We start from the raw sequence: 56893 nt of genomic DNA, 5'->3' as shown, positions 1-56893 counted from the left end.
CCTCAACCGGTTCCGCCTGGTCGACGTCAGCGACGAACCGCACGACGGCGACGCCACCCACTCGGGTCGCAGCCTGCTGCGCGGAACTCTCACAAGTTAGGTGCATCCATCCGGCCTCCGCCGGGCGAAGTACGGGGTGGTGGCACCGCAGCCACCCCGTACCCGGAAGGACGCACGACAATGAGGATCACCCGAGCCGCCGCCGTCGCGACCGCGGCCATCGTCGCCTCCGCCCTTACCGCCGCTCCGGCCAGCGCACACGGAACCAAGCCGCTGGGCACCAAGTCTCTGGCCGCGGTGCTGACCGCGGACAAGAGCGGCTTCGACCGCAACGGTCACGACTACGACATCCTGACCGCCGCCGTGCAGGCGGTGCTCAAGGCCAAGCCGGCCAGCCCGGTCAAGGTGCTGGCCGACGGCAAGACCCCGGTCACCGCGTTCATCCCCAACGACCTGGCCTTCCGCCTGCTCGTGGCCGACATCCAGCACACCAAGCGGCTGCCCGGCGAGAAGGCGGCCTTCACCGCCGTCGCCGGTCTCGGCATCAACACCGTCGAGTCGGTCCTGCTCTACCACGTCGTCCCGGGCAGCACGATCGACCGCAAGGCCGCCCTCAAGGCCGACGGCGCCAAGCTCAAGACGGCCGCCGGCTCCACCATCAAGGTCGACGTGTACGGCCCGCGCTGGCACAAGCGCATCGCCCTCATCGACGCCGACCGCAGCGACCGCAACCCGCGGGTCAACCGGTTCGACGTGAACAAGGGCAACAAGCAGATCGCCCACGGCATCGACCGGGTCCTGCGCCCGATCAACCTGCCCTGACCCCGCGTCACCACGACGACGGATAAAGGTGACGGCAGCCGGCCGGGGTCTCCCCAGCCGGCTCGCCCGTCTCGGCGGTCTCGGCCTCCGGGTCGTCCCGGTCGTCCGGGTCGCGCCGCTCCGGGCCGGTGAGAGCGCCGCGGTGGTCTGCACGGCGAGGCCGGCATCGGCAAGACCGCATCGGCCGGCAGCCTCGACACGAGCGGCCTGCGGGTGCTGCGGGCGGTCGGGGTGCAATCGGAGAGCGATTTCCCGTACGCCGGGCTGGATCAGCTCCTGGGCGCCCTGACCCATCGGCTCGAACAGCTGCCCTAGCCGCAACAGATCGCGCTGGAAACGGCCCTGGGGCTACGGTCGGCGCCGCCGCCCAGCCCCTTCCTCGTGGGCCTGGCCGTGCTCGGTGTGCTGGCCGAGGAGGGCCCGCTCTTCTGCCTGGTCGACGACGCCCAGTGGCTGGACGAGGCCTCGCGCCAGGTCCTGACCTTCGCCGGCCGCCGGCTCGCCTCGGAGGGCATCGCCGCCGGCCCGGTCGACCGCCGACGCGCCCACGCCGTGCTCGCCGGCGCCCTCGACGACGACCCGGACCAGCGGGCCTGGCATCGCGGTCAGGCCGCCGTCGAACCGGACGAGCAGATCGCCGCCGAGCTGACCGCCTCGGCCGGGCGAGCGGGGAACCGGGGTGGCGCCGCCGCCGCGTCGGCCCTGCTCGAACGGGCGGCGGCCCTGAGCCCAGCACCGGCCGGCCGGGTGCGGCGCCGGCTCGCCGCCGCCCAGTCCCGGCTCGACTCGGGCGCACCGGAGCGGGCGAGCGCACTGCTGGCCGAAGTGGACGCCGACGCGCTGAGCGAGCGGGACGCGGCCGTCGCGGCCCGGCTGCGGGCGCAGGTCGAGTACCAGACCAGTCGGGACTCCGCCGTCGCGTACGACCTGCTCGCCGCGGCCCGGCGGCTGACCGGCCCGGAACCGGAACTGGCCCGCGGCACCTACCACGAGGCCATGTTCACCGCCGTCTTCGCCAGTGGCCTGCCCGGCGGCGCCGCCGACCGGCGCCGGGCCGAGGTGGGCCGGGCCGTGCTCGACGCGATCGGCGCCGACTCCACTCATCCGGTCGACATGCTCGTCCGCGGGCAGGCCCTGGTGGGCGTCGGCGACCGGGCCGCGGCGATCCCGGTGCTGCGGCGGGCGGTGGCCGGGCTGCTCGACGGGCCGCCCGGGCTCCTCGCGCCGCAGTGGCTGGGCTGCGACTGCACCGCGGCGATCGATCTGTGGGACCTCCGGTCGTTCCGCTGTCTGGCCGACCGTCATGTCGCCGCCGCCCGGGCCGGTGGCCTGCTGCTGAGCCTGCCGGTGGCGCTCTCGTTCGCCGGGTCGGCCGCGCTGGCCGAGGGGCGCCTGGCCGAGGCGACCACACTCGCCGACGAGATCGACGTGGTGAACGACCTGACGGGTCATCCGTTCCCCCGGCACATCCGCCTGCTGACGGCGGCCTGGCAGGGAGACGCCGAGTCGACCGGGCGGTACGCCGGACAGATCCGCGCCGGCGCCGAGGCCCGGGGCGACGGCAGCGTCCTGAGCATCGCCCACTTCGCCGAGGCGATCCTGGCCAACGGGCTCGGCCGATACGACGAGGCGGTGGCGGCCGGCGTCGCCGAGCTGCCGCACATCCGGGAGGTCAACTACTCGTCCCGGATCCTCGGCGAGCTGGTCGAGGCCGCGACGCGGGTGGGCGACCACGCTCTGGCCAGGCGGGCACTGGCCGAGCTGACCGATCTGACCGAGCCGGTCGGCGGGGACTGGGCGCTGGGCACCCTCGCGGCGGCCCGCGGCCTGACCAGCGCCGACGCCCAGGGCCATCACGTGGTGGCGATCGAACGGTTCGCGCGTGCCGGCATGACCGTCTATGAGGGCCGGGCCCGATTGTCGTACGGGGAATGGCTGCGCCGCGGCCGGCGCCGCGTCGACGCCCGCGAGCAGCTCCGCGTCGCCTACCGGCAGCTGTCCGAGCGCGGGGCGGCCGGGTTCGCGGCCCGGGCCGGCCTGGAACTGGCGGCCACGGGCGAGACCGCGCGCCCCCGCACCCCGGTGACCGACGGCCGGTTGACCGTGCGGGAGCTGAACGTGGCCCGCCTGGCCCGCGACGGCCTGTCCAACCGCGAGGTGGCGACCCGCCTGTTCATCAGCGTCCGCACGGTGGAGCACCACCTGCGCGGGTCTTCCAGAAGCTGGGCCTGCGCTCCCGTACCGAACTGGCGGCGGCCCTGGAGTCAGCTCAGGCCGGCGATCCAGCGGGCGGTGCGCACGAACGTACGGCGGGCACTGTCCTTGTCGTCGAGGAAGCTGCCGATCAGCAGTGAGTCGCGCAGCATCGCCAGCGCCTCGGCCTTGAGCTCCACGTCCTCGCGGCCGGCCTCGGCCAGCATGGCGCGCAGGTCGTCGTGGAACCAGGCCCGGTGCCGGGTGACGACCTGACGGACCGCGCTCCGCGGGTCGGGGAACTCGCCGGCCGCCTTGATGAACGGGCAGCCGAGAGTGTGCCGGTCGGCGGCGTCGAAGGCGATGCCCTCGATGGCCAGCTCCAGCTTGTGCTGGGGTGAGACCGCCTTGGCCAGACCGGCGTCCCAGAGCTCTTTCATCCGGGCGTCCTCGTGTTCCAGGTACGCGACGACGAGTGCTTCCTTGCCGTCGAAGTGGCGGTACATGGTGGTCCGGGTGACGCCCGCCTCCTGCAGGATCCGCTCCACGCCGACACCGTTGATGCCCTCGGTGTAGAACAGGCGGCTCGCCGTCCGGAGGAGCTGATCGCGCGGGGCGACCGCGTGCTTTGTACTCGCCATGACCTCATCCTACAACTCGGAATGATCGTTCCTTCCGTCATAGGTAACCGGGGTCACTACCCCCTTGTTCCCGCTATCTGCCTGGTGCTTAGCTTCAGGCACCGAACGGAATGATCGGTAATTCCGCTACCGCCTGGAGGTACACCATGAACCGCACCCGCAAGGTCGCCGCCGCCGCGGCGGCCGTCGCCGCCCTCGCGGTTTCGGCCACCCCGGCCACCGCGCACGGCACGGCCAAGCCGACCGTCGTCCTCGTGCACGGCGCCTGGGCCGACGCGTCGAGCTTCGCCCCGGTCACCGCGCTGCTCCAGCACCGCGGCTACACCGTGCTGACCGCACCGAACCCGCTGCGCGGCCTGGCCGCCGACGCCGCCTCGGTCGCCGCCTTCGTCAACCAGGCCACCACCGGCCCGGTAGTGCTGGCCGGGCACTCGTACGGCGGCGCGGTCATCACCAACGCCGCCGCGCTGACCCCGCGGGTCAAGGCCCTGGCCTACATCGACGCCTACGCCCCGGACGCCGGCGAGACGATCGTCCAGCTGACCGGGGCCAAGCCCGGCTCGGCCCTGGCCGCCCCCGCCGAGACCGTCTTCGACGCCGTGCAGGACCCGTCGCTGCCGGCCGGCGACGTCGACCTGTACGTCAAGCGTGACCAGTTCCCGCGGATCTTCGCCGCGCACCTGCCCGCCGCCACCGGCCGGGCGCTCGCGGCCGCACAGACGCCGATCGCCGCCCGCGCCCTACAGGAGCCCTCCGGCGCCCCGGCCTGGAAGAAGCTGCCCAGCTGGTTCGTCGTCGGCACCCGCGACCAGGTCATCCCGGCCGCCGAGCAGCAGGCCATGGCCAAGCGCGCCCACGGCCACGTCACCACCGTCACCGCCGACCACCTGTCCACGCTCGAGCAGCCGGCCGCCGTCACCGCCGTCATCGAGCAGGCGGCCGGGCGATGACCGTCCTGTTCATCCCGGGGCTGTGGATCCACTCCACCGCCTGGGAGCCGTGGCGCGAGCTCTTCGACCGCGACGGCTACGACTCGATCGCACCGGGCTGGCCCGGCGAGGCCCCCAGTGCGGCGCTCACCCGGCAGGCGCCGGACCGGCTCGCCGGCACCGGGGTGGCCGAGCTGACCGCCCACTACGCCCGGCACGCCACGGCCCTGGCCGAGCCGCCGGTCGTCGTCGGCCACTCGTTCGGCGGGCTCGTCGCGCAGAAACTGCTCGCGGCCGGCCTCGCCCGGGCGGCGGTGGCCATCGACCCGGCTCCGGTGAAGGGCGTCAAGGCGCTCCCGTTGGCCCAGATCCGGAGCGCGTTGCCCGTACTCAGCCGCAAGGCCAACCGGGACGGCTCGGTCATGCTCACCCGGCGCCAGTTCCGGTACGGCTTCGGCAACGCGGTCAGCCGCGAGGAGTCCGACCGGCTGTACCAGCGCCACGCGATCCCCGGGCCGGGGCGTCCCATCTTCGAGCTGACCGCCGCCAAGAAGGACCCCGCGTCGCCGACCGAGGCCGGCCTCGACGACAGCCGGCGCGGGCCGCTGCTGATCCTCGGCGGCGGCAAGGACCACACCGTTCCGGCGGTCGCCGCCCGCCAGGCGGCCGCTCTCTACCGCCCCGGCCATCGCACCGAATACCGGGAACTGCCCGGCAAAGGCCACTCCCTCGTCTTCGACAGCGGCTGGCGCGACGTCGCCGGTCTCGCCCTCACCTACCTCAAGGAGCAGTCATGATCACCCCGCCGCCGTTCGACCCCGAGCTCAAGACCGTGCTCGACGTCGTCAACCAGACGATCACCCCGACCCTGCTGCCGTCGCACCTCTCGGCCCTGCGCGGGCCCGGCTTCACGCCGACGCTGGAGCAGCTGATGGAGGGCCGCGACATCACCCACGAGGTGCACGACGCCGGCGGTGTGACCGTGTCGGTGTTCCGGCCCTCGAAGCCGTCGGAATCGGCGCCCGGCTTCTTCTTCACCCACGTCGGCGGCATGATCTTCGGCGACCGGTTCGTCGGGGTCGCGCCCGTCGTCGACTACGTCGAACGGTTCGGGGCGGTCGTGGTCACCGTCGAATACCGCCTGGCGCCGGAGCACCCGGCCCCGGCGGCGCTCGAGGACTCGTACGCCGCACTGGTCTGGACCGCGAAGCACGCGGCCGAACTCGGCATCGACCCCGGCCGGCTGATCACCATCGGCGGCAGCGCCGGGGGCGGGCTGACCGCCGGGATCACCCTGATGGCCCGCGACCGCGGCTTCCCGGCCCTGGCCGGGCAGGTGCTGATGTACGCCATGCTCGACGAGCACAACGACAGCGTCTCCGCCCGGCAGATCGACGGCCTCGGCATCTGGGACCGGACCAGCAACAACACCGGCTGGGACTTCTACGTCGGCGACCGCCGGGGCACCGGCGACATCACCGCGTACGAGTCCGCGTCGCGGGCCACCGACCTCACCAACCTGCCACCCACGTACGTCGAGGCGGGCTCGGCCGAGGTCTTCCGCGACGAGGACGTGGCGTACGCGTCCGCGCTGTGGGCCGCCGGCGGTGACGCCGAACTGCACATCTGGCCCGGCGGGTACCACCTGTTCGAACTGCTCGCCCCCGACGCGACGCTGTCGATCGCCGCCCGCGAGACTCGGGCGGCCTGGATCGCCCGCCTCCTCGCCCGCCTCGCGGACCGTTCATGACCTGCCGGTTCCTGGTCACCGGCGCCACCGGCAAGACCGGAGCCGGCACCGTACGGCTTCTGCGCGAACGCGGCCACGCGGTGACCGCGTTCGTGCACCGCCACGACAGACGCTCCGCGGCCCTGGCCGCCCTGGGCGCCGACGTCGTCGCGGGCGACCTGCGCGACCTGGCCGCGGTCACCGCGGCCACCCGCGGCGCCGAGGGCGTCCACCTCTGCTACCCCGTCGAGCCCGGCCTGATCGAAGCCACCGCCACGGTGGCTCAGGCCGCGGCCGACAACCAGGTGGCCACGGTCGTCAACATGTCACAGGTGTCCGCCCGGCGCGACGCCGTGAGCAACGCGGCCAAGGAGCACTGGCTGGCCGAGCGCCTGCTCGACCGGGGGCCGTTCCGCACCACGCACCTGCGGCCCACGTTCTTCGCCGACTGGATGATCTGGGGCTGGTCCGACGAGGGTGACGGCGGTGTCATCGGCCTGCCTTTCGGGTCGGGCCGGCACGCACCCATCACCAGCGAGGACCAGGCCCGGGTCATCGCCACGGTGCTGGACGACCCGCTGCCGCACGCCGGGCGCACCTACCAGCTCTACGGCCCGCGGGAGACGGACCACACCGGGATCGCCGCCGTGCTGACCCGGGTGCTCGGCCGGCCCGTCCGCTACGAGCCGATGGACCTCGACGCGTACCGGTCCGGGCTGCTCGCCCGGGGCCTGCCCGCCCACATCGTCCAGCACTTCGCCGGCGTCGAGGACTTCGCCGTCGCCCACCGCGACGACTTCCACGGCATCGGCCAGTTCGCCGTGCCGAACCCCGTACAGGAGAACTGATGCGCTACACCACTTTCGGCACCCGGACCGGCCTGCGGGTCTCCGAGTACGCCCTCGGCACCGCCTCGTTCGGCACCACCTGGGGCGGCGCCACCCGCGACGGCGCCCGGACCATCCTCGACCGCTTCGCCGAAGCCGGCGGCACCCTGCTCGACACGGCCGACGTGTACGGCTTCGGCGAGGCCGAACAGATCCTGGGCGACCTGCTCGGCGCCGACCGGGACAGGTTCGTCCTGGCCGGCAAGTTCACCCTCGGCGCCCAGCCCGACCTCGGCGTCACCCGGACCGGCAACAGCCGCAAGGCGATGCGGTCCGCCCTGCACGCCTCGCTGAAACGGCTCGGCACCGACCACCTCGACCTCTACCTGGTCCACCACCCCGACTCGGTCACCCCGAGCGAGGAGATCGTCGGCGCCCTGGACGACCTGGTCCGCGCCGGCGACATCCTGCACGGCGGCCTGTCGAACTTCCCGGCCTGGCGCGCCGCCCACGCCGCCACGGTGGCCGACCGGGCCGGCCGGTCGGCGACCCTGGCCGGCCTGCAGATCGAGTACAACCTGGCCGACCGCGGCGCCGACCGCGAACTCCTGCCCGCCGCCGAGGCGCTGGGCCTGGGCGTGATGCTCTACTCCCCGCTGGGCGGCGGCCTGCTCACCGGCAAATACCGCGCACGAGAGGAAGGCCGCCTGTCCGGCCCGGTCGCGATCGGCCAGCAGGAGGACACCCCCCAGAAGGTGGCCACGGTGGACGCCCTGCTCGACATCGCCGCCCGTACCGGCGAGAAGCCCGGCCGCATCGCCATGGCCTGGCTACGGCACACCAGCCGCCGCTGGTCCACAGCGATCGTCCCGGTCATCGGCCCCCGCACCCTGTCCCAGCTCGAGGACTACCTGGCCGCCCTGGACCTGGACCTCCCCGCCGACGACCTGGCCACCCTGGACAGGGTGAGCGAGCCCCAGCTGGACTACCCGCAGAGCGCGCTGCGCACCTACACCGGCCCAGCCCTCGGCGGCGCCGCGGACCGCTTCACCCGCATCCGCCCGGTCGCCTGACCCTCCATCGGGTGGGGCGGCTCTACTTCTAGTTCTCGCTGCTCCACTCGTCGAACGGTGCCGCGTCGTCAGCCATCGTCAAAACATACGAAGCGACCCGGAAGAACGAGCCGAAGTCGCGGTGGTCAGCCACTCATCAAGCAAGTTGTGCTGCCGATCCTCGGCCCGGTATACGGGACGGCGGTCCGTGGGATCGATCCGGCAAGCTGACAACACTCACCGCTGGGCGCGCCGCACAACGGCGGCGACGAGGAAGGCCGTTCCGGCGGCGCCGGCCACCATCAACACCAGCTCGCCCGCGATCAGGGCGGGTGGCAGGTCGGTGAGGCCCGGCACGCGCCCGGCCGAAACCGGACGACCGAAACCGCTCCCCCACGCCTTCCACGCCGCTGGGGCGAGGTCGGCCACGGCCAGCAAAGCGAAGCCGGCCGTGGCCGGGCCGGCGGCCGGCCCCAGCCGTCGCCGCCACAGCACCGAAGCGACCAGCCCGGCAACCAGAACGATCGAGTACGCCGCGCCGAACATCAGCCCTCCGCCGGCCGGGGCAGCCGCAGGAAGAGATACCCGGCCAGGGCCGACATGCCACCCACGGCCGCCAGCCCGGTGACCGTCCCGACCGTCGAGTTCCAGCGAACATAGGCCAAGATCCCGGAGCTGGACGCACCACCCTCGACCAGACCCAGCGTGAACAGCAACCACACGACGTCACCGATTGCGGCCAGGGCCAGCAGCCCCAGCCCGCCCGCCGCCAGCCACGCGACCCGCTTCAGCCGACCCCGGTGACGCATCACCCAGCCGGCCCCGACGGCCAGGACGCCCACCACGAACAGCGTCTCCAGCACGAGAAGCACCCTCACCGAAGCCCCACCAGTCTTAAGAATCGAAGGTCAGAAAAGCCGCCCCCGGTACGGGTGGGCGCGGCCCTGCCCCTCCTCCCACCGAAGAAGGTCAGCCTGCCATTCCGGTAGATCGGGACGGTACTCCCGGATGGCCGGCGGTTCCGGCTGAGCGACCAGGAATCGCCAATAGTCCTCGATCGCCGTCCGGGCGATGTCGGCGGGAAACTCACCCTCGGCGCCGGGCACCCACAGGTTGGTGATCAGCAACGCCGTCGGCGTGAACGACACGGCGTAGTTCTCGCTGCTCCACTGCTCGAACGGCGGCTCACCGCGAGCCACCTCGTCAGCCATCGCGAGCGCGTCCAGGATGACGATGAAGAAGGTGCCGAGGTCGGTGGTCAGCCACTCACCGAGCAGGTCGTACCGCTGATCATCGACCTGATAGACGGGACGGCGGAACGTGGGATCGATCCGCAGGCTGACAACACTCACCGCGAGCCTTCCGATGCGCTAAGGGACGGGCCAGCCGTGCGTGAAGCCGCCGGACTGGTTGTAGAAACCTTCGATCGTGACGCCATTGTAGGTACCGGTCCACTTGTTCCCGGACACCCGCGTCGAGTTCCTGAAAGCACCGGAGATCGCGTTGTCGACCTGTGCCGGTGTCCAGTCGTCGGGGAAGAAGGTGCTGGCGCGACCGTTTCCCGCTTTCGGTTTCCAGGCGCCGGCCGGCGGGTTCAGGGTGGGGTCGAAGAACTCGGGTTCTGCCTTGTACACACCGTTCGGGTAGGTGACCTTCGTTCCGGGCTTGAGGCGACGGCCGGGGAAGTCCTCGCCGCCCGGGCGGTAGTGGTAGCCGGAGCCTTTGGACTGGCCCGGCCGGACGTGGCCACCGCCGATGGTGTGGGTGGTGAAGTGGGGGTTCATCCGGTCCGGGCGGGAGCGCTTGTGCGTCTTGCGGAGGAACCGCAGCGCGGCCCGCATGAGGCGGCCGGAGCCCTTCGCCATGTTCGGTCACCCGTCCAGCAACTGGACGATGGCCTCCTGCACGAGGTTTCCGACGACCGTCCGGGTCAGCTTCTGGAAGATCGGGATCTCGGCCAGGCTCGCGCCGAACGTGGGCACCGCCGTCGCCAGCGCCTGCGCGATCGCCGCGGCCAGGATGGCGAGCTGGGCGATGACGGCCACCTTGAGGGCGAGCACGATCCCGCCACAGATCGTCAGGCCGGTACCGGTCAGCGTGGCGGCGTTCGCACCGTCCAGAAGCGTCCGGGCCGGGCTGTCCTCTCTGGCCCACCACGCCTGGAACGCGGCCACCGCCTCGCCCTCGTGATCGGTCCACACCTCGCCGGCGGTCGACGTCGCGTCCGACACGATCGCCTCGAGCCGGTCGGAGAACGAGATCCACGCCTGCCCCATCTCGACCAGCGCGGTCTCGTCGGCCTCCGGCCAGTTGTAGCCGAGCACCCCGAGCAGCGACCGGAGCTCGCCCGGGATCTCCATGCCCACGGTTCAGTCCCCCGGTTCGGTGAGCAGACCGTGGAACCGGCGGCTGGCGTTCTCGTCCGCCTCGGTGTACCGCGCGCTGATGTCCATCACGTCTTCGCCGGCCAGGGCCATCTCGTCCAGGGCGTCCTGGTAGCACTCGAACGCCCAGGAGGACACCTCGTCGTGGGCGGCACCGATCAGCGACCCGATGTCGTCGCTCCCCCAGGGCGTGCCGTAGCCCGCCAGCTCGGACCGGAAGGACGCCAGCTCCGAGGAGAGCCGCGCGGCAACGCCCCGCAGAGCGGACCCGGACGCGGCGAGCCGCTCCGGATCGATCGAGAAGCCGGTCATCGGTCACCGGCCCGGCGGGTGAGCTGTTCCTGCGCTTCGGCCAGCGACGCGGTCAGCTTCGCGAACTGGCGCTCGGCGTTGAACTGGATGTCCTTGAGCTGGTCGGTGAGGGTACCGAGATCGGCCGAACCGGCGAGGGCGCCGGCCCGGCCCTGCAGGTCGGCCAGCGCGGCGTTGACGGCCGATTCGATCTCCCGCGCCAGTTCCCCACCGGCCAGCCGTAGCACCGAAGGGTCGAGCTCGAGGTTCTCGATCCGCCCGGGCGGCACCGCCCGGACCCGGATCCGCCCGTCCGCGGCTTCGCCCGCACCGACCGGTGGGTCCGGCTCCTGTCGCTCGCCGGAGGGCGCCTGTGCGCGGCCCAGCGCGGCCACCACGTCGGCCAGCGTGCCACCCGGGCCGGACGGATCGATCGGGCTGTTCATCGTCAACCTCCTCGCGGGCGGGCAGTCTCACCCGCCCGCGACGATATCGACACTCGTCCACCCCGGCCGGAGGGTGCCGGGGCGTTCAGGCGATGCGGTAGGCGCGGATGACGGTCTGTTCGACGGTGTTGCCGGTTGAGGTGTGGGCGGTTGTGCGCAGGGAGGCGAAGCCGGCGGTCCGGGGGTGGTGGACCCAGGCCACGCGGGTGGTGCCGTGGCCCCGCACTGTGGCGTTCTGCCAGGTTCTGCCGTCGTCGTAGGAGACCTGGGCCGATACCGAAGTGACATTGCCCGGTGTGGCGCCGGGCTGGGATTCGAAGGTCAGCGGTACGGGGAACGACCGGCCCCGCGGTGTGCTGTTGGCGAGGCCCAGCGCGGGCGACATCCGTACGGTCAGCAAGGGCAGTGGTGTGGCCTTGGCCGTCGATCCGGATCGGAAGGTCCACGTGCTGGTCACCGACGTCGACAGCTCGTACGGGGCCGTCCGCTTCGCCGTCGCCGTCATCCGGTACGCGCCGGCCGCCGCGGGCACGGTGAACTGGCGGGGCTGCTCGGCGTTCTCGTCGATCGTGCCGATCGTCTGGCCGGCCCGGTAGAGCGTGATGGTGCGGGGTGCGGCGGTGACGCCGTTCACCCGTACGCCGGACGCGTCGACGTACGAGGGCAGGTCGACGCTGATGGTGTCGCCCTCGCGGGTGACCGAGCCGGCCGCCACCGACGGCGCGAACACGGCCCTGTTCCACGCCAGCCGGTAGGTCCGGCCCGGCCGGTACTGGGCCGGGGAGCGCTGCGCGAATCCGAGGTAGACGTCGGCGTCCACGTCGTACTCGCCGAAGCCGGCCGACCAGAGGATCCCGTTGTCGGTGTTGACGAAGTCGGTGCGGGACGCCGGCATCGTGATCCGCGTGTCGGGGCTGTAACCGGTCTCGACGAGCTGCCCGTCGCGGCGGGAGAGGGCGGTGAAGCCCACCATTCCGGGCGCGCGGCCGGCCGACCGGGCGTAGGTGCCGGCGATCGCGGCGAGGTCCCGGCGCTGGTACGCCTTCGCGACGCCGGTCGGGAAGCGCCCGTCGCGCGGCCAGTGCAGCCGGAACGACGAGGTGGGCGAGGTCAGGGTCGTCGTGACGGCCGAGTGGAACAGCGGTTCGGCGCTGTGGTCGCCGACCTCGGCGAAGGAGAGGCCGGGGCCGGGGCCGTTGATGGCGGTGTCGCTGAAGATCCCCTCGGGGGAGAGCCAGGTGCCGCGGATCGCGGTGAAGGTCGCCTCGGCCCTCTTGTCGGGTACGGAGACGGCTACCGGTTTCGCCCGGCGCGCGTCGAGGTCGACCGTCAGATCGTGGTCGACGACCAGGCGGGGCTGCACGAGCAGGGAGGTGGAACCGTCAGCGCCGGTGACGGTGCTGCTGACGCCGTACGTGCCGGCGGGCAGCCGGATCGTGGAGCCGGTGGCCTCGGCGTACGCGAAATTTCGCAGATCGGTGAAACCGGTGAACTGATCGGCCGGTACGGCGCCGTCGTGCCCGGTGTGGCGCAGGGTGACCGTGTAGGTGGGGCCTTCGCGGTGGACGCCGAACGGGACCTCGACCCGTACCCCGGCCGGGGCCGTGGCGACGATCCGGCCGCCGATCCACTCCTGGGTGGTCTCCGCTGTGGTGTCGGCCGTGAGTTTCGCGGTGGCCGTCGCGCCCGGGGCCACGGTCAGTGTGGGCTCATCGACGGTGAACAGGCCGGCCGGCGCGGTGGTCTCGACGGCGAGCCGCAGCGTCACCGGCGAGGTGCCGTCGTTGCGGAAGGTGACCGTACGGGCGATCGGTTTGTCGTCGGTGTGCGGGAACCGCACGGTGCCGAAATCGACGCTGCCGGCGCCGGTGGCCACCGTCTGCGTGATCGCGCGCGCGACGTCGACCCGGCCGGCGCCCTGGGCGTACGTCTCGAGGCCCGGTGTCGGCTCGGCCGAGGCCATCAGGGCGGTCTTGAGCTGCCGGCCGGTCCAGCCCGGATGCTGCTGGGCCAGGATCGCGGCCGAGCCGGTCACGTGCGGTGTCGCCATCGAGGTGCCGGACAGGCTGGTGTAGGCCGGGTTCCCGGCCGGGTCGCCGATGGTGGCGTGCGCCGCCTTGGCCGCCACGATGTCCACCCCGGGGGCGGTGATCTCCGGCTTGACCAGGTCGCCCTCGACCGCGGGACCCCAGTTGGAGAAGTCGGCGATGGCGTTGTCCCGGTCGACCGCGCCCACCGACAGCGCGGCCGCCGCCGATCCGGGCGAGCTCACCGGCGCGTGGCCGTCGTTGCCGGCCGCGACGACGAACAGCGTGTGGTACTGGGCGCTCAGCTCGTCGACGGCCGCTTCCATCGGGTCGGTGCCGGGCTCGTCGTCGCCGCCCAGGCTCATGTTGACCACCGGGGCCCGCGACGCGGCCCAGGCCATGCCGGCCAGGATCGCCGAGTCCTGGCATTCCTCGCCGGGGCAGACCTTGCCGATCAGCAGCTGGGCGCCGGGGGCCACGCCGCGGTAGCGGCCGTCCGAGGCGGCGCCCGTGCCGGCGATGGTGGAGGCGACGTGCGTGCCGTGCCCGAGGGTGTCGTCGGCGTCGGGCGCGTCGGTGAAGTTGCGCACCTCCTTGAGCCGGCCGGCCAGGTCGGGGTGGGTGGCGTCGACCCCGCTGTCCAGCACGGCGACGGTCACGCCGGTCCCGTCGAGGCCCTTCTGCCAGGCGGCCGGGGCGCCGATCTGCGGGACGCTGTGGTCCAGGTTGAGCTTCCGCTTGCCGTCCAGCCAGACCCGGTCGACGCCGGGCCGAAGGGTCCGCTGGGCCGGGCCGCCCGCGGTCAGCGCCGCCCACAGGTCGTCGCGCTGCTGCCGGTTCGCGCGCACGGCGACCATGTCGAGGTTGGGCAGGGTCGCCGTGACCTCGGCCGCCTTCGGGGCGGCCGTGCCTTCGATCAGCAGCGGCAGGGCGGCCGGCCCGGTGTAGTCGAAACCGGCCAGGGCGGTGAGGTCGAACAGCCGGCGGTCGAGACGGCCGGCCCGGACGAGCGGGAGCGCGTCGGACGGGAACACGTACCGGTGCCCGCCGTGCGCGCTCTCCACAAAGGTCACCTGGTCGCGGCCGGGCGCCCGGTCGACGCTGACGTGGCCGCCGCTGCGCACGACCCGGTCCCCCGTGATCAGCGTGAAGTCCTGCCGGCCGGGCGTAGGGGCCGCGGCGCTCGCTTCGTCCACCGCGACCGTGCCCACGGCCAGCAGGCCGGCCAGGGCCGCGGCCCAGATCCGTCGTCTCACAATGATCCTCCGAAGTGTGTGGTCCGGGGATGACGCCCGAGGGGCGCCGCCGGTTGCACACGACTTTCAGGCGGGGGCCACGGTGAATGCGACGGGGTTGCCGGTACCGCCGGCGACGAGCGCGCCGCCGTCGCCGATCCGGACCGGCGATCCACCCCAGACCAGGGAGTACGTACGGTCGCCGGCCGTGGTGAGGGTGAATCGCTGGGCGGCGGCGCCGGTCCGGCACACGCGGAGGCGGAGGACACCGCCGTCCTCCCGGCTCGCGCACACCCACCCGCCGGGCCGCTTCACCGCGAGCCGCAGGGCGCCGTCGGGCACGACCAGCCAGCGATCGCGCAGTTCCGGATCCTTGCCCTCGGTGCCGGAGACGAGAACCCGATCGTCATCGTCGTACCCGGCCATGACCGTCCCGGCCGGCGCGACCACGGTGAGGGTGACCGGGGTCCGGCCGTCGAACACGCCGGGCAGCTGCGACGCCGGGGCGGCCGGGGGCTCCGGCGGCGGTTCGGCCGGCCCGGACATCAGCCTGGCGGCGCCGCCGGCGAGCGCGAGGACGGTCAGCGCGCCCGCCACGGCCGCGCGGCGGCGCGAGCGGCGCTGCCGGCCCCGGCGGACCACCGCGTCGACCGGGCGAGGGCGCAGCGACGCGGCGCTCTCGGCCAGCAGGCCGGACAGGCGCTCGTTGAGATCGGGCCGCCGCGTCACCGGCTCACTCCCCTCACGTCGGGCTCGCCCAGCAGCGAGGCCAGCGCCTTGCGCCCCCGGGACAGCCGGGCCTTGACCGTACCGGCCGGTGTCCCCGTCTCCCGGGCGATCTCGTCCACCGACAGGCCGACCAGGTGGTGCAGCACGATGTCGCGGCGCTGGGCCGGCGACAGCGTCCGCAACGCCTGCATCAGCGCGACGTGGTCGGGGCTCAGCCCGTCGAGCACCTGATCGCCGGCCTCCCGGCGGTGGGCCCGCAACCGGTTGGCGGCCTTGCGCCAGCCGCTGATGGCGATCCGCGTCGCCACCGTACGCACCCAGGCCTCCGGGCTGTCGGCCCGCGAGACCACCGCCCACCGCTGCCAGGCCCGCGCGAAGGCCTCCGCCACCGCGTCCTCCGCCTCGGCCCGGTCGCCGGTCATCAGGAACAGGTGCCCCAGCACCCGCGACGACGAGGCGGCGTAGAACTCCTCGAACTCGGAACTGCCTGGCAACTGAAGGTCCCATCGCGGTCATGATCCGCCGACGATGATAGGCACCTCCGTCCAGCGGTCACACCTCGGACAACGTCACGTCGTCGAACCAGACCGAGCCGGTGTTGCCCCCCGACTTGAGGTGCAGTTGCAGGCCGGCGGCACCGGCCGGCGCCTTCGCGGCGACGGTCAGCCGGGTCCAGCCCGTCGTGCCGGCCGGCAGCGTGGCCGAGCCGGCGCCGCCGAGCCAGCGGCCGTCCACGTCGAACCAGCTCAGCGCCACCTGGGTCGTGCCGGTGGCCGCCGTGCCGCGCGCCCACGCCTCGGCTCGCCAGGTCTTTCCCGGTTGTACGGGCGACAGGGGCGCGACCCGGTACGACGGCGAACCGGCCGCGTTCTTGCCGGTACGGCTGAGCCTCACCGACCACGTGCCGGAGTGCGCGACGTTGTTCACCCTGGTGGCGACGCCGAGCTCGGGCATGAAGGTGGTCCACGGCGTCTGCCCGGCCGGGTTCTCGAAGCCGAGGTCCATGGTGCTGGCCGGGTAGGCCTTACCCGTCCAGGCGGCCTTGACCACGGCGGCCGCCGGCTTCGCGCTGCCGTCGACCCGGTGCAGCCCGTACGCGTACTGGACCGGGGATTTCGCGACCGCCGAGGGCGGGATGGCGCCGGTACGGAAGTCGTTGAGCGTCCACGGCGCGACCGAGCGCACGCCCGCCGCGGCCGCGCCTTGGAACACCCGGGCCAGATAGGCCGCCTGCCCGCCCTCGCCGGCCGACTGCGTGCTGACGCCGGTCTCGCCGATCACCAAAGGTGACGGCGCGACGGCGGCCCGCGCCTGCCGGATCAGGGCCAGGGCGTTCTGCGAGTTGCCGTAGAAGTGGTAGTCGTAGTAGTCCAGCGGCGTGGCCGCCAGCGCGGTCTTCAGCTTCTGCAGGCCCGCGACGCCGGCCTGCCCGCTGATCGAGATGGTGACCGGGGTGGCCGGCACCACCGCCCGTACCACCGGAAGCAGTTTCTTCGCCCAGGCCACCGCGGCGGCGTTGGACGGGTCGAGCTCGTTCTGCAGCCCGATCGAGATGACACGCTTGTCGTCGCGGTACGGCTTGAGGAGCGCGGTCGCCCAGGTGCTGCTGCCGGCGACGTCGGAGTATCCGTTCCACCAGTCGAACAGGGTCAGCTTCACCGTCATGCCGTGCTCGCCGGCCAGAGCGACGAAGGTGGCCAGCTTCGCCGCGTACTCGGGCTTGGGCGTGGGATAGCCGAACACCGTGGGGAACACGATGACGCGGACGCTGTCGGCGCCCAGCGCGCGGGCCTTGGCCAGGTCGGCACCGATGACGACCGGGTCGAACGAGGTCCACATCCGCGACCAGCCGGCCGCCGACGGGTAGTAGTTGATCTGCTTGGCCGTCGTGACGGCGGCGATCCGCCCGGCGAGGGCCGGCGTGGCGGCGGCCGCCGACGCGCGGACCTCGGTCAGCGGTGAGGCCGTGAGCAGAGCGGTGGCGAGTCCCAGGGCAAGCGCGGCGGCCTTGCGCATGAACGGATCAGTCCTTCAGTCCCGACGGAGTGGTGACACCTCCTGTCGGCCGCACGCACGGCGCGCGCGAGAAGAACTGATTGCCGTTTCGGTAGCAAGTGGGGCGCGGATCAGCTGCTGAGGGTGGCTTCGGTGAGCGCGGCGGTCAGCGGATGGGCAGCTCGACCCGCCGGCCCATGCCGACCCGCGGCGCGTTGGTGTCGGTGATCATCGCGAAGGCGCCCGGTGGCACACCCTTGCGGGTGGCCACCCGGGAGGCCGCCTCCAGCAGCGTCCGCTCGCGGCCGCCGGCGACGAAGAAGATGTACTCGCCGCCCGACTCCTCGCCGTCCTCGGCCTCCTCGATACCGAGCTCCTCCTCAAGGTCGATGAGGAAGTCGCCGACATCGTCGATCCACTCGTCGTCGGCGGTCAGCGGGAAGTGGATCTCCACCATCAAAGCCATGCCGCCATGGTGCACGACCTAGTAATGCAGCGTGATGTCGGCCCGGCGGTTGCGGGCCTTGCCGGGCTCGGTGCCGTTGCCGGTCGTGGCCTTGCCCTGGCCGACGATGATCATGCGGATGCCGAGACCGGTGGCGAGCGCCCGGCACACCACCCGCGCGCGCAGGGTGCTCACCGTTCGCGCGTAGGCGTCGCTGCCCCGGTTGTCGGTGTAGCCGGCGCAGGTCAGGGCACGAACCCCGCCCAGCCGGGCGCGCAGCCCGGTCAGGTACGCCGCCTGCTCCCGGCTCACGGCCGTCGAGCCGGAGGCGAAGTAGATCGAGCGCGGCAACTGGAAGTGCTGAAGCACCACCCGGGTGGCCGCCGTGGCCCTCAGCGCCGAGCCGGTGGTCGCGGCGACCGTGACGGGATAGCCGCCCGGTCGCGCGGTCATGGCGCGGCCCAGCGCGTTCAGCGGGACCGGCACGACGATGCTGCGGCCGGCCGGGACGGAGGCGCTGCCGAAGCTGACCCGCTTGCCCGAGACGGTGCTCCACAGCACGACAGTGCTACGACCGGTCACCGCCCCGCTGTGGGTGATACGTACCAGCGCCGTCCCGTCGACCTTGGTGATCAGGCGGGCCGGCGTGACCAGCCGGATCGGGCCGCTCGGCGCGCCCGGCCCGGGCTGGCCGGTGCCGGCCGCGGTCACCACGGCGGTGTAGCTGCCGGTGACGACCCGGCCGACGGCGTCGGTGATGCGGTACTGGACCGCGGTGGCCCGGCCGGCGAAGCCGGCGACCGGCACGAAGGTGATGACGCCGGTGGTCGTGTCGAGGGCGTACGTGCCCTGGCCCTTGACCGGGAGGGTGCCGACCGGGTCACCGGTCGTGCTCAGCAAGGTGATCGAGCCTCCGGCGGGCACCGGCAGCTTGGTGTTCTGGTTCTGGTCGCCGCCGCCCGAGCTGGTCGGGCTGGTCGGCGGGACGATGACCGGCAGGGCCATCTGCCGGACGGCGCCGCTGCCATCGACGCCCTGAGCCAGGATGGTGTGTCCGCCGGCCGGCACACCGGCCGGGACGGCCACCGTCAGCGCGAAGGCGCCGTTCGCGTCGGTGGTGACGGTGCCGAGCTCGATCGGGGCCGAGTAGAGGGTGACCTTGGTGGTGGAGTTCGGGGCGAACCCGGAGCCGGTGAGGGTGATCTCCTGCTTGGGCAGGACGAGGGACAGCGGTCCCTGGTCCGTCGTCAGCGTCGGGGGCACGTTGGCCGGCAGGCCGGGCGGGGTGATGGGCGCCGTCGGGGTGACGCTCGCCGAAGGGGCCGAGGCCGGCGAGGCGCCGCCCGGCCCGTGGGCGACGACGGTGATCGTGTACGCCCGGCCCGCCTCGGCGCCGATCACGCAGCTGGTCGAGGTCGTCGTGCAGGAGTTCCCGCCCGGCATGGCGACCGCGGTGTAGTCGGTCACCTGCCCGGCGGAGGCCGGCCACGAGACCTTGATCGACGACGTGGCGCCTCGGGCCGCCGGGGTGCCGGGCGCGCCGGGAGCGGGAGTCACCGGCACGGCGGGCGCGACCGGGGTGACCGGCGCCGAGTCGGCCGAGGCGGCGCCCGGGCCGGCGCTGGTGGTGGCGGTCACGCGCAGCGTGTACGCGGTGCCGTTGGTGAGCCCGGTGACCAGGCATGACAGCGTCGCGGTGGTGCAGGTCCGGCCGGCGGCCGGCAGGCCGGCCTGATAGGCCTGCGCGGTGTAGGACGTGATGGGCGCCCCGCCGGTGTTGCCCGGCGCGGTCCAGCTGACGGCGACCTGCCCGTTGCCGGCGGTCACCAGCACGGTGGTGGGGGCGCCGGACGGCCCGACCGGGGTGACCGGCGCCGAGTCGGCCGACTCGGCGCCCGGGCCGGCGCTGGTGGTGGCGGTCACGCGCAGCGTGTACGCGGTGCCGTTGGTCAGCCCGGTGACCGTGCAGGTGAGGGCCGGCGAGTTGACCGTGCACGTCCGGCCGGCCACGGCCTGGCCGGCGGCGTACGCCTGGACCGTGTACGAGGTGACCGGCGAACCGCCGTTGACGCCCGGCGCCGTCCAGGTCAGGGTGGCCGAACCGGAGGCGGTGGAGGCGACGTTCGCGACCGTGGGCGCGCCGGCGGCGCCGAGCGGCGTCACGGCGGCCGACGCGACCGACTCCGCGCTCGTGCCGATCAGGTTGGTGGCGGTGACCCGGTAGGTGTAGGCAGCGCCGTTGGTCAGGCCGGTGACGGTGCAGGTGAGGGTGGGCGCGGTGGCCGTACAGGTCTTGCCCGCGACCGCGTTGCCGCCGCTGTAGGCCTGCACGTCGTACGAGGTGACCGGCGAGCCGCCGTCGTCACCGGGCGCGGTCCAGCTGACCACGGCGCTCTCGTCGCCGACCTGCGCACCGGCCGCGGTCGGCGGCTGCGGCGCGGACGGCCCCGCGGGCGTCAGCTCGACGATCTGGGCCGCGTTCGCCAGCGACGCGTAGAAGTCACCGGCCGGTGAGACCCCGAGGCCCTGCGTCTGGTTCAAGCGCGCGGACAGGGCCGGCATCTTCGTGGTGGTCGGAAAAGTCCAGCCGCTACCGGCCACCACGGTGAGAGTCGCGTTGCCGTTCGTCGCTGTCGTGTCGACCTCGACGATGGTCATCTCCGTGTTGAGGCTGGCGTAGAGGTTCCCGGCGTACGGGGTGCCGACCGGGCCGATCAGGAGTGAGGACGCCTCGTGACCCGCCGGGAGGGTGACCAGGACCGACAGGGTGCCGTCCGGGGCGATCTTGTAGATCGATTCGTAGAACGCGTCCGCGAGGTAGACAGTGTCGTCCGCGGCCACCGCGATGCCGCTGAGCCAGCCCAGGGTGGAAGCGAGGGCCGGGCCCGGGACGGCGGGAGCGATGGTGGTGCTGTTTCCCGCGATGACGGTCAACTGCATCGTGTTGAGGTCGATCTTGGCGGCCTGCGCCATCTGGCAGAAGTACAGCGTGTCGCCGACCACGGCCATCTGGGTCACGTCGTAGACCGCCTGCCCGGCCGCGGGACCGTCGACCAGGGCGGGGAAGGAGCTTCCGGTACCGGCGACGACCGACAGGATGCCCTGCGGGTCGATCTGGTAGATGTAGCGGTCGGTGCCCACATAGGTGTTGCCGTTGTGCCGGGCGACGGACCGCGGAAAACCGACCTGGGTGGCCGGGCCCCCCGGAGAAATGTCGCCGCATCCCCCGCTGCCGGCGATCACGCTGATCACCTTGGCCGGAGTGATCTTGAGGACCCGGCAGCTCATTCCCTCGACTGTGTACATGTCGCCCGACGGGTCGAAGGCTATGTTCCGCGGGGACCCGAGCTTGTTGCCGCCGTCGACCGGCGGGTCGAAGGTCCCGTCTCCCACATAGACGGCGACATCCAAGGTGGGCGTGGCCGCGGCGGCGGGCGAGGGGGCGGCGAGCACGGCGGCGCCGAGAAGTCCGGCCACCGCCGTCCGCAGAAGAAGCCGGAACTTAGTGGGCACAGGGTCACGCTAAATGCGTACGCCCTCGTCCTGTCTCACTTCGGGCAACTGTCTGACGGTCCGGGCGCGGGGCTGCTAGATTGCGGCTCGCTATCGAGGACGTCGATCGTGGGAGCGAGACCACCGCGTGCAGATGAAGCCCCTCCGTACCCACGACCCGCGGGCGCTGGGCGACTACGAGCTCCTCGGACTGCTCGGCGAGGGCGGCATGGGCGCCGTCTACCTGGCTCAGGACCGCGGCGGAAGGACCGTGGCCGTCAAAATCATCCGGGCCGAGTTCGCCGCCCAGGTCGAGTTCCGCGGGCGTTTCCGCAGCGAGGTCCAGCGGGCCCGGCAGGTCCCTCCGTTCTGCACCGCCGCGGTGCTCGACGCCGACCCCGACCACGAGACGCCCTACCTGGTCGTCGAGTACATCGACGGCCCCGACCTGGCCGATCGCGTCACCCGCGACGGCCCGCTCGGCGACGGTGGCCTCTACAGCGTCGCGGTCGGGGTGGCCACCGCGCTGGTCGCCATTCACGGCGCCGGCGTCATCCACCGTGACCTCAAGCCCCGCAACGTCCTTCTCGCGCCGGGCTTCCCGAAAGTGATCGACTTCGGCATCGCGCGGGCGCTCGAGTCGACGAGCGAGCACACTCGCACCGATCAGGTGGTGGGCACGCTCTCCTACATGGCTCCGGAACGCTTGGACGGCGGCGCCGTCACCCCCGCCGTCGACGTGTTCGCCTGGGGCGTGCTGGTGGCCTACGCCGCCACCGGGCGTACGCCGTTCGCCGCCGACACGCCGACCGCCACCGCCGTGCGCATCCTGACCGCCGCGCCGGACCTGACCGGACTTCCGGACGACCTCCACGAGGTGGTCGGGCGGGCGCTGACCAAGAACCCGGCCGAGCGCCCGTCCGCCCAGGATCTGCTCGACGCGCTCCTCACCGGCCGACCCGGTGTCACGCCGCCGCCGCTCCCACCGCGCCGCCCCGGAGTCACCGCACCACCGCTTCCGCCGCGCGGTTCCGGCCCCACGCCGTCGCTCGGTTCGCCGCACCTGACCGCGGGCTCGGCCGCGCCGGCTCCCGCGCGCCGCCGGGCCGTTCACCGGCTGAGCGTCGCCGGCGCGGCGGTCGCGGCGGTTGCCGTGGCCGCGGGTGCTCTGGTGGTGGCCCTGACCGGCGGCGACGGCAGCGAAGCCGCCCCGCCCGCCGCCCGGCCGTCGTCCGGGACCCCGTCCACGCCGGCCGAGGTACGCGTCGTCGACACCCTCACCCGAGCCGGGCAGTGGCGCGACAAACGCACCGGCGAGTACAGCTGCGAACTCGGCCAGGACGGCCTGGCCGTCGTCACCGGGCCCGGCAACGACGGCGTCACCTGTCCCGGACCGGCCACCGTCTTCGCCGGCAACCAGTCGATCAAGGTGCATTACGACGAGCTGAGCGACGACGCCTGCGCGCTCATCGGGTTCCGCCGCACCGGCCCGGCCCGCTACGAGCTGACCGCCTGCGCCGACGAGATCGCCGTCGCCGCCTACCCGCCGTCCGGCGACGTGCGCACAATCAGCAGCGCCCCGCTGAGGGCCGGCTACGCCGCCCGGCACCAGCTCGTCATCGACATCGTCGACGAGATCGCCACGGTACGGCTGGACGGCGAGAAGCTTCTCACCGCCGTACTGGACGACCCGGCCCTCACCAAGGGCACGACGACCCTGGGCCTGGTCCAGCTGGCCGACGGCGACGACGGCTTCGTCCGCTTCTCGAACATCGACATCCGGTCCGCCCGGCGATGACCCGGCTGTCAGCCGCCGCCGTCGGCGGCGGTCAGCCCGATGCCGCCCGGGACGGCGTCCGTACGGCGCCGGCGTTGGCCGCGATGACCAGCGCGATGGCCAGCCCTTCGACCGGGGTGAGCCGCTGGTGCAGGACGACATAGCCGGCGAGCGCGGCGACGGCGGGCCCCAGGCTCATCAGGACGGCGAAGGTCGTGGTGGGCATGCGGCGCAGCGCCAGCGACTCGAGTGTGTAAGGCAGTGCGGAGGACAGCAGCGCCACTGCGGCGCCCATCGCCACGACGCCCGGGTCGACCAGCGCGGTTCCGGCTGTGCCGGCGCCGAAGGGAAGAGTGATGACCGCGGCCGCGGTCATGGCCAGGGCCAGGCCGTCGGTCCGGGGAAACCGTTGCCCGGCCCGTGCACTGGCCACGATGTATCCGGCCCAGACCGCGCCCGCCGCCGCGGCGAAGCCGATCCCGGCCGGGGTGAGCCGATCGAAGCCGGCGGTGCTCAGCAACGCCACCCCGGTGGCGGCCAGGCCGGCCCACAGCCAGCTCGCCGCGCGGCGGGCGGTCAGCACCGACAGCACGAGCGGCCCCAGCACCTCCAGCATCACCACGGGACCGAGCGGGATCAGCGCGATCGCGTGGTAGGCCAGCGTGTTCATGCCGGCGAGCGCCGCGCCGAATCCGCCGACCAACAACCAGTCCGCGCGCCGATGTCCCCGTACGCGGGGGCGGCACACCGCCAGTAGCACGAGCGCCGCGATGGTCAGTCGCAGTGTCACGACTCCGTCCACCCCGACGCGGGGGAACAGCAGCGCCGCGACCGCGCCGCCGAACGGGCCCGACAGCAAGGCTCCCAGTACCAGCCCTACCGCCCCGCCGCGCCTGGTCGAAGCGGGGACGGGGTCGAGAACGTTGACCATGCGACCGACGTTATGAGCCGGGCGGCCGGCCGGGAAATGCCGAATTCAGTGTGGTTATGCTCGGCTGTCATGACCGTGGAGCTGCGGCATCTGCGCGCCTTCCTCGCCATCGCCGCCGAAGGCACCATCACCGGCGCCGCGGCCCGGCTGCACGTGACGCAACCGGCGCTCTCCCGCACCCTGCGCCAACTGGAAGCGCACCTCGGCGTCCGTCTGATCGACCGGTCCACCCATCACTTAGAACTCACCGCCGCCGGACACGCGTTCCAGCCGCGGGCCGCCGCCGCGGTCACGGCCGTCGACGAGGCACTCGACCCGGTCCGCGCCGGGACCTGGCCCCTCCGTCTCGGCCACGCCTGGTCGGCACTGGGCGAACACACCACGGCACTGCTGCGGGGCTGGAAGCGGGAGCACCCGGACACTCCCCTGCGGCTCCTGCGCGTCGACGATCGCACCGCCGGACTCGACCGTGGCTCCGTCGACGTCGCCGTCATCCGGGGCGAGCCCGGCCTGCCGGCCGAGGTGAACACCGTGGTCCTGCTGCTCGAGCCGCGCGTCGCCGCTGTCGCCGCCGACAGCCCCCTCACCGGGAGAACACGACTCACCCTGCACGATCTCACCGCCCAGCCGATCGCTCTCAACGCCATCGCCGGCACCGCGACTCTCGGCCTCTGGCCTGAGGATGACACCCCTGACCACATCATCGAGGTCGCCAACACCGACGACTGGATCGCGGCCATCGCCGCCGGCCAGGCGGCCGGCGTCACCACCACCGCCACCGCGGCCACGTACCCGAATCCGGCCGTCGCCTACATCCCGCTCGCCGGGGTACCACCTGTCCCGGTCCACCTGGCCTGGAAGCAACCACCGAGCCACCCCGCCGTACCGGATTTCCTCGCCCTGGCCCGGCGGCTCATCCGCACACCACACGACCCCGCGTGTAGCCGTCCCGCGTGGCCACCGAGGAAACCGTGAAGCGGGCACTGATACTCAACGGAGTCGCGGGCGTCGGCAAGTCCACGGTGGCTCAGGCCATCGGCGGGCTCCTCACCGCTACGGGATCCATCACCGCGGTCGTCGACACCGACGCGCTGGCCCAGTTCGGTCCGCCGCCGGCGCTCGGCGAGCGCGGCTTCTACGACGAACTCAAGTGTCTGAACCTGACCGCCGTGTGGGCCAACTTCCGGGTCCTCGGCGCCGAGCACCTTGTCGTCAGCGCGGGCATCGACAGTCTCGCCCTCCGGGCCCGATACGCGGCCGGCCTCGCCGATTGCGCAGTCCAGCTGGTCCGGTTGACGGCGGCTCCGGACACCGTCCGCCGGCGACTCCGGGACCGCGACGGAGAGGCGGGCGCCCAGCGGCACCTGAAGCGGTTGGCCGAGCAGGAGGCCCGACTCGATGACCTGTCGCTGGAGGACTTCACCGTGGTCAATGATCGTCCCAGCGTGGTGGTCGCGAGGGAGGTCGCCCTCCGAGCCGGATGGATCCGCCCCGGTTCGGGAGATTGACCAGGACGGTGACTCTGCCGTGAGGGCCGCCGGGACGAATCACGCACGCCAGGCCGGGGCCGGCGGCGGATCAGCGCCACGACGCCGCCCACCAGGGACGACAGGCCGAGCCCGATCGCGATGCCGATCAGCGGGTTCTCGGCGAAGGCGGCGCCGCCCAGCACGCCGAGGCCGGCGTGGTAGGCCGCCCACGCCACCGCGGCGAGTGCCGAGGCCGGGCTGAACCGGGACAGGGGCAACCGGGCCGTGCCACAGGCGAGGTTCGTCGCGAGGCGGCCACCCGGCAGGAAACGGGACATCAGGATCAGCAGGCCGGGGCGGCGTTCGATCCGCCGCCCGGCCACGGCCACGGCCCGGCCGATCCGCGGGAAACGGCCGAGCAGCCGCGGCCCGGCGGCGGTGCGGCCCAGCCCGTACACCACGTGGTCGCTGACGAACACGCCGACCGCGGCCGCCGCGATGACCAGCAGCAGGTTCGGTGTGCCGGCGCGGGCGAACACGCCGGCCGTCAGCACCGCCGCCTCGGAGGGGACCACCGGCACGACGCCGTCCACGCCGACCAGCGCCACCAGCAGCGGGTACAGCATCGGCGAGGTCATCATCGGGGTGAGCAGGCTCATCAGGTCCATGCCGGCAAGCGTGGATCTCGGGCACCGGCCACGGCGTCATCCTCGGGTAGGGGGTCGTGTCCATCGCCGGCCGGACGCCGGACGTGGATCTTCCGGATACGGTGTGCACGTGACAGCGCCGAACGAATGGTTGCGGTGGTGGCTGGTTGCCGGCGGGCTCGCGCTCGTCGCCCTGCCCGTGAACGCGACGCTGTCCGCCCTGGTGTTCGGCGTTCCCCCGCTGGTCGCGGTGCTCACCGGCATCGCCCAGGCCGCCGCGCTGCCCCTGGTCCTCGTCCGGCCGCGCGCGGCGACCGCCCTGCAGCTGCTGGCTGTGGTCGTCGTCGCGCTGGCCCTGCCGCCCGACTCGGTGTCGACGTGGCCGCTCACCGTGCCGGGGCTGCTGACGCTGATCGCGCACGCCGGGCTGGTCGCGGCCCGCTGCAGCGACCGCGACGCCGCGCTGACCTGGTGCGTGAGCTCGGTGCTGCTGCCCATCGTGGCGCTGCTCGATCCGTACGGCCGTTCGGCCGGCGACGGCCTGCTGATCGAGATCCTGTACCCGGCGTTGTCGGCGCTCGTCGTCGGCGCCGTCCTGCTGGTCCGCCGGTGGCGGGCGGTCCGCCGGGAACTCGCCGACGCCCGCCGCGACGTCGAGATCGAGCAGAACCAGCGGGCGGTCGCCGAGGAGCGCACCCGGATCGCGCGTGAACTGCACGACGTCGTGGCGCACGGCATGTCGGTCATCCACATGCAGGCCACTTCCGCCTCGTACCGGATCGAGAACCTGGATCCGGTGGCGGAGGCGGAGTTCACCCGGATCGCCACCGGCGCGCGGGCGGCCATGCGCGAGATGCGGCAGTTGCTGTCGGTGCTGCGGGCGGAGGACGCCGACGCGGAGCTGGCCCCGGTGCCCGGCCTGGACGGGGTGCCGGACCTGGTGGCGTCGGCGCAGCGGGCAGGGCTGCCGGTCGAGGTTGCCCAGGCCGAGGCCGTACGGACGGCGGCCGTGCCGGAGACGGTGGCCCTGACCGCGTACCGGCTCATCCAGGAGTCGCTGAGCAACGTCATCCGGCACGCGCCCGGAGCCCGTACGCGAATCGAAATCGATGTCGAAGGAAGTGATCTGGTGCTGTCCGTGCTGAACGATGCCGCGCCGCGACCGGCCGAGCCGATGGAGTCCTCCGAGGTGACCGGGCACGGGCTGACCGGCATGCGGGAACGGGTCCGGCAGGCCGGTGGAACCTTGGAGACCGGCGTCCGCGCCGGCGGCGGCTACCGGGTCGCGGCTCGCCTGCCGATCGGCGCCGAGCAGTGATCCGCGCCCTCATCGTGGACGACCAGGCGATGATCCGGATGGGCATCCGGGCCATCCTGCAGGCGCAACCCGACATCGAGGTCGTCGGCGAGGCGGAGAACGGGCAGGCCGGCCTGGACAGCAGCCGCCGGCTGCGGCCCGACGTCGTTCTGATGGACGTACGGATGCCGGTGCTCGACGGGCTCGCCGCCACCCGGGCCCTGCTCGGCCCGGATCGCCCGGCCGGGCACACGCCGCGCGTGCTGATGCTGACGACGTTCGACCTCGACGACTACATCTACGAGGCCCTGCAGGCCGGCGCCAGCGGGTTCCTGCTCAAGGACAGCGAGCCCGACGAGCTGGTCCAGGCCGTCCGGGTGGTGGCCGGCGGTGACGCGCTGCTGGCGCCGCGCATCACCCGCCGGCTCATCGAGAACTTCGTCGAGGCGCGACCGCGCCGGCCGGCCGGCGCGGTCGCGCTGAACGCCCTGACCGACCGTGAACGGGAGGTCCTGCGCCTGCTCGCCCAGGGCCGGTCCAACACCGAGATCGCCGGCACGCTGTTCATCTCGGAGCCGACCACCAAGACCCACGTCAGCCGGATCCTGCAGAAGCTCGGCTTGCGCGACCGGGTCCAGGCCGTGGTGTTCGGCTACGAGAACGGTCTGGTCACACCCGGGCGGCCCGGTCCCTCCGAGGCTCGATAGGCGCCGGCGCCGGGTTCTCGAACCGGCGCACCAGCACGACGAGGCCGGCCAGCGCGAGCCCGAGCACCGGATACCAGGCGAGGCGGGCGGCGACCCAGCCGCCGTCGATCGGCGCGTCACCGAGGCCGGGCAGCGTGCCGAGCCGGCGGGCGGCCTCGGAGACGCCCACGAGCGCCACCTGATGCCAGCAGAACACGCTCATCGCGCTCAGGTTCAGGACGGTCACCGCGGCCCAGACGCGCGGCCGGCGCAGCAGCCGCTCGATCCGGGCGCGCAGCAGCAGCGCGGCGCCGGCCTGGATCGCGGCGAGGGCCGGGACCATCAGCGACGGCGGGTTCGAATTGGACCGTACGGATCCGGGCACGCTCACGATGCTCACCGGGTAGTCGAGGACGGCCAGCAGGACCACGAACGTCGCCAGGCCACCGGCGAGCAGACCGGCCGCCACGCGCCGGCCGACCCGTCCGGCCGACCAGGCCATCCCCAGCTGGTAGGCGAAGAACCAGGCCGGCAGCACGCTCAGATAGCCGACGGCGGCCGGTTCGGCGGCCGGGCCGAAGCGCAGCAGGTCCACCACGGCGACCGCACCGGCGAAGGCCAGGACGACTCGCAGGCCACCGATCCGGTCGAGCTTGAGGGCGTACGGGGTGAGCGCGGTGATCACCGCGTACACGCCCATGAACCACAACGGCTGAAGGAACAGGACCACTGTCGTACGGGCGGTCCCGGCGCCCAGCCCGAACAGGCTCAGCACCGGCAGGGCCACGGCCAGGATCACCGCCGCGGCGGCCACCGGCCGGCCGATCCGCCACAGCCGGCGGCGTACCCAGTGGGCGTCGGTCTCGCCCTTCTCCCGGGCCCGGCGCAGCCCCTGCGCCGCCGTGTAGCCGCCGACGAGGAAGAACAGTCCCAGCATCTGCAGGAACCAGGTGGCCGGGTGCAGCCACTCAGATGACGCATCGGGCTGTCGATCCGCAGCCCGCCGGCCGGGGTGGCGACCAGCGCCCCGACCAGCCAATGTCCACTCACGACCCCGAGGATGGCCAGCGCCCGGAGCCCGTCGATGAATCTATCCCGTTGCCGCATGGTGCCCCTCCGCTGTTGACGAGGCACCGAAGCTACGAACCACCGGGCCGCGACCGCGTCGGGCGCGAGGTGTATCCCGCATGGTCCCGCGGACTGACGACGGGCGCGTGGTGGGTTCTCCACGCTTGTCCACATGAACGCTCTTGGTGAAACCACTCTCGCGGTCGAGCTGACCGGGGTCCGGCGACGATACGGCCGGGGGCCACGGGCGGTGACCGCGCTCGCGGGAATCGATCTGGCGCTGCCGCGGGCACGTTCACGGCCGTCATGGGTCCCTCGGGATCGGGCAAGTCCACTTTCCTGCAGTGCGCGGCGGGGCTCGACCGGCCGTCGGAGGGCTCGGTGCGGCTGGGCGGTACGGAGATCACCGGAATGAACGAGAACGAGCTGACCGAACTGCGCCGCCGCCGGCTCGGGTTCGTCTTCCAGGCGTTCAACCTGCTGCCGTCGCTGACGGTGGAGCAGAACGTCCTGCTGCCCACGCGCCTGGCCGGGCAGCGCCCGGACCGCCGCCGGGCGGCCGACGTGCTGGGGAAGGTCGGGCTCGCCGACAAGGCGCGGCGCCGCCCCGGCGAGCTGTCCGGCGGCCAGCAACAGCGGGTGGCCGTCGCCCGTGCTCTCATCGGCGATCCGGACGTGATCTTCGCGGACGAGCCCACCGGCGCCCTCGACACCGGCACCGCCGCCGAAGTCCTCGGCCTGCTCCGGAACGCGGTGGACGTCCTCGGCGCCACCGTCGTCATGGTGACCCTCGACCCGGTCGCCGCCGCGTGGGCCGACCGGGTGCTGTTCCTCGCCGACGGCGCGTTCGCCGACAGTCTGGAGGGTGGTTCGCCGGCCCGGATCGCGGCGCGGATGTCAGCACCTTTTCGCTCGGGTGTGACGGCGGGGGCGGCGGCATGAGGCGTCCCACCGGGCTCGCCCGCGCGGCCATCCGGTTCAAGCCGGCGTCGTTCGCGGGCACCTTCCTCGCCCTGCTGATGTGCGCGCTGATCGTCTCGGCCTGCGGCATCCTGCTGGAGACCGGCCTGCGCGCGTCGGTGCCGCCGGTCCGCTACGCGAACGCGCCGGTCATCGTGGCCGCCGACCAGTACGAGTACGTCGTCACCGGCAGCGGTGAGGACGAGGAGCGGGAAGCGGTGCCGCTGCCGGACACCGCGCGGCTGGACGCCGGGCTGGCGGCGAAGGCGGCCTCGGCGCCGGGTGCGGCCGCGGCGGTCGCGGACTACACCTTTCCGGTACGGGCGGCGACACTGCCCGGCGGCGTGCTCACCGGACACGGATGGGGCTCCCACCTGTTCACCGGCGTCACGGTGACGGCCGGCGCCGCCCCCGGTGACGGCGAGGTCGTGCTCGGCCGGAACGCGGCCGCCGTCGGCGACACCGTCACCCTCGAGACCGCTTCCGGGCGGCGGGAGTTCCGCGTGTCCGGCGTCGCCGGCGCGGACGGCCCGCTCGCCTGGTTCGCCGACGGCCAGGCGGCCACGCTCGCCGGGCATCCCGGCCGCGCCGACGCCATCGCCGTGCTGCCCGCGCCGGGGACCGATGCCGCCGAGCTGGCCGCTTCGGTGACCGCGGCGCTGGCCGGCTCCGGAGTCCGGGTGCACGCGGGCGACGACCGCGGCGCCGTGGAGGATCCCGGCCTCGGCTACGCCAAGGAGACCCTGTTCGGCATCGGCGGCTCGTTCGGTGGCATCGCCGCCATCGTGGCCGTCTTCACCGCCGCCGCCACCGTGGCCCTGTCCGTGTCGCAGCGGGCCCGGGAGTTCGCCCTGCTGCGCGCCGTCGGGGCCACCCCGCGGCAGATCCGCCGCGCGGTCGCCGCCGAGGCGTTGCTGATCGCACCGCCGGCCGGGATCGCCGGCCTGCTGCCCGGCCTCGGTCTCGCGATGTGGTGGTTCGAGCAGTTGCGGGACCGCGGCGCCGTCCCGGCCGCGGTGCAGCTGCACATCTCGGCGATGCCCTTGCTCATCGCGGTCGCTGCCGGGCTGCTCACGGCACTAGGACCCGGCTGGATGGCGGGTCGCCGGCCAGCCCGGACCAGGCCGGGCCAGGCGCTCGCCGACGCGTCGGCGGAACGGCTGCGGCCGGGCGGCGCCCGCACCGTCCTCGGTCTCGCCGCTCTCGCCGGCGGCCTCGCGCTCACCGGTGTCTCGGCCCGCTCCGCCGGCGACGACGCGGCCGGCGCCGCGCTCGGCGTGGTCATGCTGTTCATGCTGGCGGTCGGCCTGCTCGGCCCGCTGCTGGCCCGGCTGTCCGCCGGCCTGTTCGGCCTGCCCCTGCGCGGCGGCGGCCCGGCGGCCGGACTCGCCGCCGCCAACTCCCGTACGAACGCCCGCCGGCTCGCCTCGGCCTTCACCCCGATCGTGCTCGCCATGGCCTTCGCCTCGACCCTCGTCTTCATGCACACGAGCGAGAACCATGCCGCCGGCAAGCAGCTGCGCGCGGGCCTCACGGCCGACCACGTCGTCACGAACCCGGCCGGGCTCGCGGCGGACGCGAGGTCGGAGGCAGCCCGTACGCCCGGTGTGGAAGCCGTTGTGGCGGTGCTCGACACCCAGGTGCTGGTGCCGATCGGCGCCGGCGAGTTCACGTCGTTGCGAGGGGCGTCGGTCCAGGGCATCACCGGCTCCGGCGCCGAGCTCGCCGAGGTGCAGGACCTGGACGTCCGCGAGGGCAGCCTCGACGCGCTCGGCGGCGACCGGATCGCCATCGACACCACACTGGCCACCGCGGCCGGCCGGGGCGTCGGCGACCGGCTCCCGCTCTACCTTCCCGACGGCACCCGGGCCAGCCCCGAGATCATCGCGGTGTACGGCCGCGGTCTCGGGCTCGGCACGGTGACGATGGACCGGGCGTCGCTGGCCGGGCACGTGACCTCGGGCTTCGACGACGCCCTGCTGGTGCGGGGCGGCCCGGCCGAACCGCTGACCGCCCTCGGCACGGTCACCGGCGCCGCCGGCTACGCCAGCCGGCCGAGCCCCGACGCGGAACTGGGCGCGTGGACCACCAACACGATGGCCGCCGTCCTGGGTGGTTTCGCCGCCATCGCCGCCGTGAACACCCTGGTCATGACGGTCCTCGACCGCCGCCGGGAGCTGCGCATGCTGCACCTGGTCGGCTCCACCCGCCGCCAGATCCTCACCATGCTCCACTGGGAAAGCCTGCTCGTCTCCCTGGCGGGCGTCATCCTCGGTTCCGCGATCGCGGCGGCCACCCTGTTCCCGATGATGCGCGGCACCACCGGCGAGGCCCCCTACATCCCGCTTCTGACGTACGGCTCCTTCACCGCCGCCGCCATCGGTCTGGCCCTGCTCGCGGTCACTCTCCCGGCCCGAGCCGTCCTGCGCCGCCGGCGCTCAGGGTAGCGGCGGCGTGCTGTCGTCCTGGTCGTTCAGCCAGCCCCGCTTGGCGGCCAGGACGGCGATCTGGAAGCGGGTTCGGGCGCCGAGCTGGACGCCCACATCGCTGATGTGCTGCTGGACCGTGCGGCGGCTGATGTCGAGGACTCGGGCGATCGTCTCGTCCTTCATGCCGACCGCCATCATCCGCAGGATCTCCCGGGTCCGCGCGTCCCGGCCCGAGGTCCCGTCGGACAGTTCGCGCCGCTTCGTCAGGGACACCGGCTCGGCGCGCTCCCACACGCTCTCGAACAGCGCCACCAGCGCCGTCACCAGGGTGGGCGAGTGCACCACGAGCGAACCCGACGACGGGCGGTCGCCCCAGATCGGCAGCAGGGCGGCCGTCCGGTCGAAGATGACCAGCTTCACCGGGATCTGCGAGGTCAGCCGCAGCGTGCCGCCCCGGCCCGTGCCGCGCAGCGCCGTCATGAGGGAGACCGCGTCGGTGAAACCGTCCGACTCGTACACCGATCGCATCCGCAGGCCCGGCTTCACCGCGACCGCGCCGTCCGAGGCCGACCCGCCCGTCACGTACGGTGGCTTCGCCAGGTGCAGCACCTCGAAGGAGCTCTCGGTCAGCAACTGGAGGTAACGCGCCGGTACGTCGTCCTGGCTCCTCAGCACCTCCACCATGTCCGTGGCGCGCGGCCCGGACACCGCGTCGTGCGCTTCGACGAGCCGTTCCACGACGTCCTCGACCAGGGCCAGCTCGGCCCGCCGCCGGGCCAGCAGGGCACCGAGCGACGGCCGGGGCGGCGCCGCCGCCCACCGTGGCACCGCACCGCCGATCCGCGACGCCAGGGCCTCGTCGACCAGCAGCCGCAGTGCTCGTTCCGCCTCCGCCGGTGACACCCCGGCCGCGGCCGCCACCTCGTCGCGGCCGGCCGACCGTACGGCCATCAGGTGTTCCAGCACCCGGCCGGCCAGCGGGTCGAGACCGGTCGCCGACCAGGGTATGTCCGTTTCGTCCATGCGTTGGTGCGTCCCTCCGATGTGATCATCTCAGGACACCATGAATCGGAGATTACGGATGTGTAAGAAGGCCGTCGGGGCGGATCTGCGGGTTTGCGCAACTGCACAAGATCGTCCTTGTGGCGGCCGCCGGCATCGGGGTGAGGTGAGCGGACCGACAACTTCGCAGGAGCACCAATTGCGTAGAGCCAAGGCACTACCCGCGATCGCCGTCCTGGCGGCGGCCACCATCCTCGGAACCACCGCCCAGGCCGCGAACGCGGCGCCCCCGGCCGACGAGCCGATCCCCGTCACGGTGGCGCCCGACACGGACACCCCCGCTCTCGTGGACGACGTGGCCGACCCGGTCGACGCCACCGTCGCACCGGACCAGGCGGCCAAGGCCCACCTCGCCGGCCACCAGGACCGCTACAAGATCGGCGATCCGGCCGGCACGCTCACCACCGCGAGCGTCGAGACGGAGGGCGAGCGGGAGACGGTCCGGCTGAACCAGAAGTACAAGGGCCTGCCGGTGTTCGGCGCGCAATACGTGGTCCGTACGGAGAAGACGGCCGGCAAGCGCACGGTCACCGGAACCTCGGGCAGCTACTTCACGAACCTGGACGTCGACACGACCGCCACCCCGATCCCCACGGCGCTCGCCATTTCGCGGGCGGTCGAGGAGGTACGCCGGAGCCTGAACCCGGGCGCGGCGGTCGTGGCCGGCGACGCCAAGGCCGACCTCACCGGCACCGACCAGGGACTCATCGTCATGCCGACCGGCACCGGCGTGCTCGCGCGGCGGGTGCTGGTCAAGGGCCGGGACGCCGCCAACGGCCGGCCCGTGCTCCGCGACGTGTACGTGGGCGCGACGAACGGCGTACCGCTGCTCAGCGTCAGCCGGATCAAGTCCTTCGTGGCCGATCAGAAGGTGGCCACCACACCGCAGTCCGCGAAGACGCCGGGCGCGGCGGCTTCCGGGACAGCGTCCGTCGCCGGTCAGGGCACCACCCTGCACGGCGCCACCGTGGCGCTTCCGCTCGTGCGGTCGGACGACGGGTCGTACCTCATGAAGGACCTGACCCGGACCGTGCCGATCACCACCTGGGACGCCCGGGGCCGCGACTACTACGACCTGATGGGCGACCAGTGGCCGGAGGGCCTGGCCCCGTTCGCCTCACCGTCGGCCACGCTGGGCGCCGACCTGACCGAGGCCGGTGCCGTGGACGCCGCCTGGGACGCCGCGAAGGTGGTCGACTGGTACAAGTCGAAGCTCGGGCGTAACAGCCTGGACGACAAGGGCATGCCGATCGACTCGGTCGTCGGGATCACGTACGGCGGCTCACCCTGGGTCAACGCGTACTGGGACGGCACCCGCATGGTGTACGGCAGCGGCGACGCCGAGTACCTGCCGCTGGCCGCCGACCCGGACGTCGTGGGCCACGAGATGACGCACGGCGTGGTCGAGCACACCGCGAGCCTCGTCTACGCCGGACAGCCGGGCGCGCTCAACGAGGCGATCGCCGACTACTTCGGCAACGCGATCGACGTCGACGCGTCGGGCACCTCGATGTCCGACCCGCGGGCCAGCCTGCTCGGCGGCGACCTCTGCCGCACGCTCGCCCCCGCCCAGTGCGCCCTGCGCGACCTCGACGACGGCGCCACCACGGCCGACTTCCAGCACCTCATCGACACACCGTCGATGGACGACGGCGGCGTGCACCTCAACTCGACGATCGTCTCCGGCGCCCTCTGGGACCTGCGCCAGAAGCTCGGCAAGACGGTCGCCGACAAGGTCGTCTACCGCGCCCTCACCGACTACCTGACGCCGATGTCCGACTTCGTCGACGCGCGTGACGCCGTACTCGCCTCCGCCAAGTCCTTCCGTTTGAAGAAGGACGACCTCAAGGTGGTGGAGAAGGCGTTCGACTCCCGCGGGATCACCGCGAAGTGGAAGAAGAACCTGTACGGCAAGGGCACCGACGTCCTGATCGACCGGCTCAACACGGGCATGTACGCCGACATGAGGGCGGGCGTGGGCGGTGGCTGGTTCGCCGTACCGCGCTCGGACGCGAACCGCACCGAGCCGACATCGATCTGGGTCGGCCGGACGAACGGCAAGGGCACGCCGTACCGCATCTCCCCCGACGACGGCAGCGTCAACAACTTCCCGCACACCGACGGCAAGCGGGTCGTGTGGCTGTCGACGGTGGTGAACCTGGACTCGCCGACGTACGAGACCAACCGCATCCTGTCGGCGCCGATCGGCGGTGGCCCGGTCAAGGAACTCTACAGCTCCCCGTACCGCGTCGACGGCCTGGGCTTCGACGGCGACATCGTCGCCTGGAGCCAGTACGACCCGGACCAGGGCTACCTCGACGTGGTGCGCTACCTGCGCGGCAGCTCCAAGACCGTGCACACCCTCGCCCACCCGGACTGGCGGGGAAGCGCGACGGCGCCGAGCGTCAGGAACGGCAAGATCTCCTACGTGCGCTACGAGAACTTCGAGCAGCCCGACGCCAACGGCGTCTACTGGTCACTGGGCGTCGAGGTGCACGACGTGGCGACCGGGCGGACGACGTACGCGGGCGGCGACACCGGCGCCGAGCGGATGAGCTACCCCGACCTGTCCGCCACCGGCGTCGCCTGGATGACCGACCGCGACTACGGCACCATCGTCGACGGCGAATGGACTCAGGGCGCCTACTACGATTCCGTACGCCTTTTCGACTTCGCCACCCGCACCAGCCGCCTGCTGTTCGACGAGACGTCGCCGCAGGCGATCCGCGCCGTCACGGTCGCGCTGTCCGACACGACCGTCACCGTCACCGAGGAGGCGCCGGTGAAGGCCTGGCTCGAGACCGGCGGCTACCCGAACAACGTGCTGAACCCGAAACTCAAGCAGTACACGTTCCAGGGCAAGTCCCTCGGCCCGGCATCGTGCAGCCCCGGCGCCCAGATGTACGCCACGGCGGCCAAGGGCCGTGAGGTCGTCTACATGGACTCCGCGGCCTCCGGCTTCGGCCTGGCCCACGCTACGGGAGCCAAGTCCTGTAAGTAGCGCACCGCGGGAAAGCCGCAACAGCCGGTGGCGCACCGGAGCCTCTGGTGCGCCGCCGGCCTCGGCATGGTCACCCAGTGGCCGCGACGACGCGAATGATGCTTGCGCCGCCGACGACGGTTCCGCCCCGCTTTTCGGAATAGCTCACGTTGTAGTAACCCGGCCCGGCATCAGCCGGGATGACAACCTTGCTGACGGGTTTCGCCGCGGACGAGCCGGAAGGCCGGACCGGCGGGGCGTCGAAGGTGACGGACGACGGTGAACCGCTGGGCGAGCTTTTCAACTCGGTGACGCTGCCGAAAGGTCCGACCACCCGCACATTCAGCTCCACCGGAGAGTCGTCCGGCGTCCCTTCCTGAGTCTGCGCCGTCCAATGAAGGGTCAGTGTGTCGCCGGGCCGATAAGGCCTGTCGACATCATCTTCGGCGCAGCACGAGAACGTGACGATTTCTCCCGCCGGCCGGCTGGGCGAATCGTTCCCGCAGGCCGTGAGGAGCGCCAACAGCAGCGTGGTCGCCACTGCTCGCTCTCTCCTCACAGCCAAGATCTTAAGCGGACCGCACGCTCGCACGAGCGTGGTCGCCATTCATCGCCCCCGCGCGCATGGGGGCCAGCAGGCTCCGGTAGGCGTCCTCGAGCTCGGGTCCCGGATCGAGCCCGAGGATGTCGGAAAGCTGACGGCGTGCGCTCAGGTACACGTCGACGGCGGCCGACCGGCAGCCGATCTGCCGGTACACGGCGATGAGCCGGGCCTGCGAGTCCTCGTCCAGCGGCCGCAGCGCCGCCTGCTCGCGGACCAGCCCGACCACCTCGTCCGCCCGCCCGGCGGCGATCCGCAGGTCGGCGTACCAGTCGACGAGCTTGGCCTGCTCGGCCTTGACCGCGAGCACCCGCGGCGACTCGCCCAGCAGCGGCACGTCCAGCGCCACCGGCTCGTCCGCGTGGTCGATCACATCGGCGAGCGCGGCCTCGTACTCCGGGTCGCGCGCCGCCCGCAGGGCCGCCACATGGGCGAACCGCGCGCGGAACCGCGAGACGTCCACCTGTTCCCGCCCGATCGACAGCGCGTACGTGTCGCCGCAGGTCCGCAGCACGTGCCCACGCTGCCGGGGCGGGCACTCGGGCCCGAGCGCGGCCCGCAGGCGCTGCACGTATTTCTGCACGGTGGCCCGCGCCGAACGCGGCGGATCATCCGGCCACAGCGTCGCCACGATCGACTCGTACGGCGCCGCGGCCGGGGCGTAAAGGGCGAGAAGCCCGAAAAGGGCCCGCTGGGCGGGCGGTCCGAGGTCCACGGTACGAGCCCGGACCTCAACGGACACACGGCCGAACAACATCACGTCCACCAGAACCCCCGTTCACCGGTGTTGCGATGGCCCCCACGATAGCCACGGATTCCGTGCGGGGTGACCCATAGACCGGCATTTATCACGGTTCGGGGTTTCTGGTGCGCGAACCCGACACAAGGCCGCCCCACGCATGTGGGGCGGCCTCGTGTCGGCGAATCAGGGCAACGGCACGTTACGGCAGGTGAGCGTGTCGTTGTCCGGCCACTGCATCGTCCTTCGCGTCTCCGGCCCCCAGCCGCCGTCAGCCGAGATGCCGCCGTGCCACTGCTGCACGGCCTTGACCGCCGCGTACGTCTTCGGCCCGTACCGGTCCGGGGAGGCAAGACTCAGCGGGGTGGTGATCCCGAACCGGGAAAGCCGGCCCTTCTGGATGTAACAGATGTTGATCGCCGTCTGCATGGTCCTCAGGCTGGAGGTGTCCACCTTTCCGTCGTTCTGCTGCATGTAACAGGTCTGGTTGGTGCCGTACGCCGGAACCGGAACGGGATACCCGCTCTGGTAATTCACCACAACGCTGTTGCAGATCGGATAGGGAAGCGCCAGCGACGCCGGCCCACTCGCCGACGCCGCGGCCGCGGGCGCCACGGCCAGTCCCAGTCCAGCCGCACCGACCACCAGAGACGTAAGAATCTTGCGCATGTGGTTCCTCCAGGTCCGGGCGGCCGACCACCGGCCGCCACAACCTCGAGCCTGGCCGACCCCTCCGTACACCCCGTCCCACCGCAGCGACCACCTTCCGGCCGCCCCGCCGACCAGCGACCGGTACACGACCGGTACGCGGCCTGTCGATCAGGCCACCGTGCAGGCGCCTCCGTTGACCAGGAAGGAGGCGGGTTTCGGGTTGCTGCCGCTGTACGAGCCGTTGAAGCCCATGGTGACCGTCGCGCCGGGGGCCACGGAGCCGTTCCAGGACTGGTTGGTCACGGTGACGCGGGCGCCGCTCTGACTCCACTGGCCGGACCATCCCTGGGAGACCTTCTGGTTGCCGGGGAAGTCGAAGACCAGGGTCCAGCCTGTCCAGGCCGACGCGCCGGTGTTGGTGACGGCCACCGCGCCGCTGAAGCCGGAGCCCCAGTCGTCGGTGCTGTACGCCACCCGGCAGCCCGCGCCCGGCGTACCGGTGGGCGACGGCGTGGGCGTGGGCGACGGCGTGGGCGACGGCGACGGTGACGGCGACGGCGACGGGGTGGTGGGCGTCGTCCCGTCGGGTTCCTGGCCCCAGATGCGGGTGCCCGCCTCGTACAGCGGAACCTTGGGGTTCACCGCGGTGCCCGGCAGGTAGGACGGATCGTTCGCCGGGTCCCAGGTTCCGCCCTCGGGCACGCCGATCTTGAACTGCACCTCCATGCGGTACGCCGACTGGCCCGCCGGCGCGATCGTGTACCCGGCGCAGTTCACCTCGACGTACCAGATGTCGCCCGAGTACTGCTTCGCGGTGGCCGGCGCCGGACAGCCCTGCGTGTAACCCGGTGTGACCTGCGGGGCCGCGGTCCCTTCCCGGCGGAAGTAGTACCGGTACGAGGACTGGGTCAGCGCCCGGGCCGGGAAGGCCGACTTGTTGTAGATCATCACCTTGAGGCCGGTGGCGCGGGGCTCGTTCTGCATCACCGTGGTCTCCACAGTGACCTCGTCCAGGTCCGGCTTCTCGGCCACCGGGAAGCCGGCCGCGGGCGCGCCGCCGTACTCGCCGTAGAGCCGGGCCACGGCCGAGGTGAAGCCGGCGTTGTAGTCGACGGCCACCTCGTTCATCACGTAGTCGGTGCGGACGTCCTGGTAGGCGTCATTGGGCGAGGACGGGCCACCGACCAGGGCTCCGTACAGCACGTGCCGGGTGTCAGCCGGGGTGCTGCTGTTGTCCCACCAGGATCCGTGGGCCGTACGGTGGTGCGGGTTCTGCGGCGAGTTGGCGCCGAAGCCGATCAGGTAGCTGGACCCGCGCGGGTTGTCACCGAGCGCGTAGTTGATCTGCCGGACCGCGAAGTCGTGGTAGCGGGCCTTGCGGACCGGGTCGGTGAGCCGGTCGCTGTAGACCAGCGCGGCGAACGCCGTATTGGCCGCGTACCGCAGCGATCCCCAACTGTCGAGCACGGCCTCCCCGCCCGGCGAGTAGCGCACCTTGTCGCCGTTGACCCCGACGGTCCACCAGTCGAGCCAGCGGTTGGCGTCGTCGGCGTACTTCTGCTTGCCGGTCAGGTTGGCCAGCAGCACGTACGCCCCGAATTGCTTGTTGTCCCAGGCCAGAGTCCACTTGTACGAGCGTGTGGTGCTCTGCGGCTCGGTGCCGAGGGCGTCGTACTCACTCTCCGCCTTGGCCAGGTAGGCGGCGTCGCCGGTCGCCCGGTACAGCCAGATCGCGCCCCACACGAGCTCGTCCTGATATCCGCTCCACGACTTGTAGAAGGCGGCGGCGTCGGTGATGCAGTCGCTGTACGCCTTACGGACCGTGTCGGCGAAGGTGTAGAGCTGCCGGGCGTGGGTGAGCAGCTTGTCGGCGTACGCCGCGTCGGTGGGCCGGAACACCATCGAGCTCGCCGCCATCGCGGCCGCCGTCTCACCGGCGAGGTCCGCCCCGCCACAGCTGGCATCGATCTTGTACGCGGGGCGCGCCATCGGCATCACCTCGGCCGGGCCCCACCATTTGTGGTCGTCGTCGCCCTTGCCCACCTGCCCGTAGAGCACGTTGGGCGCGGGGTGCGCCTTGATGAAGTAGTCGTTGGGCACCCGCAGGTTGTCGAGGAAGGTGCCGAGCTGGCCCGAGGCCGCGTACGCGTCGCGGTTCTCGACCGCGCCCCAGGCCAGCATCGTGGTGGTGAACGCCATGGGGAAGCCGAACTTGACGTGGTCGCCGGCGTCGAACCAGCCGCCGGTGAGGTCGAGCCCCACATCGGAGCCGTCCTTCATGGCCGCGTCGCCGCGCCACGACACCTGGCTCCACGCGGGCTTCTTACCCGCGATCTGGGCCTGGTAGAAGAACATCGACTTCTGCAGCGCCTCGCCGTAGCTGAACGCGGGAGCCGCCGCGGCCGGGTCTGCACCGTGTCCGACGACGAACGCCGCGGCCGTGAGGGTGAGGGACAGGGCCGCCACGGCGGCGCGCCGGTACCAGGGGTTCGACCGCATGAGATCCACCTCGTTATCGACACTCTTCGATGGGAGCGCTCCCACATCGTACGGGCGCGTTTCCCATCTGTGAAGACGGTGACGATTACCAGCCCATCGTGCCGGGACCACCCTTGAAGGGGCCGACAATGCCGGAGGTGATCCAGCCGCCGTAGAAGTCACCCTCCTGCGGCCGGACGAGCTCGCCGTCGACCCGGCATTCGCCGACCCGGCTGGGATAGAAGGCCACGGCCCCGGCCATCTCCACGTACGCCGGTGTCGGCTGCTCGTAGGACCAGCCGGCCCGGGGCACCCGGACGTCACCGGCGATCAGATCCCAGTAGGTCGCGTCGCCCTTGAACTCGCAGTACGAACTCCCGGCGGCCGGCGCCAGCACCCCGGTCGCGATGTCGTCGCGGGGCACGTAGAAGACCGGCGGATGCGAGGTCTCCAGCACCCGCCAGCAGCGGACACTGTCGGCGATCACCTGCCCCGCGTGGACCACCGACACACGAGCGGCAGTGCGCTCGAGGCGCGGCGGCCGGGGATAATCCCAGACCGATTCCATCAGCTCACCTCCCTGAGTACTTCGCCGGGCGACCGGCCTACGGATGCACCGGTCCTCACCCGCGGATCTCCGGATAGTCGTCGAGCCCCGGCGCTGGCCGTCCGGCCCACTCACTGGTGGATCAAAGCCGGCAAAGCGAACAGCATGGTGGTGGACCAGGTGATGTGGGTCAGGATCGGGGCCAGGACCCCGCCGGTGACCCGGCGCTGGATCCCGAGGACGAGACCGAGAAGCGCGGCGGCGAAGACCAGCATCGCGTTGCCGGTGGCCACGGTCGCGGCGGCGTACACGACGGTGGAGATCGCGACCGGATGCCGCCGCCCGATGGCGGCGAACAGGGCGCCGCGGAAGAAGATCTCCTCGGCGATCCCGTTGAGCACGGTGACGGCTGCGATGAGGGCCGCTTCGCCGTAGCGGGCGTGGGCGAGCACGTCGTTGACCAAGTCCCGCAGGGCCGGGATCTCCCGAACGGCGAGCGCGCCGGCAATGAAGACGGCCGCGATGACCAGGCCGGTGACGACGGGCACGACGACCGGGCGCCGCCGTCGGCCTCGCCGCGGCGCTGATCCCAGGTGCAGCGGCCCGGACAACAGGGCGCCGATGATCCAGACGGCGGCCACCAGGACGGTGAGTGGGTAGAAGACCGCGTCACCGGGCCGCACCGAGAGCGAGAGACCGAGCAGGGTCGCGCCGACGGCGAGGGTGACCGCCGCGACGACCCGGCGCCGCCGAAACTCGCTGTCGCTCTGCCGGTGGTCGCGCTCGACCGGTTCGGCCAGCGCGGCCACAACCGCCCGCCCGGCTCGGATCAGCCGGCTCATCGGGTCCGCAGTTTTGGTCACCGCCGTTTCCTACCCGATGACGCCGCTCGGGAACGGTCTACATTTTTTGCGGGCGGTGTCCCGTACGGGCCGGTCCCGATCGTCCTTGTGCTGAGAGCCCCCGGCAGAGGCGGGGCTGCGATGGAGGAGAACACCATGGCCCAGTACGTCGCACTGACCTACACCGCCGACGTCGACTGGTCGGACCCGGAGCACGCGGAGGCGATGCGGGAGTACAGCCGGTTCGGCGCCGAGCACCGGAACGTCATCCGCGGCGGCGCGCCGCTCTACCCGACCAGCACGGCGACCACCGTACGGGTCGTCGGCGCCCGCGGCGGCGATGTGGTGACCGCCGACGGCCCGTACGCGGAGACCAAGGAGGCGCTGACCGGGTTCTACCTGATCGAGGCGGCCGACCTGGACGAGGCCGTGCGCGTCGCGGCCGAGATCCCGGCCGCGTGGAACGGCGCGGTCGAGGTCCGGCCCGTCATCGAGCTGGGCGGATGAGCGAACCGCACCACGCGCTCGCCGAGATCGTGCGGGCCGAGGGGACGCGCATCGTCGCGACCCTGGCCCGCACGCTCGGTGATCTGCAGTCCGCCGAGGACGCGATGCAGGAGGCCGCCGTCCGCGCGTTGCGTGAGTGGCCGCGCACCGGCGTACCGGAGAGTCCCCGGGCCTGGCTGATCGTGACCGCCCGGCGGGCGGCGATCGACCGGATCCGCCGCGAGAGCGCCCGGGCCGGAAAGGAGCGGGCCGGCATGGAGCTGATCCTGCCCGGCGATCTGCCGGACACCGTGGTCCGCGACGACCAACTGCGCCTGATCTTCACCTGCTGCCATCCCGCGCTCTCGCTCCCGGCCCAGGTGACGCTCACCCTGCGGGTGCTGTGCGGCCTGGACCTGCCCCAGATCGCCGCGGTGCTGCTCACCACCGAGTCGGCCGTCGCCAAACGGCTCACCCGCACGCGGGGCAAGATCGCGCGGGCGCGTATCCCGTACCGCGTCCCCTCCGACGAGGAACTGCCCCAGCGCCTGGCCGCGGTGTGCGCGGTCATCCACGCCTCGTACACGGCGGCCCACAGCCGGCTCGGTGGCGACACGGTCCGCGACCCCGGGGCGACCCGGGAGGCGGTCCGGCTGGCCCGGCTCGTGCAGGCCGCCATGCCGGACGAGGTGATGCCGGCGGCCGTACTGGCGCTGATCCTGCTCACCGAGGCCCGCACGCCGGCGCGCCTGGACGAGCACGGCGACCCGGTGATCCTGGCCGAGCAGGACCGGACCCGGTGGGACCGCGGGCTGATCGCCGAGGGCCTGCGGCTGCTGGATCGTTCGCTGCGCCGCTCCGGCGGCGTGGCCGACCCCTACCAACTGCAGGCGGCGATCGCCGCCGAGCACGCCCGCGCCGCCGATTACCGGGACACCGACTGGGCGGAGATCGTGCGGCTCTACGACCTGCTGCTGTCGGTACGCCCGGACGACGCCGCCCGGATCGCCCGGGCTGTCGCGGTGGCCGAGGCCCACGGCCCGGCGGCCGGGCTGAGTGCCCTCGACGCGATGCCGCGGGGTCCGGTCACGCATCGCTGGCAAGCTGTCCGGGCCGAACTGCTGGCCCGCGACGGCCACCTCACCGAAGCGGCCGACGGCATGCGGCGCGCGCTCACCCCGGACGTCAACGCGGCCGAGCGCCGGTACCGGGAGCGCCGCATCGCCCTCTGGGAGCAGTCATGACCGGGTGTCCCACCCCTGCTGCGGCGTGGCGCAGGTGCCGCGGAAGACGTACTGGGACGGCAGGCGGCGCTGCTCGCTGGTCCAGTCGATCGCCGGGCGCCGCTGCTCGGGTGGCAGGTAGCCGAGCCGATAGACGGCCATCAACTCGAGGTCGCCGGGCACCTCGAGCAGGCGGACGATCTCGTCCCAGCGCCCCGGAACCTCCATCGGGAAGGAGACGAACTGGATGCCCATGCCGAGCTCGACGGTCGCGAGCCAGAGGTTCTCCATCGCCGCGCCCATGCTGAACACCGAGTAGAACGAGGACAGCTCCCCCGGCCGGTACTCCGACCGGTCGAGCATCACGCCGAGCAGCAGCGGCGAGCCGGCCACGAGCTTGCGGTTCTCCTCGCCCAGCGTCTGCGGCACCCGCATGGCGTTCATCAGCTTCTGCCCGCGAGCGGTGAAGACCTGGCTCGTGAACGGGCGCAGCGGCGCCGGCAGCTTGTCGAACAGCATCCCGTCGCGCCGGCGTTCCATCTCCTGCTTGCTGAATCGGAAGTACGGTTTGTAGCGTTCGAAGAACGTGCCGTTGGACATCGCCTCGGTCATGCTCTCACCGCTGATCCGGGCGATGGCGTCGATGGTGGAGCGTTCCTCCACGATGACGAACCGCCAGGGCTGACTGTTCAGCTGCGACGGGGCTCGCCCGGCGACCTCCATGAGCAGCCGCTGGTGCTCCTCGGACACCGGGTCGGGCAGGAACGGGCCGTTGGTCGTCCGGCGACGGCGCACCACATCGAGAAACTCCATCAGCGACTCCTCCAGGCGAGAACGACAGCGGCGGCGAAGGCGGGAGCCGCCGAGGCGGCGAGGGTGGCATGCCGGCGGATGCCCGCGCCGGCGTACGGCAGCGCCGACAGCGGCCCGACGGCCGGGAGCAGCGCGAGACCGGCCGGGCGGCGCTCGACCGCGGCGGCGGCCAGGGCGAGGGCGGTCAGCGAGGACGTCGCCACGAACAGGCCGTGGTGGACCCAGCGCAGGCGCCGGTTGTCGATCACCTTGGCCGCGACGGCCGCACCGAACGCGGCGTTGGCCGCGTAACTCGCGGCGGCCGCGGTGACCAGGGTCCGGGTCATCGGCCGGCTTTCTCGTACGTGAGCAGCAGTCGCTGCGGGACCATCGGGGTGACCTGCCATCCGGGCGGTACGAGTTCCCGCAGCTCCGTGCGCCGGTAGCTGCGGCGGATGGACAGCAGGCCGTCCTGGTGCACGAAGGAGCCGCGGGCCAGGGGCAGCGTGGCGGCCGCGTACAGGCCGTACCCGAGCCGCCCTCGGGAGAGGTCGTTGTGGACGACGAGGTCGCGGGTCAGCGTCTCGCTGTCCGCCAGCAGAGCGGTCAGCTCGGCGGTGCCGAGATGGTGCAGCAGATGGTTGGAGATCACCACGTCGTAATGATCGCCCCGGGCGACCAGATCCGCACTCGACGCCCGCTCGAAGCGGACACCGGCGTCGGGCCGCCGCCGCACATGACGCAGAGCACGCTCGTCCGGGTCGATGGCCGTCGTCCGCAGCGCCAACCCGTCGCGCCGGGCCCACGTCGCCAGCGCGCGAGCGATGTCCCCGCCGCCGAACCCGATGTCCAGCAGCGTGGTGGGCCGGCGCGGGTCCAGCCGCGGCCGGATCCGGCGCAGGTAGACCCGCCGCCAGCCGGACACCAGCCGATTGATGGTGGTGAACTGGCGGTAGGTGCGTTCCAGCCGGTCGAGGTCGCAGCCGGGGTCGTCCATCAGCTCCCGTACCTCGGTGTTCCGCCGGGCCAGCCCCGCCCCTGTCATGCCGCCATCCTCATCCCTTCCGATCTTTCGGAGGGAGTTGATACCCCGTTCTCGGCTGACAGACGCGTCCAGGTGAGCTTTCTTCATTTGTCCGGCCGCGCGGCCCCGCTAGGCCGTCTGTTCGTTGCGGCCCGGGGCGTCGACCGGTACCTGGTTCTCGCCGACGGTCGGCTCGGTCTTCGGCCGGCCACGGCGAGCGTCCCAGAGATCGCGGGCGATGATCTGGATGATGCCGGCGACCGGGATGGCCAGCAACGCGCCCAGGATGCCGGCCAGCTCGACCGCTATGAGAATGGCGATCAGGACGGTCAGCGGGTTGACCTGCACCGTCCGCGCGAAGATGAGCGGCTGGAGCAGGTGGTTCTCGAGCTGCTGATAGAGCACGAAGAAGACGATGACCACGATGCCGGCGGTGATGGACTGGACGAAGGCGGCCAGGGTGGCGACGACCGCGCCCAGCGTGGCTCCGACCAACGGGATCAGGTCGGCCAAACCCACGAACAACGCGATCAGACCGGCGTACGGGACCCCCATGATCGCGAGCACCGCGTACGTGAGGCCGCCGCAGATGACGCTGATCAGCAGGTTGCCGGTGATGTAGCCGGTGATGGTCTTGGCGCAGTCGTGGCCGACGCGGCGGATCCGCTCGGCGCGCCGGTCGTCGAACAGGGCGAGGAAGCCGGTCACGACCTTCGGCGCTTCCAGCACCATGAGGTAGGCGAGCACGAAGACCGTCACGATGCCGGCCACGCTGGTCGCCGCGCCTCGGAGGGCGGCCAGGGTGGGCGCACCCAGACGGCCCCCGTACTCCCGGAACTGGTCGGCGTGATTCTGCGCGTACTCCAGCAGATTGAACCGCACGATGAGGCCACCGACCGGGCCACGGCCGGCCCGGGCGTCCTCGACGATCTTCGGGAAGTCGGCCACCACTTGGCTGCCCTCCCGCACCAGGGGCACGACGAACAGCGTGACCAGCGCACCGATCAAGAGGAAGGCGACGAGGAAGACCAGCAGCGTGGCCAGCCAGCGCCGGCCGAACGCCGCCCGGCGCTGCACCCACGTCACGGCCGGGTTCAGCGCGATCGCGAAGAACACGGCGACCACGATCCAGGTCAGCACTTGGCTGGTCGCCTGAACCAGGCGATAGAGGAGGAAGGTCGCCACCACCAGCCCGATGACGACCATCGTCCGCCGGGCGGTGGATCGAATGTCTGTATCGCTCACTGTGCGTCGATACCCGGCGCGGGTCACACCAAACGGACGCCCACCCCTGGCTACTGGTCAGGGAAGACGCACACCGCGCAGTACGAGGGCTGGTCGGGGTTGGACTCGACGAAGAGGACGAGCCGGCTGATCAAGCTGTCGCCGACCGGGATCGGCGTGCCGGTCACCGTGCCGTCCACGGCGGTGTCGACCCGAAGGCAGGCGACCCGGGCCGTCCACACCCGCATCAGGCAGAGCCCGAAGACCGGAGTCGCCGGCGGCGGACGGTAGTCGATGGTGACGCCGGGCGAGCCGGGCTGGGGATATGGCTGGAGCTGGTCGGAATGGATCGCCGGGTTGGCGTCGCCGGGCCGGAACAGCGCCACCGCCCAGCTGTATCCCTGCTGGTAGCCGTCGCACTGCGCGATCTGCGCCGGCACCCGATAGTGCCCCTGCGCGTCGACCGTGACCGCGCCGAACGAGCCGGTCGCGCACGGTGCCTGATGCCAGGAGTTGAGCGCCTGCGCCACGCCGGGCAGGCCGAGAAGAGCGGCGACGGTCGCCATCGCCGTACAGGCAAGTATCTTTTTGATCATTTTGGTCCGTTCTCGTCGTAAGGCCGCACCGCGCCGGCCGCGCCGAGCACCAGGGCCAGTTGGAAACGGTTCTGTACACCCAGGCGGTCCATCAGGGCGCGCAGGGCGTATGCCACCGTGCGAGGGCTCAGTCCGAGCTCCTCGGCCGCCGTCTGGTCGGTGTGCCCCATGGCGAGCAGACCGACCAGCGCGCTCTCCCGCGGCGACAGCTCGATCGGAATCATCTCCTGGCGAAAAGGATCGCGGCCCTGACCCCAGAGCCGCTCGAACAGGTCGCACAAAGCGGTCACGAAGCGGGCGTCGGTGACCTCGACATAGCCCCGTTCCAGGTTCAGCGGATCGGCCGGGAACAGGGCCACCCGGCGGTCGAAGACCAGCAGCTTGAGCGGCGGCGCCGCGATCTGCCGGTACGGTCCGAGCGGCGCCGGCCCGGTGCCACCGTCCGGCGAGGGCGGCGGCGGTCCGATCACCCGCAGCCGTACGCCGCGGGCGGCCAGCCGCCGTTCGACCGGCTGAGCGGCCGACAGCGACTCGGCGCTGATCACCGGCTCGTTGTTGACGGCCAGGTGCTCGTGGCGCTCGAGTCCGGCGAGTTTCGCCACCCGGTCGCGGGTGACCGCCCGGTTCGGCCACAGCCGGGACGGCACCTCGAACGGGCCGGCCGCGGCGATGCCGTCCACTGTGGCGAAGTGGTGCCGCCATCGCTCGGCCGCCGACGGCGGCGCCGGCGGCCGGTGACTCAGCCGGCGTACGACCTCGCCCGGCGCCCGGGCCGCCCAGGAGTTGCCGGCCGCGGTGGTGGCCCCGGCGGCCACGAGCTCGTCCAGCGCGGACGCCGTCCGGGCCCGGGCCAGACCGAGTTCTCGGCTGAGCCGATGCCGATCGGCCGGCCCCAGCACGGCGAGCGCCCGGTACACCAGATCCGCGTCGGCCGACAGGCCCCAGCGCGTGAGCGCCGGGATGGCCCCCGTGTCCACCGGCATCGATCACCCCCACCGCGAAGGCCGGTCCCCCCGTACCGACCGGCGGGATCAGAACACCACCGGCGCGGGCGGCAGGGAAACCCCTCGGGCGCAGATTGCGTAATCCTGCAAGAGCCTGTCAGGGGGACGACACGCGGTCGAGCAGGCCTTTCAACTTCGCGGCGCGGGACGGGTGGTGCCGGGACATCCACGCGACCCGGCCGGCCAGGTGGGCGGCGAAGTCGGGGTGCCCCTCACGGTTGGCCGCCGCCAGTCCGTGCGTGGCGGCGTCGTGCAGGATGGCCCGCAGGCGGTCGTAGTCCTCGCGGCGCACCGCCGGACGGTCGTTGACGACCAGGCCGGTCAGTTCCTGACGCTGCGACCGGCGCCGGACCCGGGTCTTACCCGGGTGCACCCGGAACCCCTCCTCCCGGGCGATCTGCCCGGCCAGGGCGACCAGCCGGGCGACGCGGCCGTCGGCGAGCGTGCCCGAGAAGGCCAGGTCGTCGGCGTACCGCCCGTAGGTGAGGCCGAATCGGTCGGCCAGCCCGCTCAGCCGCCGGTCCAGCCGGAAGGCGCAGAGATTGGCCAGCGCGGGAGACGTGGGCGCCCCCTGCGGCAGGTGCGGCTGTCGCAACAGCGCGGCCAGGTACGGATCGGGCGCGGCGCGCAGGACCCGGGCCGGGGTCCGCGTGGTGGTCAGGGCGGTCAGCGCGTGCGCCACGGGCTCCGGATAGCCGACGCCGAGGAAGAGCCCGTAGATCCGCGCCGCCGTGATGCTGGAGAAGAAGGCCCGCAGGTCCATGCTCACCAGCACGCCGGCGCCCGCGTGGGCCCGCGCGAAGGTGTGCGCGTCCCGGCCCGGCACGAATCCGTGGACGCGGGCGTGGACGGGCACACGCGACAGGATCTGATCGAGCACCTGCCGTTGAAGGGCGCGCATCCGCGGCTTGGGCGCCTCGATCAGCCGATGCGGGAGCCAGGTGTAGCGGTAATGCCGCAGCCGCTCGTCGCGGGCGTGCCGGTTTATCTCACGGCGGTCGGCGAACCAGTCGAGAGCGTCGCCGTCGAGACCGAGGAACTCCGCGAGGCCGGCCAGATCGTCGATGCCGGGCGCACCCCACCGCATCCGTACGGCCCGCACCGGCACCACCGGCCGATGCCGCACGACCGCCCGCCGCACCGCGACCCGCGGCCGGCTCTCGAGCCCGGCCAGGAAACGGCGCAGCTCCCGGGGCCGGTCGGCGGGAGCACGCGGATAGGCCAGCAGCACGGCGCCGACCAGCCGCCGGGCGCGGGCTGGGCGGCCGGCCACCACGGAACCGACCATCGCCACCATGTCCTCGGGCCGCCAGCTCGTGGCGAGCAAAGCGTCGGCCAGAGCGCCCGCGACCCGCCATGGAGCGGCAGCGTGCCCCGACGATTCCCGGTCGTGCCTGCGCCGGACTGCGCGAAGCGCGGAGGCGCGCCGGCGATGCGCTGCGGTGGTCACTCAAGCTTCCTCGGGGTTACCCCGAAGAGACCCTCGCCGCCGGATCGACGGGCGACGGTCAAGCTCGGGACACGCTGCCACCCGGCCAGCATAGGGTTCCCCCGCCACCTCGCGGCCGGGATCCCCGTGGCGGCGGATCAGCCGGCGATCGCCCGAACCTGGAGCACGTTCTGCTCGACGGTCAGGTCGATCGAATCCGGGTAGTTGAGCGCCCTTGACTCAACCTCCCTTCCACCGATACAACGAAGGGAACCAGGCGTCAAGACCTTGCGCCCCGGCCCGCATCCGCTCGCAGGAGGTGATCATCGATGTGGTCGCAGCCACCGCCGCCGGTCGCTGACTGGTGGGTCCTGCATGTCGCGGCCAGCCCGCACGAAGTCCAGGAAGTCCTCGTCGAGGCCTGCGTCCATCAGCGCGCCCGCGCGCTCGCCGACCCGGAGTACCCGGCCTACCTGGCCGGCCAGGGCAGCCCCGCCGAGCCCCCGGCGTGGCTCAGCTTCGCCCGCGCCGAGCTCAACCGCCGCGGACACCCGACCCGCTGGTGCGAGCCGGACTGCCATCATCGCGACGTCCGCCACCTGAGTCCCCTGACCCCGGGCGCACGAGCCGGCGGAACCGCTCCGCGTCGGCCGCGCGGGGCAGATTGTTGAACATCACGTACGCCGGTCCGGCGCCGACGATGCCGTCGAGCCGGGCCAACTCGCCGTCGCTGTAGACGTGCCGGGCGCCGGTGATGCCGTGCAGCCGGTAGTAGGCCGTCGGCGTCAGGCTGAGGCGCAGGAACGGGTCGGCCGCGTGGGTCAGGTCCAGCTCCTCACAGAGGCCCCGGACCAGCTCGTCCGGCCACGGCCCGCGCGGCTCCCACACCAGCCGGACGCCGGCCGGCCGGCGCGCCCGGGAGCAGAACTCGCGCAGCCGCGCGACGGCGCTCCCGGTCGGCCGGAAGCTCGCCGGGCACTGGAGCAGGATCGCGGTCGCGCCCAGAATCCCGGCGCAGCCCAGCGTCGTGTCCCAGGCCCGCGCGACAACGGGCGTCCAGCGGAAGCCGCCCGCCTCCGCCCGCTCCTCGGCGCTCAGCGGCGTGCGCAGCCGCCGGTAGGTCGGGCTCTTCGCCTCATGAGTGATCAGCTGCCACGCCTTGACCGTGAACTCGAACCCGGGCGGAACGGCGGCCCGCCACCGCCGCAGCGTCGCCTCGCGGGGCGGCTCGTAGAACGTCTGCTGCACCTCCAGCACCTCGAAGCGCCGCGCGTAGGACGCCAGCGCCATCCCGGCACCGCACAAACCGACCTTCACTGCCGTCATACGCGGTTCATACCCGTCCGATCCCGGCTCAAGACGCGCCCGTCGGCCCGCTCGCGGTCAGGCCGGTCAAGGACAGGCGGTGAACGTCGTCGGGGTTGTAGAGCGTCACCGTCCGGCCGGGCATGTGCATCGCTCCGACACGGGGTGCCAGATCTTTGACGCGCACCCCGTGCTCTTCGGCGATGCCGGGCACCTGCTCGACCGGCACCTCCCAGATCGCGGCGGCCTTCTCGGCGGGCCACCACGACTCCACGGTCAAGCAGGCCGGCACCCGCTCCACCTGGTGCCGCACCGGCACCCCGGACGCGGCGAGACGGTCGGCCATCCAGTGGGCGAGCCCGGCGGCGCCGGCGAGCCTGACCGCCCGCCGGGCCGGCTCGAAGTCACCGCTGATCGTCTGCCCGCCGGTGTGCAGCGCGACCCGCACGCCGAGAAACGCCTCGAGCTTGTGCCGCTCCGTCACCGTGACCTCGCGCAGGTCGCTCAGCGGGATCTCTTGCGAACGCCACCCCTGCCGCAGGGTGAGCGTGGCGGGCGCGTGGCCGGAGCGCAGCACGAGCCACCGCACCTCGGTCGCGGCGATCCGCGCCGATATGCCCGCGACCACGACCCCGGCCACCGCGAACACCACGAGCAGGACCACGGCGGCCTGCCACAGGGCTGACCACCCGCCGAGGCCCACGGCGACCGCCAGCGTGACCACGGTCAGCGGGGTCGCCAGCACGGCCGGAATCAGCAGGCCGGCAAGCGCCGAGGTCAGAAGATGAGCGGCGAAGCGGGGAATCAGGACCACCCGCCACCCGTCCGGATCGGCCGTCACGAACTCCTGAAGATCACGGGGAACGGATGCCTCCATCACCACAGGCTATCAACCCGGTTGAAGGGTGGCAGGTCCGTCCGTCCTCAGTGGCCAGTGAACCCGCCGGTCCGTTCGAGTGAACATGTCGTCCTCCTTCCTCACGCGTCGATGAGCTGGACGTTCGCCCGGCCGGGCGGCCGGCGCAGGACGGCGGCACCGAACAGCGCCGTCAGGACGGCGACGCCGCACAGGAACAGCCGGTCGGTGAGGGTCTGCGCATTGCCGACGAGGCCGAACAGCGTGTGCCCGAGCAGGGCGCCGAACGCCGCCGCGGCGAGGTCGCGGGTGGTCCAGGCGACGGTCCAAGCCGCGTACAGCAGGCCCGCGACGATCAGCGCCCCGGCCGCCATGGGCAGCAGCGACCAGGCCCCGTGGGTGAACAGCGGCTGCTCGGCGCCGCCGAACGGCCAGATCAGCGCGAGGAAGCCGAAGGCGGCGACGGCCCCACCGACGGCGACGACCGGGATCGCGGGCGCTTTCCGGCGGCGGGCCGGGCGCAGCCGCACGCGCAGGGCCAGCAGGGTCACCGCGGCCGCGAGCAGAGCGATGACCACGACGGCGGTGAGCGGCATCGTGTAACCGGGGTCCTCGGACGGCGGCACGCTCACCCGCACCAGCAGCGCGCCGAGAACGGCGACGACCCCGGCCGCGATCAGGCCGCCGCGCCGCAGATAGGGGGCCGTGCCGTGCCGTGCGAACAGGTACTCCACCACGATCACCGGGACCGCGACGCTGAACACGGCGTGGTAGACAAGATTCAGTTCGGTGTAAGCGGTGTTCACCCCGAGCAGCCTCGGCGACCACCCGGCCGCCCCGTACAGATGCGGGCTGGTCAGGCTCCGCAGCACCAGGCCTTCCTCGACCAGCCCGTAGGCCACGCCGAGCAGCAGCAGGTTCCCGTACCCGCCGCCGGTCCGCCGCAGGATCTCGCGCAGCGCCAGCGTGCCGGCGGCGTAGATCGGCGCGAAGACCAGCCACGCCCAGGCCATCCGCAGGGGAACGCTGCCGAGGCTCACCTCGGCGCAGAGCGGGGCCAGCACGGCGAGCACGAGCGCGGCTCGCCGATGGCGCGGCCGCTCATCCGGTACGGCGGGGAAGGCGCCCCGGACGACCGGCCGGTTGACCGCGACGATCAGGACCGCCAGCACCGCGAGCTGTGCCGCCTCGACCGTGCGCAGCCAGGCGGGATGCCCGCCCAGGACGAGCTGTGCGGCCACCGCGGCGAAGCCGGCCACCGAGACGATCCGTACCCGGCGGTAGGCGGTGGCCGAGCCGTTCCGCAGCCGCCGGATGACCCACCCGTAGCCGATCGCCACGAGCAGGATCAGGATCTGGTTCGGGCCGAGCGTGACGGCGTGCCCGGCCAGCCCGGCGACGGTGGCGAGGACGCTGAGGGCGATGCTCACGACGAGCACCACGACGACCAGGCGGACCGCCGCGCGCTGCTCCGGAGAAGTCATGTCCCGACGGTAGGGATCCGTGGTGTCCCGGCGCCTCCGGCAATGGACGGGTCCCGGCTCTCCTCCTTCAGGATGAGGGTCGCGGCCGGACCAGTCCGAGGTCGTACGCCAGCACGACGGCCTGCACCCGGTCGCGCACCTGAAGCTTGCGCAGGATGGCCGAGACGTGTGTCTTGGCCGTGGCCTCGGTGACCGTGAGGCGGTCCGCGATCTCGGCGTTGGAGGCGCCCCGCGCCAGCAACGTCAGCACCTCCCGCTCCCGGTCAGTGAGCCGGTCCAGGGTGTCCGAGGGCGCGGCCGGGGTGAAATCGGTCGCCCGGAACCGGTCCAGCAGCCGCCGCGTCGCGGTCGGGGCGAGCAGGGCGTCACCGCCGGCCACCACCCGGATCGCCTCGACCAGGTCGGCCGGCCGCACGTCCTTGAGCAGGAAACCGCTGGCCCCGGCGCGCAGCGCGGCGTAGAGCGGCTCCTCCAGGTCGTACGTGGTCAGGATGATCACTTTGAGGGCGCCGGTCGCCGCGGTGAGCCGGGCCGTGGCGGAGACCCCGTCGAGTCCCGGCATCCGCACGTCCATCAGCACCACGTCGGGCCGGGTCTGCCCGGCCAGCCGGATCGCCTGCTCGCCGTCGCCCGCTTCACCGACGACCTCGATGTCGTCGCGGGACTCGAGGATCATCCGGAAGCCGGCGCGCACGAGCGCCTGGTCGTCGGCGATCAGCACCTTGATGGTCACGACGTCTCCCGTACCGGAAGCCAGGCCTCCACCTCGAAGCCGGCGCACCCCGGCCGTGGCCCGGCGTGCAGCGTGCCGCCGAGCAGCGAGGCCCGTTCCCGCATGCCGGCCAGCCCGTGTCCGTCGCCGCGAGCCCCGGCCGGCCCCCGGCCGTCGTCCCTGACCCGCACCCGCATCTCCGACTCGCCGATCCGCACCAACACCTCCGCCGCCGACGCGCGGGCGTGCCGCAAGGTGTTGGTCAGCGCCTCCTGCACGATCCGGTACACACCCACCTGCACTCCCCACGGCACCTCGCCGTCACCGTCGCACACCAGCGTCACTCGCAGACCGGTCCCGCCCATCGTGTCGGTCAGCCGGGGCAGGTCGGCCAGCGTCGGCTGCGGAGCCGCGCGGTCGATGCCGTCGCCCGCCTCGTCGTCAGGCCCGTCGTCCGCCCGGACCGTGCGCAGGAAGCCACGCAGCTCGGTCAGCGCCTGCCGCCCGGCCTCCTCGGTGCGCCGCAGCGCCTCCCGCGCCCGCTGCGGATTCGACTCGAAGACGTCGTCGGCCGCGGCCGCCTGCACCACCATCACCGACACCGTGTGGGCGAGCACGTCGTGCAGGTCGCGGGCGATCCGGGCGCGTTCCTCCAACACCGCCCGCCGCCGCTCGGCCACCCGCCGCTCGCCGCGGGCCCGCGCCAGGGCGCCCCAGCTCCAGGCCAGCAGCGCCGCGCCCAGCCACAACGCGGCCGCCGTCCAGTGCCCGCGCACCACTGCCGGACCAGCGACACAGACCACCGCCAACCCAAGAATCCACAGGGTCTCGGCGGCCGGTCGCAGCCACGCGCAGGTGCACAGCACCACGAAGGCGATGCCCGGGCCGAACAGCGGGAACATCGTCTGCAACCCGGCGCTCGCCAGCAGAACCACCGCGGCGCCCCGGCGGGGATGCCGGTCGAGCTCCCACAGGGCCGCCGCCTGGGACGCCGTCAAGACCAGCGCGCACGTCAGCGTGAGAGGGCTCGGAGAATATGCCAGCACCGGCACGGTCGCCGCCACGGACACGACCACCAGAACCGTGCGCCACCGTCGCGGCAGCCTCGCGGTCGTCATGGCACTGCTTCGGATACGGCCACGCGTCGAGCGTAGGTGACGTCCCCGGGGCTCTTCTCATCCAGCAGCGTCACGGAGCTGGTGTATGACGTAACGTGACGGCGGAGGTGATCGATGAACCGGCTTCTCGACGCGCTGACCTCGCTGGGCTGGGCTCCCGGCACACCCCTGTTCTTCTCCGGGCCCGAGCGGCCGGGCCGGGTCTCGGTGGTGCACGGCCCGAGCATCGAAGTGATCTGGTTCCCGTCCGGCGCCGAAGCCGAGACCACAGTGTTCGAGCTGCGCCGCGATCTCAACCTGCGGCCGGTGGCCGGCGACTGGATCGTGATCGACGGCGGGCAGCCGGTGCGGGTGGTGCCGCGGCGGACGTCGCTGTCGCGTCCCGATCCGAACGAGAGGGACATCCAGGTTCTCGCGGCCAACATCGACACGGTGATGATCGTGTTGCCGATCGACCGGGGCCTGAATCTCAAGAACCTCGAGCGGCTCTCGGTGATGGTGTGGGACAGCGGCGCCGACCCGCTGATCGTGCTCACGAAGGCGGACGCCACCGACGGCCCGGGACCGGTTGTCGACGAGGCGCAGGCGGCCGCGCCCGGGGTGCCGGTGGTTCTGACCAGCGCCGTCGACGGGCGAGGGCTCGACGAGTTGCGGTCGCGGATGGGCGCGGGGACGACCACGACCATGCTCGGCCCGTCCGGAGTGGGCAAGACGTCGCTTCTCAACGCGCTGGAAGGCCACGCCGAGCCGGTTCGCCAGGTCCGGCGCGACGGTCAGGGCCGGCACACGACGACCACCCGCAAGCTGTACCGGCTGGGCACCGGCGGCGTGCTGCTGGATCTGCCGGGGATTCGATCGCTCGACCTGTACGCCAGCGACGCCGCGGTGGAGGAGACCTTCACCGACATCGCCGCCCTGGCCGCGTACTGCCGGTTCCGGGACTGCGCTCACGACGGCGACGAGGGCTGCGCGGTCGAGGCCGCGGTGGCCGCCGGCGAGTTACCCGAGCGGCGGTGGCAGAGCTGGCATGCGATCCGGCGGGAGATGGCGTACCAGTCGCGGCGCAGCGATCCGGCGGCCATGGCCGCCCAGCGTCAGGAGTGGAAGCGGATCACGAAGGCGAGCAGGAAGACCGGCCGCTGATCTAGGTGTTCTGACCCGTGAGGTTGGGGACGCGGCTGGCGGGTGGTTGGCCGCCGAGTGCGGTGTGTCCGCGGTGATGATTGTAGGAGTGCAGCC

At 72.5% G+C, this 56893-nt stretch carries 52 protein-coding genes and 2 pseudogenes (1 of these 54 cut by a window edge); 18 read left to right on the top strand and 36 right to left on the bottom strand.

Annotation, left to right across the window (positions count from 1 at the left end):
* The 3 genes and pseudogenes from AB0C26_RS34550 to AB0C26_RS34540 form a co-directional block, all read left to right on the top strand.
* Nucleotides 1-100, top strand: partial view of an anti-sigma factor gene (locus AB0C26_RS34550; protein ID WP_360256228.1) — the final stretch only. It extends 629 nt beyond the left edge of the window; the window shows 100 of its 729 coding nt (coding positions 630-729); its start codon lies off the left edge, out of view; the stop codon is at nucleotides 98-100.
* An 80-nt stretch (nucleotides 101-180) separates the two neighbouring features.
* Entirely contained in the window at nucleotides 181-822 is a 642-nt protein-coding gene (locus AB0C26_RS34545) for a fasciclin domain-containing protein (protein ID WP_360256226.1), read from the top strand.
* Between the two features lie 996 nt (nucleotides 823-1818).
* Nucleotides 1819-3018 (top strand): annotated as a pseudogene (locus AB0C26_RS34540) (helix-turn-helix transcriptional regulator); the annotation flags it as partial.
* Nucleotides 3019-3086: 68 nt separating this feature from the next.
* Here AB0C26_RS34540 and AB0C26_RS34535 read toward each other — a convergent pair.
* Nucleotides 3087-3656 carry a TetR/AcrR family transcriptional regulator gene (locus AB0C26_RS34535; RefSeq protein WP_360256224.1) on the bottom strand — a complete coding sequence of 190 codons (570 nt, stop codon included), beginning with the start codon at nucleotides 3654-3656 and terminating at the stop codon, nucleotides 3087-3089.
* Between the two features lie 146 nt (nucleotides 3657-3802).
* Here AB0C26_RS34535 and AB0C26_RS34530 point away from each other — a divergent pair, with 146 nt between their 5' ends.
* Genes AB0C26_RS34530 through AB0C26_RS34510 form a run of 5 tightly spaced genes read left to right on the top strand, consistent with a single transcriptional unit; the run spans nucleotide 3803 to nucleotide 8214 of the window.
* Complete coding sequence (locus AB0C26_RS34530) at nucleotides 3803-4606, top strand: alpha/beta hydrolase (protein WP_360256222.1); 804 nt, start codon at nucleotides 3803-3805, stop codon at nucleotides 4604-4606.
* A complete protein-coding gene (locus AB0C26_RS34525; RefSeq protein WP_360256220.1) occupies nucleotides 4603-5382 on the top strand; it encodes an alpha/beta fold hydrolase in 780 nt (259 codons plus the stop codon). Before AB0C26_RS34530 ends, AB0C26_RS34525 begins: the two co-directional genes overlap by 4 nt.
* Nucleotides 5379-6335 carry an alpha/beta hydrolase gene (locus AB0C26_RS34520; protein ID WP_360256218.1) on the top strand — a complete coding sequence of 319 codons (957 nt, stop codon included), beginning with the start codon at nucleotides 5379-5381 and terminating at the stop codon, nucleotides 6333-6335. Before AB0C26_RS34525 ends, AB0C26_RS34520 begins: the two co-directional genes overlap by 4 nt.
* Complete coding sequence (locus AB0C26_RS34515) at nucleotides 6332-7162, top strand: NAD(P)H-binding protein (RefSeq protein WP_360256215.1); 831 nt, start codon at nucleotides 6332-6334, stop codon at nucleotides 7160-7162. Before AB0C26_RS34520 ends, AB0C26_RS34515 begins: the two co-directional genes overlap by 4 nt.
* Nucleotides 7162-8214, top strand: a complete 1053-nt coding sequence (locus AB0C26_RS34510; protein ID WP_360256212.1) for an aldo/keto reductase — start codon at nucleotides 7162-7164, stop codon at nucleotides 8212-8214. Before AB0C26_RS34515 ends, AB0C26_RS34510 begins: the two co-directional genes overlap by 1 nt.
* Before the next feature lie 216 nt (nucleotides 8215-8430).
* On the opposite strand, the gene AB0C26_RS34505 is transcribed toward AB0C26_RS34510, so the two are convergent.
* The 13 genes from AB0C26_RS34505 to AB0C26_RS34445 form a co-directional block, all read right to left on the bottom strand.
* Nucleotides 8431-8739, bottom strand: coding sequence for a hypothetical protein (locus AB0C26_RS34505; protein WP_360256209.1), 309 nt, complete (start codon nucleotides 8737-8739; stop codon nucleotides 8431-8433).
* Nucleotides 8739-9071 carry a hypothetical protein gene (locus tag AB0C26_RS34500; protein WP_360256207.1) on the bottom strand — a complete coding sequence of 111 codons (333 nt, stop codon included), beginning with the start codon at nucleotides 9069-9071 and terminating at the stop codon, nucleotides 8739-8741. Before AB0C26_RS34500 ends, AB0C26_RS34505 begins: the two co-directional genes overlap by 1 nt.
* 30 nt (nucleotides 9072-9101) lie before the next feature.
* Nucleotides 9102-9545, bottom strand: a complete 444-nt coding sequence (locus AB0C26_RS34495; protein WP_360256205.1) for a hypothetical protein — start codon at nucleotides 9543-9545, stop codon at nucleotides 9102-9104.
* An 18-nt stretch (nucleotides 9546-9563) separates the two neighbouring features.
* Nucleotides 9564-10034, bottom strand: coding sequence for an EndoU domain-containing protein (locus tag AB0C26_RS34490; RefSeq protein ID WP_360256202.1), 471 nt, complete (start codon nucleotides 10032-10034; stop codon nucleotides 9564-9566).
* A 30-nt stretch (nucleotides 10035-10064) separates the two neighbouring features.
* Nucleotides 10065-10559, bottom strand: a complete 495-nt coding sequence (locus AB0C26_RS34485) for a hypothetical protein (RefSeq protein ID WP_360256199.1) — start codon at nucleotides 10557-10559, stop codon at nucleotides 10065-10067.
* A 3-nt stretch (nucleotides 10560-10562) separates the two neighbouring features.
* Nucleotides 10563-10889 carry a hypothetical protein gene (locus AB0C26_RS34480; RefSeq protein WP_360256197.1) on the bottom strand — a complete coding sequence of 109 codons (327 nt, stop codon included), beginning with the start codon at nucleotides 10887-10889 and terminating at the stop codon, nucleotides 10563-10565.
* On the bottom strand, nucleotides 10886-11314 hold the full coding sequence (locus AB0C26_RS34475) for a YbaB/EbfC family DNA-binding protein (RefSeq protein ID WP_360256195.1): 429 nt from the start codon (nucleotides 11312-11314) through the stop codon (nucleotides 10886-10888). Before AB0C26_RS34475 ends, AB0C26_RS34480 begins: the two co-directional genes overlap by 4 nt.
* 85 nt (nucleotides 11315-11399) lie before the next feature.
* A complete protein-coding gene (locus tag AB0C26_RS34470) occupies nucleotides 11400-14597 on the bottom strand; it encodes a S8 family serine peptidase (protein WP_360256192.1) in 3198 nt (1065 codons plus the stop codon).
* A gap of 66 nt (nucleotides 14598-14663) precedes the next feature.
* Entirely contained in the window at nucleotides 14664-15305 is a 642-nt protein-coding gene (locus tag AB0C26_RS34465; RefSeq protein ID WP_360256189.1) for a hypothetical protein, read from the bottom strand.
* Entirely contained in the window at nucleotides 15302-15799 is a 498-nt protein-coding gene (locus tag AB0C26_RS34460; RefSeq protein ID WP_360256187.1) for a SigE family RNA polymerase sigma factor, read from the bottom strand. The genes AB0C26_RS34465 and AB0C26_RS34460 overlap by 4 nt, the downstream gene beginning before the upstream one ends.
* Nucleotides 15800-15857: 58 nt before the next feature.
* Nucleotides 15858-17321 carry a glycosyl hydrolase gene (locus AB0C26_RS34455; RefSeq protein WP_360256185.1) on the bottom strand — a complete coding sequence of 488 codons (1464 nt, stop codon included), beginning with the start codon at nucleotides 17319-17321 and terminating at the stop codon, nucleotides 15858-15860.
* A gap of 145 nt (nucleotides 17322-17466) precedes the next feature.
* The gene (locus AB0C26_RS34450; protein ID WP_360256182.1) at nucleotides 17467-17766 is read right to left on the bottom strand and encodes a hypothetical protein; all 300 of its coding nucleotides are present in this window, start codon (nucleotides 17764-17766) and stop codon (nucleotides 17467-17469) included.
* Between the two features lie 18 nt (nucleotides 17767-17784).
* Nucleotides 17785-21258, bottom strand: a complete 3474-nt coding sequence (locus tag AB0C26_RS34445) for a fibronectin type III domain-containing protein (RefSeq protein WP_360256178.1) — start codon at nucleotides 21256-21258, stop codon at nucleotides 17785-17787.
* 133 nt (nucleotides 21259-21391) lie between these two features.
* Here AB0C26_RS34445 and AB0C26_RS34440 point away from each other — a divergent pair, with 133 nt between their 5' ends.
* Nucleotides 21392-23035 (top strand): serine/threonine-protein kinase, encoded by a 1644-nt coding sequence (locus AB0C26_RS34440; RefSeq protein WP_360256615.1) that lies wholly within the window; start codon nucleotides 21392-21394, stop codon nucleotides 23033-23035.
* A gap of 31 nt (nucleotides 23036-23066) precedes the next feature.
* Here AB0C26_RS34440 and AB0C26_RS34435 read toward each other — a convergent pair whose 3' ends face one another.
* On the bottom strand, nucleotides 23067-23945 hold the full coding sequence (locus tag AB0C26_RS34435) for an EamA family transporter (RefSeq protein ID WP_360256176.1): 879 nt from the start codon (nucleotides 23943-23945) through the stop codon (nucleotides 23067-23069).
* A 69-nt stretch (nucleotides 23946-24014) separates the two neighbouring features.
* Here AB0C26_RS34435 and AB0C26_RS34430 point away from each other — a divergent pair, with 69 nt between their 5' ends.
* Entirely contained in the window at nucleotides 24015-24920 is a 906-nt protein-coding gene (locus AB0C26_RS34430) for a LysR family transcriptional regulator (RefSeq protein ID WP_360256173.1), read from the top strand.
* Nucleotides 24921-25080: 160 nt separating this feature from the next.
* Here the strand turns inward: AB0C26_RS34430 and AB0C26_RS34425 are convergent, their stop codons facing one another.
* Nucleotides 25081-26082 (bottom strand): VTT domain-containing protein, encoded by a 1002-nt coding sequence (locus tag AB0C26_RS34425; protein WP_360256171.1) that lies wholly within the window; start codon nucleotides 26080-26082, stop codon nucleotides 25081-25083.
* Between the two features lie 109 nt (nucleotides 26083-26191).
* Here AB0C26_RS34425 and AB0C26_RS34420 point away from each other — a divergent pair, with 109 nt between their 5' ends.
* Nucleotides 26192-27379: a histidine kinase gene (locus AB0C26_RS34420; RefSeq protein WP_360256169.1), complete on the top strand. Its 1188-nt coding sequence runs from the start codon at nucleotides 26192-26194 to the stop codon at nucleotides 27377-27379.
* Nucleotides 27376-28065, top strand: a complete 690-nt coding sequence (locus tag AB0C26_RS34415) for a response regulator transcription factor (RefSeq protein WP_360256167.1) — start codon at nucleotides 27376-27378, stop codon at nucleotides 28063-28065. Before AB0C26_RS34420 ends, AB0C26_RS34415 begins: the two co-directional genes overlap by 4 nt.
* Here the strand turns inward: AB0C26_RS34415 and AB0C26_RS34410 are convergent.
* Nucleotides 28028-29083, bottom strand: a complete 1056-nt coding sequence (locus tag AB0C26_RS34410; protein ID WP_360256165.1) for an acyltransferase — start codon at nucleotides 29081-29083, stop codon at nucleotides 28028-28030. The two genes, AB0C26_RS34415 and AB0C26_RS34410, sit on opposite strands and share 38 nt — an antisense overlap.
* 201 nt (nucleotides 29084-29284) lie before the next feature.
* Between AB0C26_RS34410 and AB0C26_RS34405 the strand changes: the two are divergent.
* Together AB0C26_RS34405 and AB0C26_RS34400 are read left to right on the top strand one after the other, a co-directional pair.
* Nucleotides 29285-29961: pseudogene (locus AB0C26_RS34405) on the top strand (ABC transporter ATP-binding protein); the annotation flags it as partial.
* An 89-nt stretch (nucleotides 29962-30050) separates the two neighbouring features.
* Complete coding sequence (locus AB0C26_RS34400) at nucleotides 30051-32519, top strand: FtsX-like permease family protein (RefSeq protein WP_360256163.1); 2469 nt, start codon at nucleotides 30051-30053, stop codon at nucleotides 32517-32519.
* On the opposite strand, the gene AB0C26_RS34395 is transcribed toward AB0C26_RS34400, so the two are convergent.
* Nucleotides 32511-33524 (bottom strand): helix-turn-helix transcriptional regulator, encoded by a 1014-nt coding sequence (locus tag AB0C26_RS34395; RefSeq protein ID WP_360256160.1) that lies wholly within the window; start codon nucleotides 33522-33524, stop codon nucleotides 32511-32513. The two genes, AB0C26_RS34400 and AB0C26_RS34395, sit on opposite strands and share 9 nt — an antisense overlap.
* A gap of 178 nt (nucleotides 33525-33702) precedes the next feature.
* On the opposite strand from AB0C26_RS34395, the gene AB0C26_RS34390 reads away from it, so the two are divergent.
* On the top strand, nucleotides 33703-36564 hold the full coding sequence (locus AB0C26_RS34390) for a M4 family metallopeptidase (RefSeq protein ID WP_360256157.1): 2862 nt from the start codon (nucleotides 33703-33705) through the stop codon (nucleotides 36562-36564).
* A gap of 70 nt (nucleotides 36565-36634) precedes the next feature.
* On the opposite strand, the gene AB0C26_RS34385 is transcribed toward AB0C26_RS34390, so the two are convergent.
* The 6 genes from AB0C26_RS34385 to AB0C26_RS34360 form a co-directional block, all read right to left on the bottom strand.
* Complete coding sequence (locus AB0C26_RS34385) at nucleotides 36635-37084, bottom strand: hypothetical protein (RefSeq protein ID WP_360256155.1); 450 nt, start codon at nucleotides 37082-37084, stop codon at nucleotides 36635-36637.
* A gap of 28 nt (nucleotides 37085-37112) precedes the next feature.
* A complete protein-coding gene (locus AB0C26_RS34380) occupies nucleotides 37113-37859 on the bottom strand; it encodes a BTAD domain-containing putative transcriptional regulator (RefSeq protein ID WP_360256153.1) in 747 nt (248 codons plus the stop codon).
* Between the two features lie 210 nt (nucleotides 37860-38069).
* Nucleotides 38070-38552, bottom strand: coding sequence for a peptidoglycan-binding domain-containing protein (locus AB0C26_RS34375; protein ID WP_360256150.1), 483 nt, complete (start codon nucleotides 38550-38552; stop codon nucleotides 38070-38072).
* A gap of 150 nt (nucleotides 38553-38702) precedes the next feature.
* Nucleotides 38703-41033 carry a glycoside hydrolase family 9 protein gene (locus AB0C26_RS34370; RefSeq protein ID WP_360256148.1) on the bottom strand — a complete coding sequence of 777 codons (2331 nt, stop codon included), beginning with the start codon at nucleotides 41031-41033 and terminating at the stop codon, nucleotides 38703-38705.
* An 85-nt stretch (nucleotides 41034-41118) separates the two neighbouring features.
* On the bottom strand, nucleotides 41119-41580 hold the full coding sequence (locus tag AB0C26_RS34365) for a DUF427 domain-containing protein (protein ID WP_360256146.1): 462 nt from the start codon (nucleotides 41578-41580) through the stop codon (nucleotides 41119-41121).
* A 110-nt stretch (nucleotides 41581-41690) separates the two neighbouring features.
* On the bottom strand, nucleotides 41691-42422 hold the full coding sequence (locus AB0C26_RS34360; protein WP_360256144.1) for a type II CAAX endopeptidase family protein: 732 nt from the start codon (nucleotides 42420-42422) through the stop codon (nucleotides 41691-41693).
* A 135-nt stretch (nucleotides 42423-42557) separates the two neighbouring features.
* Here AB0C26_RS34360 and AB0C26_RS34355 point away from each other — a divergent pair, with 135 nt between their 5' ends.
* Both AB0C26_RS34355 and AB0C26_RS34350 read left to right on the top strand, forming a co-directional pair.
* Complete coding sequence (locus tag AB0C26_RS34355; protein WP_360256141.1) at nucleotides 42558-42908, top strand: YciI family protein; 351 nt, start codon at nucleotides 42558-42560, stop codon at nucleotides 42906-42908.
* Nucleotides 42905-44131 (top strand): sigma-70 family RNA polymerase sigma factor, encoded by a 1227-nt coding sequence (locus tag AB0C26_RS34350; RefSeq protein WP_360256139.1) that lies wholly within the window; start codon nucleotides 42905-42907, stop codon nucleotides 44129-44131. Before AB0C26_RS34355 ends, AB0C26_RS34350 begins: the two co-directional genes overlap by 4 nt.
* On the opposite strand, the gene AB0C26_RS34345 is transcribed toward AB0C26_RS34350, so the two are convergent.
* The 12 genes from AB0C26_RS34345 to AB0C26_RS34290 form a co-directional block, all read right to left on the bottom strand.
* Nucleotides 44126-44923, bottom strand: coding sequence for a nitroreductase family protein (locus AB0C26_RS34345; RefSeq protein WP_360256137.1), 798 nt, complete (start codon nucleotides 44921-44923; stop codon nucleotides 44126-44128). The genes AB0C26_RS34350 and AB0C26_RS34345 overlap by 6 nt on opposite strands.
* Entirely contained in the window at nucleotides 44923-45249 is a 327-nt protein-coding gene (locus AB0C26_RS34340) for a hypothetical protein (protein ID WP_360256135.1), read from the bottom strand. The genes AB0C26_RS34345 and AB0C26_RS34340 overlap by 1 nt, the downstream gene beginning before the upstream one ends.
* Complete coding sequence (locus AB0C26_RS34335) at nucleotides 45246-45947, bottom strand: class I SAM-dependent methyltransferase (protein ID WP_360256132.1); 702 nt, start codon at nucleotides 45945-45947, stop codon at nucleotides 45246-45248. The genes AB0C26_RS34340 and AB0C26_RS34335 overlap by 4 nt, the downstream gene beginning before the upstream one ends.
* A gap of 108 nt (nucleotides 45948-46055) precedes the next feature.
* Nucleotides 46056-47171, bottom strand: coding sequence for an AI-2E family transporter (locus AB0C26_RS34330; RefSeq protein ID WP_360256129.1), 1116 nt, complete (start codon nucleotides 47169-47171; stop codon nucleotides 46056-46058).
* A 50-nt stretch (nucleotides 47172-47221) separates the two neighbouring features.
* Nucleotides 47222-47746, bottom strand: a complete 525-nt coding sequence (locus AB0C26_RS34325; protein ID WP_360256127.1) for a hypothetical protein — start codon at nucleotides 47744-47746, stop codon at nucleotides 47222-47224.
* Nucleotides 47743-48729, bottom strand: coding sequence for a LuxR C-terminal-related transcriptional regulator (locus AB0C26_RS34320; RefSeq protein WP_360256125.1), 987 nt, complete (start codon nucleotides 48727-48729; stop codon nucleotides 47743-47745). Before AB0C26_RS34320 ends, AB0C26_RS34325 begins: the two co-directional genes overlap by 4 nt.
* 118 nt (nucleotides 48730-48847) lie before the next feature.
* Complete coding sequence (locus AB0C26_RS34315; RefSeq protein WP_360256123.1) at nucleotides 48848-50200, bottom strand: reverse transcriptase family protein; 1353 nt, start codon at nucleotides 50198-50200, stop codon at nucleotides 48848-48850.
* 513 nt (nucleotides 50201-50713) lie between these two features.
* Nucleotides 50714-51505 (bottom strand): DUF72 domain-containing protein, encoded by a 792-nt coding sequence (locus tag AB0C26_RS34310; RefSeq protein WP_360256121.1) that lies wholly within the window; start codon nucleotides 51503-51505, stop codon nucleotides 50714-50716.
* Between the two features lie 28 nt (nucleotides 51506-51533).
* On the bottom strand, nucleotides 51534-52361 hold the full coding sequence (locus AB0C26_RS34305) for a hypothetical protein (protein ID WP_360256119.1): 828 nt from the start codon (nucleotides 52359-52361) through the stop codon (nucleotides 51534-51536).
* A gap of 101 nt (nucleotides 52362-52462) precedes the next feature.
* Nucleotides 52463-53824: a hypothetical protein gene (locus AB0C26_RS34300; RefSeq protein WP_360256116.1), complete on the bottom strand. Its 1362-nt coding sequence runs from the start codon at nucleotides 53822-53824 to the stop codon at nucleotides 52463-52465.
* 67 nt (nucleotides 53825-53891) lie between these two features.
* Entirely contained in the window at nucleotides 53892-54557 is a 666-nt protein-coding gene (locus AB0C26_RS34295; protein ID WP_360256114.1) for a response regulator transcription factor, read from the bottom strand.
* Nucleotides 54554-55654: a sensor histidine kinase gene (locus AB0C26_RS34290; protein ID WP_360256111.1), complete on the bottom strand. Its 1101-nt coding sequence runs from the start codon at nucleotides 55652-55654 to the stop codon at nucleotides 54554-54556. Before AB0C26_RS34290 ends, AB0C26_RS34295 begins: the two co-directional genes overlap by 4 nt.
* A 114-nt stretch (nucleotides 55655-55768) precedes the next feature.
* Here AB0C26_RS34290 and rsgA point away from each other — a divergent pair, with 114 nt between their 5' ends.
* Complete coding sequence (gene rsgA, locus AB0C26_RS34285) at nucleotides 55769-56797, top strand: ribosome small subunit-dependent GTPase A (protein WP_360256109.1); 1029 nt, start codon at nucleotides 55769-55771, stop codon at nucleotides 56795-56797.
* The last annotated feature ends 96 nt before the right edge of the window (nucleotides 56798-56893 follow it).

This window comes from Actinoplanes sp. NPDC048796 (assembly GCF_040650035.1).
Classification (GTDB): domain Bacteria; phylum Actinomycetota; class Actinomycetes; order Mycobacteriales; family Micromonosporaceae; genus Actinoplanes.
The sequence above is the reverse complement of the archived record's forward strand: the minus strand, read 5'-3'. Positions and strand labels throughout refer to the sequence as shown.

Bases quoted from the DNA above. Each gene is read 5' to 3' on its own strand.
- AB0C26_RS34545 (WP_360256226.1), top strand. From the start codon at position 181: ATGAGGATCACCCGAGCCGCCGCCGTCGCGACCGCGGCCATCGTCGCC.
- AB0C26_RS34535 (WP_360256224.1), bottom strand. From the start codon at position 3,656: ATGGCGAGTACAAAGCACGCGGTCGCCCCGCGCGATCAGCTCCTCCGG.
- AB0C26_RS34530 (WP_360256222.1), top strand. From the start codon at position 3,803: ATGAACCGCACCCGCAAGGTCGCCGCCGCCGCGGCGGCCGTCGCCGCC.
- AB0C26_RS34525 (WP_360256220.1), top strand. From the start codon at position 4,603: ATGACCGTCCTGTTCATCCCGGGGCTGTGGATCCACTCCACCGCCTGG.
- AB0C26_RS34520 (WP_360256218.1), top strand. From the start codon at position 5,379: ATGATCACCCCGCCGCCGTTCGACCCCGAGCTCAAGACCGTGCTCGAC.
- AB0C26_RS34515 (WP_360256215.1), top strand. From the start codon at position 6,332: ATGACCTGCCGGTTCCTGGTCACCGGCGCCACCGGCAAGACCGGAGCC.
- AB0C26_RS34510 (WP_360256212.1), top strand. From the start codon at position 7,162: ATGCGCTACACCACTTTCGGCACCCGGACCGGCCTGCGGGTCTCCGAG.
- AB0C26_RS34505 (WP_360256209.1), bottom strand. From the start codon at position 8,739: ATGTTCGGCGCGGCGTACTCGATCGTTCTGGTTGCCGGGCTGGTCGCT.
- AB0C26_RS34490 (WP_360256202.1), bottom strand. From the start codon at position 10,034: ATGCGGGCCGCGCTGCGGTTCCTCCGCAAGACGCACAAGCGCTCCCGC.
- AB0C26_RS34480 (WP_360256197.1), bottom strand. From the start codon at position 10,889: ATGACCGGCTTCTCGATCGATCCGGAGCGGCTCGCCGCGTCCGGGTCC.
- AB0C26_RS34475 (WP_360256195.1), bottom strand. From the start codon at position 11,314: ATGAACAGCCCGATCGATCCGTCCGGCCCGGGTGGCACGCTGGCCGAC.
- AB0C26_RS34455 (WP_360256185.1), bottom strand. From the start codon at position 17,321: ATGCGCAAGGCCGCCGCGCTTGCCCTGGGACTCGCCACCGCTCTGCTC.
- AB0C26_RS34450 (WP_360256182.1), bottom strand. From the start codon at position 17,766: ATGGCTTTGATGGTGGAGATCCACTTCCCGCTGACCGCCGACGACGAG.
- AB0C26_RS34440 (WP_360256615.1), top strand. From the start codon at position 21,392: ATGAAGCCCCTCCGTACCCACGACCCGCGGGCGCTGGGCGACTACGAG.
- AB0C26_RS34435 (WP_360256176.1), bottom strand. From the start codon at position 23,945: ATGGTCAACGTTCTCGACCCCGTCCCCGCTTCGACCAGGCGCGGCGGG.
- AB0C26_RS34430 (WP_360256173.1), top strand. From the start codon at position 24,015: ATGACCGTGGAGCTGCGGCATCTGCGCGCCTTCCTCGCCATCGCCGCC.
- AB0C26_RS34425 (WP_360256171.1), bottom strand. From the start codon at position 26,082: ATGGACCTGATGAGCCTGCTCACCCCGATGATGACCTCGCCGATGCTG.
- AB0C26_RS34400 (WP_360256163.1), top strand. From the start codon at position 30,051: ATGAGGCGTCCCACCGGGCTCGCCCGCGCGGCCATCCGGTTCAAGCCG.
- AB0C26_RS34395 (WP_360256160.1), bottom strand. From the start codon at position 33,524: ATGGACGAAACGGACATACCCTGGTCGGCGACCGGTCTCGACCCGCTG.
- AB0C26_RS34375 (WP_360256150.1), bottom strand. From the start codon at position 38,552: ATGCGCAAGATTCTTACGTCTCTGGTGGTCGGTGCGGCTGGACTGGGA.
- AB0C26_RS34370 (WP_360256148.1), bottom strand. From the start codon at position 41,033: ATGCGGTCGAACCCCTGGTACCGGCGCGCCGCCGTGGCGGCCCTGTCC.
- AB0C26_RS34365 (WP_360256146.1), bottom strand. From the start codon at position 41,580: ATGGAATCGGTCTGGGATTATCCCCGGCCGCCGCGCCTCGAGCGCACT.
- AB0C26_RS34355 (WP_360256141.1), top strand. From the start codon at position 42,558: ATGGCCCAGTACGTCGCACTGACCTACACCGCCGACGTCGACTGGTCG.
- AB0C26_RS34350 (WP_360256139.1), top strand. From the start codon at position 42,905: ATGAGCGAACCGCACCACGCGCTCGCCGAGATCGTGCGGGCCGAGGGG.
- AB0C26_RS34345 (WP_360256137.1), bottom strand. From the start codon at position 44,923: ATGGAGTTTCTCGATGTGGTGCGCCGTCGCCGGACGACCAACGGCCCG.
- AB0C26_RS34340 (WP_360256135.1), bottom strand. From the start codon at position 45,249: ATGACCCGGACCCTGGTCACCGCGGCCGCCGCGAGTTACGCGGCCAAC.
- AB0C26_RS34335 (WP_360256132.1), bottom strand. From the start codon at position 45,947: ATGACAGGGGCGGGGCTGGCCCGGCGGAACACCGAGGTACGGGAGCTG.
- AB0C26_RS34325 (WP_360256127.1), bottom strand. From the start codon at position 47,746: ATGATCAAAAAGATACTTGCCTGTACGGCGATGGCGACCGTCGCCGCT.
- AB0C26_RS34320 (WP_360256125.1), bottom strand. From the start codon at position 48,729: ATGCCGGTGGACACGGGGGCCATCCCGGCGCTCACGCGCTGGGGCCTG.
- AB0C26_RS34310 (WP_360256121.1), bottom strand. From the start codon at position 51,505: ATGACGGCAGTGAAGGTCGGTTTGTGCGGTGCCGGGATGGCGCTGGCG.
- AB0C26_RS34305 (WP_360256119.1), bottom strand. From the start codon at position 52,361: ATGGAGGCATCCGTTCCCCGTGATCTTCAGGAGTTCGTGACGGCCGAT.
- AB0C26_RS34300 (WP_360256116.1), bottom strand. From the start codon at position 53,824: ATGACTTCTCCGGAGCAGCGCGCGGCGGTCCGCCTGGTCGTCGTGGTG.
- AB0C26_RS34290 (WP_360256111.1), bottom strand. From the start codon at position 55,654: ATGACGACCGCGAGGCTGCCGCGACGGTGGCGCACGGTTCTGGTGGTC.
- rsgA (WP_360256109.1), top strand. From the start codon at position 55,769: ATGAACCGGCTTCTCGACGCGCTGACCTCGCTGGGCTGGGCTCCCGGC.